We start from the raw sequence: 57,671 nt of genomic DNA, 5'->3' as shown, positions 1-57,671 counted from the left end.
AACGGCCTTCAGGTTGACGGTACGCGAAACGCCGGCATCTTCTTCAATCCAGTCTCAGGCATCAATCTGAAGAACGTGTCCATCACCAATGCCGGCACCTACGGCATGTTCGTCTATGGCGATGATTGGGGTTACCTTGGCGGCCCTGTTGCAAACATCACCTTCGATAAAGTCGTCATCGATCACGCAAGCAAGGCGGGTCTCTATTTCATGGGTCCTTCAGAGGATCTGACCGGCGACATCACCGTTCGCAACACGCCGCGTGACTGCAAATCGGACCCATCCTGGATGGGTGGTCTGAGCGGCTCCATCACGCAGTCGCCTGGCTCGACCCTTCTCGTCAACGGCAAGGAATTGGGCCCAACGACCATCGACGGTCGCTGCGGCTGAGATCGCCGGACAAGCACAAGACATGGGCGCGGCCTGATAGCCGCACCCATCGGCGACCTGCCGGGACACGCAATCGATTAGGCTTCGGGAACAGCGATTGACGCTGTCGAATATGGCGAGATCACCTGCCAGCCCAAACTGGCATAGAGGGCACATCCCTGTTCCGTGGCAACGAGCAGTTCGGGAACAGTCGGAGATATCTTCTGTCTTTGAAGAGCAGCCATGACGGCGTGACCCAACCCTTGGCGACGATGCTCTTCGTTGGTTACGATCCGATCGTAGACGAAGGCATCTTCGGTTTCTACACCATAACCACTTGCGGCGAGCATATCGGCCTCGGAAAAGACACCCACTTCTACGACACGCCCGACACGTCTGGTTTCGATCCTGTACCCGGCCGCAAGCGGCCGTTCCATGTGGGCTCGGCTCGCGCGCATGAAATAGCTCGGGGGATGGAATGACCACGCCGATGGCAATACCGAACGCAGTTCGTCGGCTTCACCACAGAGCTTGAGAAAATAGCGTGGCTCGCTGATGGAGCGAGCGAGTTCGCCGATGCCCGCTCCCAACTGCGGAAAAATCCAGCGCCGCACTTCGACATCGCTGTTGGTATCGATGCGCAGGCCCCCATATTCCGGTCGGGGTGGCGCAAGCCCGCGCGCAATCGATCGCCCTGACGCCCATGCATTCAAGATTGCTGGATCAACGCTCATCGTCTCGCATCCGCTGGCCCGTCGCTTCGAGAGCACAGCCCGACAGCGTCATAGTCGATCCATATGCTTCGCTGATAGTGTCGCACGGCACTTCAAGCGTGTCGCGCAAAATCGCTCCACACTTTGCGCGACGGGCCTCAGTCCGCTCTGCCGCTCGTAGCACCCAGACCACGACCGGGTGTCCAAACCGGATCGGGCGCTGTCCACAGCACGGTGTTGCATATTAGTTTGACGAGTTCGCTTGCTTGCAGATCAAGGAAGCGCTCGCCTTTCTCTGCCGTCGCGCTGCGCGGATCACCCCATGTCCCAGTGACGGGCGCGCGCTCGGCGAAGGAATAGAATCGCGATACATCCGCCGGGACATCGATCGGATGCCGTTGGTTGCCGAAGGCCTGACCGAACATCTCCGTTCTGACCGCATCGGGAACGATCGCCAACATGACCGATGCCTCGCCTTCGCAGGCGTGGTGAGCGCCGTCGTCGACCTCGAAGATCTTCTTCGCCTCCTCCGGCGCAAGCATCCAGGGCGTCGTCGCAACAATCGGCAGGGCGAATTCGACGGCGAGCTCGCGCACGGCGACCGCCAGCGGCTCGATATTGCCGCCATGACCGTTCACGATCAGCAGCCTTGAGAAGCCGAGCGCCTTCAAGGAACGGACGATGCAGCGGATAGTTCGGCTGAGCGTATCGTAGTCGAGCGTAATGGTGCCGCCGAACGGCAGGTGATGCTCGCTCATTCCGAGCCACAGGCCAGGCAGAACGGCGACCGGAATGTCACCCGCCACCAGACGGGCAGCACGGATAGAGGCGGCCGAGGCACTGGCCGTATCGGTAATGACGGGCAGGTGCGGTCCGTGCTGCTCCAGCGATCCGATCGGTAAAACCGCAAGCGCATCCGGCCTGCCGGCAAGTTCCCGCAAGACGGGCGCCGTCATCCGCGCCCATTCGACTTCCTTTTCCATGATTGTCCTCTTCAATGTTGACGACGAAACTCGGCAGGCTCTTAAGTAGCGAGTGCTGGCGGCGACTATGTCTGACGGCCGCGGGCATCGATCCGCAGCGCCCTCGTCCGCCCATCCGATTGCCGCAGGCTGACGCTGTCGAACTGCGCGACAACGGCACAGGCGTGGTTGGGGAATATCCGAACACGGCTGCCCAAAGCCGGCGGATCGTCAAGAAAGCGAACAAACCCGTGCTCTTCGGAGAGACGCTCCACCTCCCATGTTTGCGGTTGCAACTCACCGACACTGACGGCAATTCCAAAGCCACTGCCGCCTGAACCATGGGCGCCGAGATCGGACGTCAGGGTCTTGGAACCCGCATCCACGATGAAATGACGATCATTGTGCGCGACAACCGTTGCGACAACCGAAAGCGCGGTATCGTCGAGCGACGAGATGCCCAGTCGCAGTGCCGTTCGGTCGAGAAAGGCGTAGTTGCCGGGTCGAATTTCCGTCACGCCTTGCGGAATCGGTGCGCCGAGGCATGTCGGCGTGGCGCCAACGGATAATCTTGGCACCTCAAGCCCGGATCGGCGCAGGCGTTCCGCCAGTTCACCAAGTGCAAGCGCTTCCGCTCTGGCTATATCGGACAGTTCCTCGAGATTTCGGCTCCCATGGGAATGGCCTGCATGCGACAGCAATCCGGCAAAGGCCAGAGAAGGATGCTGCTCGATTCGCCGGGCGAGCGAAACGGCCGCCGGGTCCTGCGGTTTGATCCCGACGCGACCGAGACCAACATCCACCTTCAGAAAGACGCCGAGCTTGACGCCATGTGCTTCCGCTGCTGCCCCGATCGCATCGACACCCGCGTCATGGGCTGCGATCAATAGCAATTCGGTTCCATGGATTTTCGCGCTGCGGACGAGCCGGCCGATCGCTTCGGGCTTGACGATCGGATAAGCGAGCGTCACAGAGCGAACACCACCCTCGACGAAGACCAATGCCTCCTCCGGCTTCGAGGCCGTTACGCCGATCGCCCCGAGTTCGAGCTGACGATGGGCAATCATCAGGCTCTTGTGTGTCTTGATATGCGGACGCAGCGCGACACCGGCCGCGTTGGCCCGCTCCTGCATTCCGCGCAGGTTGCGCATCAAGCGTTCCTGGTCAATTTCCACATAGGGCGTCGGCAAGTCGGCCGGATATGGACGAAGAAAGGCGTCAGGCGCCGCGGCATTGGTCACTGTCGTCTCCGGGAAATGGCTGGATGGAAACATTGCTCCAGCCGGCTGATGCAGGTTTTTCGGGAAGCGGTAGTTCCCTTACCGCTTTGCCACATGACATCGGACCTGATGCAATCCGGCATCGATGGGCAACAAAGCCTGCCGCACGTCACAACCGGCCGCAGCCTTGGCGCATCTTTGCTTATAAAAGCAGCCGGTCGGCAAGCGGCGATTGTTGGGAAGCTCGCCCAGACGCACCTCGGCGATCTCTGGCAAAGGGCTGGCGAAGCTTGGAACCGCCGCCAGCAGCGTTTGCGTATAAGGGTGCCGTGGGTTGTGCAGCACCTCTTCGGAGGGGCCGCTTTCGACGATCTCGCCGAGATACATCACCGCAACGTCGTCGCAGAAGTGGCGTACAAGTGCGACGTCATGGGAGATCATCAGATAGGTCAGCCCCCGCTCCCGCTGCAGCTTCAAGAGCAGGTTGATGATCTGCGCCTGCACCGACACGTCGAGCGCCGATGTCGGCTCGTCCAGCACCATGAGGTCCGGATCCGTGCTGATGGCGCGGGCGATGGCGATGCGCTGGCGCTGACCGCCCGAAAATTCGTGCGGCAGCCGGTCCAGATGTTCCGGCCGCAGGCCAACCGCAACCGCAAGTTCTGCCGCCTTCGCATGAAGGTCTGCCTTGCTCAATCCCCCGCGAATATGCAGTGGTTCGCTGATCAGACGCCAGACCGGCAGACGACGGTCGAGCGAAGACTGTGGATCCTGGAACACGATCTGCATCTTCTGCCGCAGCTCCCGCTTTTGCCTCCCCTGAGCTACCTTGAAATCCTGGCTGTCGATGGCGACCTTGCCCTCGTTATAGTCGACAAGCCCGATGATTGCCTGGGCAAGCGTGGTTTTACCGCATCCGGATTCGCCGACAATGCCGAGACTTTTACCGGGGCGAACAGCGAGACTGACGCCATTGACGGCGTGGACGTGAGACGTGGCACGACCCAGCCAGTTACAGGAAGCGGGAAAACGGACATGGAGATCGGTCACTTCCAGAACCGGTTGCGCCATTGCTTCAGTGCGCTCAAGCATTGCCGTGCCCCTTGTCCAAGATTCGAACCCCATCTCCGCGTTGCCAGCACGCGACCTGTTGGACATCGGATCCAGAAAGTTGCGGAGAGTGCGTTCGACAGCGCTCAACGGCTTCGCCGCAGCGCGGCTGGAAATAGCAGCCGGCGGGCGGATGCATCAAATTGGGGACGGCGCCGGGGATTGCTTCCAATTCCTGCTTGGGAGCCAAGCGCTCGGGCAGACAGCGCAGCAGGGCCTGGGTATAGGGATGCTGTGGCGTATCAAGTACGGTCCGCGTCAAGCCATGCTCCACGATGCGTCCGGCATACATGACGTAGATCCGATCGCATAGCTGCGACACCACGGCGACATTGTGCGAGATGAAGATAACCGACGTTCCGGTACGGCGCGCGCGGTTCTGGATCAGCCGCAAGATCACCGCCTGAACGGTCACGTCGAGCGCGGTCGTCGGCTCATCGGCAATGATCAGCCCTGGATTGCAGGAGAATGCCATTGCGGTCAAAACGCGCTGCCGCATTCCGCCGGAGAGTTCGAACGGATAGGCCCGCATGATCCGCTCGGGTTCCCCGATCAGCATATCGGCGAGAATGTCATGCGCGCGCTGCTTGGCGTCCTCTAGGTTCGTCCCCTCGTGGCGCATGATGATGTCAGTCAATTGCTTGCCGATGCGGATGGTCGGGTTCAGCGCATTCATCGGCTCCTGAAAGATGGTCGACACCACCTTGCCGCGCATGTTCTGCAGCTCTTTGTCGTCCATCGTCAAGGTGGCGCGACCGAACAGGCTGACCGACCCGCCGGTGATCTTGTATCGCCCCTTCGGCAACAATCCGGTCGCCGCCATTGTCGTGACCGACTTGCCGCAGCCGGATTCGCCGACAACGCCGACAATCTCGGCCTTGCCGACCTCAATCGAGACATTATCCAGAGCCTTGATCGAGCCGCTGAAGGTCGGAAATTCCAGAGAGAGCCCTTTAATTGCCAGAGCCTGACCGTCTGATTGCGCTGTGCCGATCATCATCTGCTCCTCGAGCGCGGGTCGAGCATGTCGCGAATGCCGTCACCAACAAGATTGCATGAAATTGCCGAAAGCAGGATGGCGAGACCCGGGAAAGTCGCATACCACCACTGATCGAGCATGTAGCTGCGTCCACTGCTGACCAGCGCCCCCCATTCGGCGGTCGGCGGCTGTGCACCGAGACCGATGAAACTGAGGGCTGCGGCGATCAGCACGACGCTGCCGAGATCAAGCGTCGACTGCACGATAATCGGCGACATGACGTTCGGGAGGATATGCCAGCGCAGGATATAGAAGGGCGACGCACCAAAGGTACGCGATGCCTTGACGAAAATCTGCTCCCTGAGCGAAAGCGTCTGTCCGCGGGCAAGGCGCACATATGCAGGTATACGTACGATTGCGACCGCCAGCATCGAATTGAACAGGCTGGGTCCGAGGGCCGCTGCCAGCGCCATGGCAAGCACCAGTGCCGGCAGCGCCATGATGACATCCATGAGGCGCATGATGCCGGTATCGATGCGACCACCGACCACGCCCGAAAAGCAGCCAATCAGCACGCCAACCGACATCGAAATGAGAACGATCATGAAGGCAGCACCGCAGGAGGCCCGAGAGCCGTAGATGACGCGCGAGAAAAGATCGCGGCCGACTTCGTCGGTGCCAAACCAATGTGCAGCGCTCGGCGGCCGAAGCCGGGCGATCAGGGATACCTTGTCCGGATTATAGGGTGCGATCCAGGGAGCGGCGATGATAACGAACACCAGCAAAAGAATGATCGTGATCCCCACAAGGGTAAGCGGGCTGCGGCGGCTCAAATACCAGAAGTAGCGCAACTGCTCTGACCAGGGCTTCGTCCTGCCGGTCGCGGCTCTCGGAGCGCCCGCTCCTGTCGGTATGATGGCAGACATGATCAGACCTCCCGTATCTGCGGATCGGCAAGCATGTAGGCCAGATCGACCAGAAGGTTGATCAGCACATAACCGATGGATGCGACGATGGTGAAACCCATGATGGCGGGGAAATCGAGCGTCTGGATCGAACTGACGACATAGGTTCCCATGCCAGGCCAGGCGAAGATCGTCTCTGTGAGGACCGCTCCATAGAGAAGGTCGCCAAGCGCCAGGCCGAGAAGCGTGATCGAAGGGATCAGCGCATTTCTAAGCGCATAGTTGAAAATGACCCTTTTCCGACGCAAGCCGCTGGCGCGAGCCGTGCGGATATAGTCCTCCTGCAGGACATCGAGCATCGAGGCACGGATCTGGCGCGTGATCACGCCCATATTGGCAAAAGCAAGCACGAAGCCCGGCAGGACGATGTGGTAGGCGGCGCTGCGGAAGGCGTCGAAGCGGCCTTGCAACAGGGAATCGATCAGCAGGAAGCCGGTGACGCGTTCCGGCGCGATAATACCCATCGCCAGCCGGCCGCTGCCCGGCAATATCTGCAGTTTGGCGTAAAAGAAATAGATCAGGATAAGGCCGAACCAGAAGACCGGCATCGATATGCCGCAGACGGAGACCGTTCGCGCAAGCTGGTCGATCGGGCCATCCTTGTAAACCGCCGAGGCTACGCCGAGTGGCACGCCGAGGCAGATTGCGATCAGAAGCGCCACGGTTCCCAGCTCAAGAGTAGCCGGAAGGAATGCCCGTATATCTGCGGCAACGGGACGGCTGGTGCGCAAGGATGTTCCGAGGTCGCCATGCAGAAGATTGCCGATATAGATGGTGAACTGTTCGACCACAGGCCGGTCAAGACCGAGACTGCGGCGGACATTCTCGAGCGTCTCCGCACTTGCCCTGTCGCCCGCAATCATGCGGGCGGGATCGCCGGGGATGAGGTGCGAGATCGTAAAGGTGATTACGGCGACCCCCAGCACGACGAAGAACAGAAGGATCAGACGGGGAACGATGATGCGGGTGATTGCCATGGACGTCAGCCCTTTCGCCAGAATTATCCTGACCTTGAATGGGTGAGGAAATCCCGTCGCCTGAGTCTGATGCAGGAAACGAACGCGTTTCAGCTATCAGGGACACTCGGGCGACAGGATCGGTTTGAGCCGGCTCTTTACTGCGCCTTCGACATCGTTCCGAAATTATAGACCTGGATCAGCATCGGATTGTAAATATAGCCCTTTACTGCGGCACGACGGGCGAAGATGTCATTCTTCTCCATGATGTAGAGATAGGGCGCATCCTGTGCCGCGAGCTTCTGTGCTTCGGTGTAGAGCGACTTGCGCTTCCCCTCATCGACGATCGAGCCTGCCTCCTTCACCAACGCAGTCACCTGCTTGTTATTATAGAAGGAGCGGTTGCCTGGACCGCCCATTTTGTCAGCGTCGAACCAGTAGTTCATGAACATGTAAGGATCGGCAAAGTCGGGCGTCCAGGCGCCGGGCGCCATGTCGAACTTGCCGTTGGCGACCATCTCGCGCTTCGTTGTGTCGGCGACCGCCTGCAAGTCAAGCTTTATGCCAAGTTCGGCAAGGGAAGCCTGCAACGCAAGACCGATCGGCTCCCAAGCGGGATCGGCTTGTGAGAAGGTGTAGGTCAGGTGAATGTTGCTCTTGCCGGACTCCTTGAGCAGCGTCTTCGCCTTGTCTATGTCGTAGCTGTACTGAAAGCCCTGCGGATCATGCCCCCACATGCCGCTTGGTACAGCACCGCGCATCTGCTTGGCTTGCCCCAGCATGATGCCATCAATGATGCCCTGATAGTCGACGGTATAGGAGATCGCCTGGCGAACCTTGACGTCATCAAGCGGCGGCTGCCGATTGTTCATGTATATGTAATTCACATACATGCTGGGATTGCTCTCGACCACCACCGAACTATCTTTGCGCAAAGCATCCGCTTGGTCCGGCGGGATCTGTTCGATGATGTCAGCATCGCCGCTTGTCAACTGAAGGCGACGGGCCGATATGTCGCCGACTACTCGAATGACGACCTGATTGAGAGCAGGCTTTGTCCCGGCATAGTGCTCGTTGCGATCAAGGAAGACGCTCTGGTTCCGCTCCCATGACGAGATGCGATAGGGACCACTACCCGCCGTATGTTCGGCAAGCCAACCCTTTGCCAAGTCACCGTCCTTCTCATGCGCCATCACCTTCGGATTGATGATAGCGGCTCCCGCAACGGCAAGTGTCGAAATGAACGGCGCAAAGGGCGCGGTCAGATGAAACTTCACCGTCTGCGGATCGACGACTTCGACCTCTTTGAGGACGGGAAATGCGTCCGATGGACCGGCCTTCAATTTCATGAGCCGGTCAAAGCTGAATTTGACAGCGGCGGCATCGACGGGTGATCCGTCGTCGAATTTATGATCCCTGGCGAGTTTGAAGGTCCAGACGAGCCCAGCGTCGTCCGCCGTCCAGCTTTCCGCCAGTTCAGGCTTAACTTCCGTCGACGCGCCCTTATAGGCGATGAGCCGTTCATAGGCGGCATAAATCAGGGTGTAGCCGCTATTGCTGATCTCGATACCCGGATCGGCTGTCGGCGCATCCTCCGCTCGAGCAACAACCAATACATCTTGTGCCGCCATGACGGCGGATAAGGGCGTCGACGCCAAAAGCAATGCAAAGCCGACGGATTTCCACCTGGAACCGTTCATCTCGTTGTCCTCCCCAGAACTGCAGTTTGCGCCCTCCCGGCACTCACCGCTAGATCAGTCTAGGAAACGATTTTCCTAAGTGCAATATTTTTTCTTATCGTACGCGTCTTTTTTATTTCCACCTAGCTGGTTGCCTTCTGCGCCTGCGCTTTTGCAAGGGTGGAAACCAGCTCGGGTTCAGGCGTCGAGCAGACGCAGAGAATTTGCGCCGGCTCCTCGCTAACGCTCAAATAGGCATGGCCGGTCATAGCATCGAAATATGCGGAGTCACCCTTCTTGAGCCGCAGGGGCTCATAGATTTCGCTATGAAGCTCAAGCTCGCCTTCGAGAACGTAGAAGAACTCCTCACCCTTGTGCCGGATGAGCGGACCGAATTCCTGAAGGGTGCGGGCATGCGCGACCGCAACGATCGGCACCATCGCCTTCTTATAGATCTCGGTGCAGACATAGAGATAGTCATAGTTCTTCGTGATGATCGACCGGCCGTCTCCAGCCTTGGTATAGGTCCGGCGCCCCATCACATTTGCCGTGTCGTCGGCATTGGCCAGCGTGCCGAAAAGCTCGGCGATGTCGACCTTGATCCCCTGCGCAAGCTGGACGATCCGGTCATAGGTCAGTTGCATCTGGTTGTTCTCGACCTTGGAAAGCGTCGAGACCGCAAGCCCGGTCATGGAGCTCACCTCGGCAAGGGTCCAGTGATTGCGAGTGCGGATATCTTTTAAGATATCACCGAGGCTGGATTTCGTATCATTCATCGGTGGCGTCTCCAATTCGCCTGCAGCCATTCGCCCGCCGCTCCGCGCTGGTGTCCTGAACGGGGCAGAATTCGATTGGCATGATAGGAAAACTATTTTCTATGGATCGAGCCCGTAATCAACATTCCTCTGAAAAGCAATCCATGCCTGCCGATGAAACAGCGTCGACGCCCGCAAACTCCCAAGCGCTCAACAAGGATAGGCCGTCGGAAAATGAGGCGGAGAGTTTTGCGAAGGCAGAAAAGGCGCCCTTGGCGATCGAGGGCAGCGGGTAACATCCGCTCGAATTCGTTCGGATATTGGCCCGCGCCCGCCGGCTCGCCCTGCCTTCTTGTCGACCCACTCTCCAGATGGTGTTCTAGCCTTGATCCATCAGTGGGTGATCGACCTTGGGCCAATAAGGTTTCGCCAGCTTGGTGAATGGCAGCTCATCGAAGCGCGGCTGCAACGCACCGGGGGCGCCGACATAGAGGATCTCGCTCGCAATCGGCTCGAAGCCGGCACGGAAATGATTGCTCGATTTGACGACGACAATCTTCTTTGTCGCCAGATCGAGGCCAAGGGCCGTCATGCATTCCGGATGGAAGGTTTGCGTGCGCAGAGTATTCAGGACGATGTCGACGTTTCCCGCGCTGACCCAGACTGCATCGCCAATGCTGAGCGGCGTCGGACCAAAGCGTTGGGTTATGCCCGATGCGATGCGCCTGACCCGAACGGTGAGATCAAGCGGGTCGCCCGAAGCCTTGCCGACCTTGCCGCCAATTCTCAGATCGAGCTTGGCCCCTTCCCCTGCCTCGCGGCACATGCGCACGGCAATGGGATCCCAATAAAGACAGGACGCTACATCCTCGATGCCTCTCTCGATGATGCGGCGCAGGATGAAGGTCGAGTCGCCGGGCGCTCCGCCGCCGGCGTTGTCGGAGACATCGGCCAACACGACGGGACCGCTTCTTGCGGCAAGTGCCTGATCGAGCGCGACATCGATCGTCAGATAGTCGTGGCGCATCTCCTCGCGCGCATCGTAGATTTCCCGGCCGAATTTCTCGGCGATACGCGCCGCCATTTGCGGATCATTATCCGTCACGACAAGCATCTTGGCGCCGACATCGGCGACGTCGCCCCAGGGAAAGCCGTGGCCGAAGGAGACGGAGAGAACGCCGTCCTGGCCTTCGATGGCCTTCATGCGGTCGACAATTCCGCGCAATGGTGCCTTGTGCGGATGAAATGTGCTGACGAGACGGCAGTCGTAGACCGCCATGACCGGGCGAACCTCGCCAGCCAGCGTTCGTTCCATCAGCCGGAACAGCTGCTCGGCGACAATTTCGATGTCGGTGTGCGGATATTCCTTGTAGGCGGCGATCATACTCGCATTGGCGACCATGCGATCGGTGAGATGGCAATGCAGATCAAGCTCAGCGGCAATGGGAATGTCTGGGCCGACCACCTGACGCACATGCTCAAGCAAATCCCCTTCGACATCATCATAGCCATCGGCGACACAGGCACCGTGCAAGGCAAGCATGACGGCGTCGACGGGCATTGCCGCCTTAAGATCGTCGACGATGGTCTTGCGGAAGCTTTCATAGACCGCACGCGTTGTCTTGCCGCCGGGCTCGGCGACTGCGCATAGGCTTTCGATCACGGCCCAGCCGTTTTCGCGCGCCGCGTTACGCCAGACGAACATTTGCGAGGAACAGCAGTTCAGCGGCCTTTCGGTCGCATCGCCATAGGCGATCAAGTTCTCGCTAAAAGCCTCGAGCCCCGTCTGGATCGGGGAAAAAGTGTTGGTTTCGGTATCCAGTCCCGCGATGAACAGCTTCATTTCCGCCTCCTCCATGCAGAAAGATATTTTCTCATCATAGAAATCTGTTTATGGTCAGAAAGTCAAATCTATTATCCGTACCAACCAATATCCATGCTGGGGCGACGAGAGGGAGGAATCGATGCGTCTTTATATTTCCGCTGACATAGAAGGAATCGTTGGGGTGGTCAGCCGCGACCACCTAATGCCGGAAGGTTTCGAATACGAGAATGCGCGGCGCTGGATGACCGATACCGTGGTCAACGCCTGCGAAGCCGCGCATGAGGAAGGCGTGGAGGAGATTATTCTCAGCGATTCCCACGGAAATGGCGAGAGCATCCTGATCGACCGCCTGCCGGACTATGTCCAGATCGTGCGCAGCTGGCCGCGTCCCTTGATGATGATGCAGGGCGTGGAACTGGGCTCCTTCGTCGGCGCAATGCTTCTCGGTTATCACGCCGGTGCCAGCCATCTGGGTGGCGTATTGTCCCATACGATCGGCGGCACCGCTTTTGCCGAAGTACGAATCAACGGCATCATCATGCCGGAGGCCGGCATCAACGCCGCCATCGCCGGGCACTTCGATGTCCCGATACTGCTCGCCTCCGGCGACAATGTGGCGCTGGCTGAAATTACCGAGCGCATCGGAGATATCGTGACCGTGCCGGTGAAGACGGTTTACAGCACGCAGTCGGCGATCACCCTGACACCGAACGTCGCGCATCGTCGTATCCGAGAAGGTGTCAAGACGGCACTGGCGAGAGCAAGCTCGGCCCGCCCTTTCAAGATCGAAGAGCCGATCTTGGAGATCGTGTTCCGCAATCGCCTTCCCGCTGAATATCTCTCCTATCTGAAGGGTGTCGAACGCATCGATGGTTACACCATCCGCTACCTGGGTGACGATATGATCGACGTCTCCCGCTTCATCCAGTTTGTGGTCGGATATAATTCGCGCCTGACTTTCTGACTGCTCTAGACGGAAATGAAACATGACTGACACACTCGTTCTCGGCGCCGGCATGGTCGGCGTCTCAACCGCACTTGCCCTGCAGGAGAGCGGACACCAGGTCGTTCTCCTGGACCGCAAGGCGCCGGGCCGCGAAACCAGTTATGGCAATGCCGGCTTTATTCAGACCGAGGCGGTTGAGCCTTACCCCTTCCCGCGTTCATTGCGCGAGATCCTCTCGGTCGTCTTCAAGCGCGGCAACGATGTCGATTGGCGGATGCGCGATATCCCGCAATTGGCATGGCCCCTATGGCGCTATTTCTCGCAATCCGCGCCTGCCCCTTATGCCAGCACCGTCGCCGCCTACTCAAAGCTGATCCTGCGCGCTAGCGAAGATCACGCCCGATTTATCGGCCCCGCTGGCGCAGATGACCTGATCGTCCGGCAGGGATGGCGCGCAGTCTATCGCACGCAAGCGAAATTCGAGGCGGCGGCTGCAAGGGCGGAACGGTTGAAACAGTCCTTTGGCGTGCCCTCGAACATTTATGGAGCTGATGAACTTTCAGCAGATGAGCCGGCGTTGCGCCGCAGGCTTGCCGGCAGCGTTCACTGGACTTCGCCCTGGACCTGCCGCAATCCAGGCGAACTGGTTGCTCGCTATGCCGCGCTCTTCGTTGCAAGGGGCGGCACGCTTATCAGCGCCGACGCCATGAGTTTGCAGCAATCCGGCGCTGGCTGGCGTGTTCAGTCCGAGGATGGTGCGCTCGTCGCGCAAAATGCCGTCGTTGCCCTCGGACCATGGTCGCCGGCACTTCTCAAGACATTCGGCTATCGTATCCCGATGGTGTTCAAGCGCGGCTATCACCGGCATTTCGCGGGAAAGGACGGCCCACGTATTTCGACGCTGGATATTGAAAACTCCACCGTCATCGCGCCGATGAACCGGGGCTGGCGTGTTCTAACCGGCGCCCATATGGCACCACCGGGCACCGCACCGGCTGCACGTCAGATAAGGCGCTCGGTCGATGCCGCCCATGAGCTCTTCGCGCTCGGAGAACCTATCGAGGACACCCCGTGGTCGGGATACCGCCCTTGCATGCCCGACATGCTGCCCGTCGCCGGGCCAAGCCGCCACAAAGGCCTTTGGTTCCACTTTGGTCATGGCCATCAGGGCTTCACGCTCGGCCCGACAACAGCCTTCCTTTTGGCCGAGCAAATGAACGGCGTAAGTACCAACCCGCTTGCACTGCCATTGTTACCAGCTGCCAGAGATTGGGCACGCGGCCAGATGAGGACATAACCAATCGGCGCAGTCTTCAGAGCTGGACGACAATTGCCGCCGTCCGGCTCGCTCTCGTGTCAGTGCGCCGGAAAGGTCAGGCATACGGTCAGCCCGCCGCCTGCCGTTTCATCGAGAACAACGGACCCGCCGTGAGCGCGTATGACCTGAGCCACAATCGCCAATCCCATTCCCGACCCTTCAGATGCGGCTTTTGCGCCGCGAACAAAGGGGTGGAGCACCGTCTCCCGCTCCTCGACCAGAATTCCCGGGCCGTGGTCGATGATCTTCAGCTGACGGGACGCGAGCACCTCGACCACGATCGTCTGGGCACCTTGTGCGTGCCGCAGGGAATTGGAAATCAAGTTGTCCAGCGCAACACGAATAGCTGCCTCCGAACCCGAGATTCCGACGGTCGCTTGCGGAGCGCGCAGTTCGATCTCGAGCCCTTGCCTGATTGCTCTCGGCACATGATCGGCAACGACCAAACGGGTGACTGCAGTCAGGTCAACGGCTGAGAAAGCCAGGGACTGGCCGGAGAGGCGAGCGAGCTGAAGCGATGTCGTTACGATGGCCGCAAGACGCGTCGCGTCACGGATCAACATCTCCCTGACCTCGACATCCGTCACCAGATCCAGCTTGATACGCAGTTTGGTCAGTGGCGTCCTTAACTCGTGCGATGCGCTTGCAAGGAAATTTCGCTGTGCCTCGAAAGCGTGATCGATCCTCGTCAAGGCAGTATTGAACGCTGCCACCATCGGCCTGAGTTCAGTCGGCGTATCTCGATCGGAAATTCTGCGGCCATTGGGAAGACCGTCAATCTGCTCGGCCGAGTCGACGACCCGCCTTACCGGCGTTGCGATAGTGTGCCGGAGGATCACGGCTGCGATCGTCACAGTCGTCACCAATACGAGGCCCAGGAGATGGTAGAGGCCCTGTGGCCAGACGGCCCATAACGTCACAAATATGGTCTGGGTATCGGAAAACGAAATACCGCCGAGGGCAATCACGACCTTTGGATTGCTATCATCCACCAATCTGAGGCCAAGAAAACGCTCCCCGTCCGAGGTATAATAGAACTCGGAAGCAAAGATTTCCGATGGCGCCGCCTTTATGATCTGCCCGACGGAAGATGGTACAGTTCCATGCGAGACGGTCTGCTCTCCGTCGTTGACAAAATACCAGAAAGACGGCTCCGCCTCGGCAAAACCCATGATCGTCGCGGGGATGCCCGTTTGCTGTAGCGCGAGCTTCCCGCTGCTGTCGTAGGTCATGCCAGACTGGATGAGCTTGCCCACCGTGTCGGCATTCATCCGCTGTTTGGATTTTGTATTCGTGCTGAGAAAGACACCCAATGTCAAAACAGTACTCAGCACCATGACGCAAGCCATTGCGACTATCAGCAGGCTCGCCACCGGAAATGCAATAGAGCGGGACCGCCACCTCATTCCTGTACCAGCATGTAACCGATGCCACGGATGGTACGAATGTTCACGTCACAATTGGCTTCGCGCAATCGTCGACGCAGGCGTGAGACATGAGACTCGATGACATTAGACTCGATTTCGTCGTCGAGACTATAGGCAGATGCCTCCAGCGTATCACGCTGAACCACACGCCCGGCCCTGCGCATCAACGCTTCCAGAATGCCCAGTTCTCGTCGTGGGATGTTCAGCACTGTTTCTCCAATCATGGCCGAGCGATGGTTGAGATCGAAGGCCAAATTTCCGAACTGCGTGCAACCCGTCTCGTCGAGATTATAGCGTCGCAGGACAGCCCTAGCGCGCGCGACAAGCTCCATCGGCTCGAATGGTTTGCCGATATATTCGTCCGCTCCCTTGTCCAGCGCGGCCACAATGTCGATGGGGTCGTCCAGTGCCGTCAGTATCAGCGTTGCCGGACGCGGGCGTAGCTGGCGCAAGACCGACAACAGGGAAAGACCGTCACCGTCGGGAAGGTGACGGTCGATGATGACAAGATCGAACTTGAACGCAAGGAGTGCAGCCTCTGCTTCGCCAATGGTCGCGAACGTGTCCGTCACCCCGATCGAGCTTTCCATCATCGCCTTTAGGGACGTGGCGAGTTCGAGATCATCTTCAACGATCAAAATGTGCATGTCTTGCCTGAACTAGAGCGTGAATATGTGGGCGCCGCAGAATTCGATCTCCGATATCGAAACGTCCGAGCCGCTCTCGCAGCGTGATACGGCAAATATGCGACACCGAAGCACGTGAGCCGGTTATCCGGCTGACGTCTCCTTAATAATCATAGTTTGGAGCTTCAATCGATCTTTCCATCCGACGCTCACGATACTCACGACGCGCAAGGTCGATGCGCTGCCTGCAAACGGCAAACTCCGTGGTGCCGTGTTCAAAGCCATAATTCGAGCAACGGTCGCTATCTTCGGCGGACTGGCAGCCCGCCAACAGGAGGGAAAGGACAACGGCAAAACAATATCGCATGATGATACCTCGGGATGTTCATTTTCGTTCAGTGCTTGTGGGCAAATGTTGCCCGAACATTACAGTAGCCTTACGGGTTGAGAGCACTTGATGTCTGGCGACGTTCTCCATTTACCGGCGCTGCGAGCTTCACTGAAGGCGAAGTTTGCGCTGGAAAACTGGACGCGCGAGCCCCCTTGTCCGTCCAGGACGGCGGGGCGCCGAAGGAAGCGCCGAGAGCGCCAATGACGCCTGGAGACCGGCCGAAGCTCTCGCACAGCGGCGAGCCTGGCTTGCCGCCGAGTCCCGTGCGAATTTCATAGAAGGACGGGAGCCGAATATTCAGGCCACCTGGCTCTTTGCCGGCAATGATCATTCTGGAAAACTCGCTTCCGAAGGCCGCCGCCAAGTCGTAGGCGTCCCCAACTTTGGATATGCGAGCCTTGTTCGTAATGGAATTTGCCCCTCGGGACCAAAGGATGGCAGCGCGCTGAACGCCTGCGCCATCAAGCGCTTCTGCCTCCACGGCCAATCCGCCAAGTCCCAGGGGAAGGCGTGGAATCTGCACGGGCAGAGCGATCGAACTGCCGATCGAGATTGCCGTTGCTGCGCCGGCAACCGTTGGCTGGGTGGGAACTATGTCGGTAATCACGGCCTTTACCGTCAGATCAGGAGAGCCGCCGATTGGAACGATCTGGTATTTCTCGCTCATGGCAAAGCAGATGGCGCGATCGATCGAGTTCGAGACCAGCAACCTGTCCTTTGGGTTTGGAATTCTGCTGCCGGCCGCAAGCGTCAGTGTCGTTGGCCAGATCGCGACCTTTTTTACGTCCTTCAGTTTGTCCTTGTCCAAAAAGACCCTGGACTTCGAGAATTTACCCTTTGGCGCGCCAAGATTGCTGTAGGACGAGAGCATCCCTCCTTCCGTAAGCGGAACCGAACTGCAGCCGCTTGTAACGGCCAGGATGAAGCAGACCACCCACACAGCCCAACAGGCGACCATTGCCCGCACGCCAGCTATCGACGTCGACCAGATCGACAATGCAATCGGATGCATACAATACAACTCCTTTTTGAAAGCTGCATCCGATTGCGATCCAACCCTTGTGATAACCTTACGGCATATCGGCTCGAGAGATTGATTGCCGGCAGAATCTCATTTCAAGATTAGTATGGCGACGGGTCCGCCCAACAGCGCGCCAAGGATAACGGCAGACAGAAAATATCGCATGAGAAGACGAAAGATGAATTCGAGGTAATTCATTCTGTGATGCCTACTACTTTGCGATGGTTGATGCTCAAGCGACATCAGTTGGATCATGTCTCCGATCAATCGAAGGATCAGAAGATCCAGTCTCGCCTCCTGGCCGACACATCCAGGCACCATCATCAGTGAGCAATCCTTCAGTGTTGACACCGACAGTCGCTAGGTTTCCAATATTACCGCAGTGTTACGTGCGATCCGGACCGTGAACCGAGATCGGTAGGTTGAGTGGCTGGCAAGGCATTTGAACAATTGAGGGCCGTCGAGGCCAAAGCGAGGCCAGCGAGCACGATGTGATTCATGATCATAACGCCATTGCCTCCCTCCCCTCTCGCCTGACGGCGAAGGGGAAGGGCAATTCGTGCAGTTCAAACAAAGAATGGAGTGGAGTGAGCGACAGCCTTAGCGTTGCACGGCACCCTCCAGCAGGCGCCGAACACCTGCCGCGATGGCCTTCGGATGATCCTCCTGGAGATAGTGCGTGCCGGCTCCGAGCGGAACGACTTCGCAATTGTTGAGCGTTGAAGCAAATTTTCTCGCGAACTCCAGAGAAACCAAAGCTCCAGGCTCCCCTACGAACAGCACCTTGGGATAGGTGCTGTCTCGCAGAGCGTCATGGGCGGCACTTAGAAGCGCCCACACGTCGCCGGGCTGGCCGGCTATTGGCAGCTGATTTGGAAAACGCCACACAGGACGCCGCGTTTCAGGCGTCGGGAACGGCGCGCGATAGACGGACATTTCCTCGTCGGTGAGATGCCGCTTGACCGAACCCGGAAGAACACGCTCCACAAAGATATTGTCTTCCAGTATGAGTTTCTCGCCAATTCCAGGCGTACGGAACTTTTGAAACAGCTCCCGCGCCGCTGGCACCTGATGGAACTCGTCCCAGCTTTCCATCGGCCGAATGAACTCCATGAAGGCAAGACCACGTACGAATTGCGGCAGGCGCGCAGCCCGTTCGAAGGCAAATGCTGTGCCCCAGTCCTGAGCGACGATGAAAGCCGAAGGTATTTGCAGGGCATCTATGAACGCGTCGAGATAGCGGATGTGATCGACGAAGCGATATTCGATGTCTGGCTTGCCCGATTGCCCCAGGCCGATGAGATCAGGAGCGACGCAGCGGGCATGCGGCGAAACATCGGCGATGATGTCCCGCCATATATAGGAGGAGGTCGGGTTCCCATGCAGGAAAAGAACGACCGGTGCGTCCTTCGGGCCCACGTCTCGATAGGCCATATAGGAATTCAGCACTTCCACACGAGGTAGTTGGGAATCGGATGCCATCAGCATATCCTTTTTAATATGGACGTCCGTATTAACATAGGACGCGTTGCGTGCTTTGCGTGGCTTGCCCGTCACTTGATGAGCAAGACGGCGAATAACGGGGAAATGATGAGCATTCTCGCGGGAAGTTTCCTTCCTTCGCCTCTTGATTAATAATACAGACGTACGTATTGTCAAGGCATGCCAAAGCCATCGAACAAAAACGACATTGTTGCCGCCGGCCTGAGGGTCATGTTCCGCAAGGGATATAATGGAGCCGGAGTAAGGGACGTGGTCGCCGAAGCGGGCGTGCCCCAAGGCTCCTTCACCAACCACTTCCGTTCCAAGGAGGCTTTCGCCGCCGAAGTTCTCGACCATTATTTTGCCCATACCCGCGAGCTTGTCGGGCAAGCATTGAATGATCGCTCCCTCGGACCTCGCGAGCGGCTGCTGCGCTATCTTGATATCATTACCAAGCGTCTTGCCGACGACGACTATCTTCGCGGTTGTCTGATCGGCGACTTCAGTATCGAGGTTTCGCAGACGAGCGAGTTGCTGCGCGAACGGCTCGTGGCGATCTACCAGGAATGGCGCAAACCGTTCGAACGATGCATCACAAAGGCCCAGCAAGCGGGTGAAATCAGCACGCGGTTTTCGGCAAACGATCTGGCGGATTTCCTGCTTGTCTCCTGGGAAGGTGCCATTTTACGGATGAAAGTGGATCGAAACGCAGAAGCGCTGGACCGCTTCAAGAGGATTGCGTTTGCAACGGTTTTCACCGCCGAGCCTCCCTTTGGACCGCAGCAGAGCGGATCCTGACCGCAAGCGGCGACACAGATCAGACCCAGAGAGACAACGCCGCCGCATCTCGACTGGCCGCTTACCTCCGACTATGTTCCTGCCAGTCAGTGCGTCGCAACCCTTAGAGCCAAAAGGCCTCATCATATGCGCCAGCCCCGCATCGCCATTATCCTTGACGAGAACACAAGCACAGGTGGGACGCGCTATGAAGCAGCCAAGGGATATTTTCGCGGCGTGCGCGATGCAGGAGGTCTCCCCTTTGGTATTCCATACATACCTGAAATCATCGACATTGCTTTGAATGAGTTCGACGGCTTTGTGTCCGTCGGCGGACGGTTTGCCTTTCCGGACGACTGGTACATTGAAGGAGAAATCTCTCGGGCACCGCCATCGGAGCGTCTTGAAGTCGAACGAGCAATCATGGAGGGCTATCTTCAAAGGGATAAGCCCATTCTCGGCATCTGTTCGGGCATGCAGATGCTCGCATGTTTGAACGGCTGTCGCCTCACGCCTGATCTCAACACAACCTTTCCCTCGGCAGGGGAACACGACAAACGGGATCATCTTCATTCGATCGAAATTCTTCCAGGATCGCGTCTGGCGAAAATCATCGGCAGATCGCGCATCGACGTGAACACATTCCATCGCGAGGCTGTCGCTCAGGTTTCGCCGGCTGTTCTTGCGAGTGCTTTGGCAGACGATGGCATCGTCGAAGCGATCGAGGTCACCTCCGCCTCCTTCGCCATCGGCTTCCAATGGCATCAAGAACAGCATGCAGGAACGGATCATCCGGGAAACGCCGTTTTTCGGAGCTTCGTGCAAGCGGCCGCCGGCACCGCGACATCCGTTCGTTAGAACCGCTCAGGTTTGAAGGTCGGTCTATGCCTTCCGGTGGAAAGCTTGTGCCAGCAACCTTCCAATTGCCGTTCAGGCGTGAATTCAGATAGTTCTACCCCGCCGTCAACCTCAGGACGATCGAGACGGCCGTATTCCCGCAGGCAGGTGATTGATATGAAAATGCGTTTGTCGTTGCTTTCGGCGTCGTGCTTTGTCCTATTCGGGCTGCTTGGAACGAACGTCTTTGCTCAAGCTACGTCGGAACAGATTTGGCTGGAGGATCCAGCGAGCCACTGCAAATTCGTCGCTCCAGCTTCCCTCGCAAGCGGGCCGACGTTCTGGGTCGGCGACTGCCCGGATGGCAAAGCCTCCGGAACCGGAATGCTGCGCCGCCGGGACGGCAACCGTGTCGGGGTGGCCTTCCTTGGGAAAATGAAGGACGGAATCCCCGAGATTGGCGTCGTCGACCTCGGAGATGGATATAGGGCCGGCAAGTTCGAGAGCGGTGACATTGGTGGCCAATCAGACTTGGACCCACAGATTCGCATCGATTCCTTTCGTGCGGCGGCCGAAGCGGCCCGGCTCGTGAGTGTCAGATACAAGACGGAGCACAAGGATGCTTCCGTGCAGTTCTATCAGACGCTCGCCAAAACGCTCGAAGCTCAACTCGAATAGGCGGTGGCGAATTTCCTTCCGGCTCGGCGTCGCCCCACCGGGGGAATGCATAGGCGGTACGTGCCTTCGATCAACAATTATCCAACGCCTGACCGCCATGACTGGGCCAGGCTAGCACTACAAGCGAGGAGAAACGGAGATGCTGGCACGCATAGTCGTCAGTTTATGTTTGGTATCAACTTCCGCTCTGGCCGCTGATAACAAGACCTATCGAAACTCCCGATTTGACTATTCCATTGATCTCCCGACGGAATTCAAGACGGTGTCGGTCGCCGACAACGGCGATGGCATGAGCCTTCAGTCGGCCGACGGTGCGGCCAAGCTCCTGGTCTGGGGAAACTACATCATGGACGGGAATTTCGGGGACGAGAGCAATAGCCGCCGCAAATTCTACATCGAGGACGGCTGGCAGATATCCTATCAAAAGCAGACGGCGTCATGGGCGAGCTTTTCCGGCGCGAAGGAAAATCGCATCCTGTATGTCAGAGAGATTGCGCTCTGCGATAGCGCGGTCGGCAATTTCTCGCTTGAATATCCCAGCAGTGATCAGCAGCGATACGCTGCTGTGGTCGAAAAGCTCGTGAAGAGTCTGGCGGCCGCGAAACCCTGCGAGTAAACTGCGCGGCCGCTGCCAGCCGGCTTTAAAGCCGGCTTTTCGCCGAGGAAATCGCCTCGGTCACTGCGAGCTCCGCCATGGCAAGTGCCGCCTCGCGGGTTTTGGCAGCGGCAATGAAACGACCATTGTGACAGAAGGTTGCTCCCTCGATGCCGCAGGCCATCTCCAGATCGCGATCGGTCAGTCCAGCCCAGGCTGCCGGCAGATCGGCTCGCAGAGCAAACCCGTCTTCCGCCCGGCGGATACCGGTCAGGCACCAATCCTTCTCGCGTGGATGAACGACGAACAGCAGGTGATCGGCGCCTGCCTTAACGATTGCGGGACGGAACGGCATTCCCATCGGAAGTTCCAGAACCCGCCCCTCGCCCGTCCTTACGATTGCCTGGTGGACGATCGCCTCGGCGCGCAATTTTGCGGCACTCTGTCCGATCCTCGCCTCGACGAAACTACGAGCGATCGAAAGCGCATGGTGGAACCCTCGATCGTCAGCTTCGGGGTCGGTTTCGTCGAAAACAGGTTTCAGAGTTTCGAGGAGCGCTGGCAGCGTCAGTGAGGCCAGTGGCCCCGCAGCCGAGGGGCTGAGCGCACCGTTATCCACCAGATCGATTGGCAGCACAAAGCTCGCATCGAAGGAGGCGTGAACCGTGTCGACATGCGCCTCTGGAAGACCCAAGGCCATGAGGTAATCGCGACCATAGTGCTTCCAGATCAATCCGAACGAACTGAAAGGCTGACCGTCGTCGCGCAACGGCGCGCCACGCTGATGGTGATCGAAGATCCGTGCTGCGGCGTCATATTTGCCTCCGACATCATAGACGATGCGGTCTGAACCAGGTGTGATCCACTCTGGCATCCTGCTGCGAACGACGCGGGCCTGCGGGAAAAGCCTGGTCAGGATGACGCTGGACATGAGTTCATCGGCATGGAATCCACCCGAATGAGTGACGAGAAAATCTGGAATCATGCCGGCATGCACCTTGTCGTTAGTGAAACGCCCTCCTGTGGGGCTGGCACCAGATAGCCGCTGCCGGCTGGTATCTCAACCCGCCATTTCCGACTTGGCGCAATCGGTCGGGAAAAATCCCCAAAGCTCCCCTTCAGGAAAGCAGTGATGACGCAGTTCACGGGAGTGTCGCGAGCGTGACGATGACGGCCGTAGGGAGATAAGTGGAAGATTGCCTGATGTGCTATGACATCGTGCAATTCAGGAACAGAGATTTACCGATGAGTTCTCCGCAGCGTCCAATGCCGACTGAAGCAGCCATCTTGAGTTTCCTGGATATTTGCGATTCCTTCTACCCTCCAGATGCGGTGACGGCGTCCATTGCCCAGCAACGCCAATGGTATGACGCGCTTTGTGCTCGTTTTGATCAGCCTTTGCCTCAGGGTATGGCCACGATTGACGCTTTCATTGCCGGGGCAATTCCGGTTCGTCACTATCGGCCGGCCAACATCCGCACAACGACGAGCCTGCTTTATCTGCATGGCGGCGGTTTCGTGGTCGGCTCGCTCCAGAGCCATCACGCCATCTGCGCCGAGATTGCCGATCGTGTCGGAGCTCACCTGGTTTCGGTCGATTATCGTCTCGCCCCGGAGCATCGATGGCCAGCGCAGGCGGACGATTGTCTCGCCGTCCTGAAGCAGTTGCTTGCCGAAGAAAAGTCCGTCGTGCTGATTGGCGACAGCGCAGGCGGCAATCTGGCGGCCGGACTGGCGATCAGGGCGCGGACCGAAGGGCTTTCGGGTATTGTCGGGCAGATCCTGATCTATCCCGCACTGGGCGGCGATCTCGTCTCCGGCTCCTACCTGGAGATGAGCGATGCTCCGGGACTGACGACTGCCGATGTTGCCTATTACCGCAACATCCTGCAGGCGCCGTCAGGCGATCCTGTAGCCGAGCCGCTTGCATTGGCATCGCTTGCCGGTCTCCCACCAACCTTCATTACGGTGGCGCATTTCGATCCGCTGCGCGACGATGGTCGCCTTTATGCCGCCCGACTGGCACAGGCGGGTGTCGAAGTCTGGTTCCGAGAAGAACCCCAGATGGTGCATGCATGGCTGCGGGCAAGACACATGAGCGATGGAGCTTGCGCCGGCTTTGCAGCCATATGCGCCGCAGCCAGTCGCTTCGTCGGATCGACCTGAGAACGCCGTTTCAGTTTCCGGCGCTCTCCATCCTTCGGGTCGTCAGAACTCGTTCCAGCCAACCGATCTCCATCTCGGGCACCGACTTCAGCAACAGGTCGGTATAGTCGTCGAATGGTGGCGAGAGCGCTTGCGACTTCGGACCGAAGCGAACCAGCTTGCCACGATGCATGACAGCAACGCTATCGGCGATCGCCCGCACGATCGCGATATCGTGGGTGATGAAGACATAGGAAAGATGAGCTTCTTCCTGCAGCCTGAGCAACAGCTTCAGAATGCCCTCCGCGACGAGCGGGTCGAGCGCCGATGTCGGCTCGTCACACAGAATAAGTTCAGGCTTGGCCGCAAGCGCACGGGCGATCGCAACGCGTTGTTTCTGACCACCGGAGAGCTCGGCCGGGTAGCGGTCGATAAAACCATTGCCCATCTCGATTTGATCCAACAGCTCCTTCACCCGCGCGGTCTTGGCCGCACCGTGCAGGCCGTCATAAAAAGTCAGCGGGCGCCCGATGATATCGCGCACCGTCTGGCGCGGATTCATGGCCGTATCGGCCATCTGGTAGATCAGCTGGATGCGGCGCAGCTCCTCGCGCGAGCGGTTCTTCAACGCCGGTGTCAGCGGCTTGCCGTCGAATATGATCCGCCCTTCGCTTGGCGGCAAAAGGCCGGTTATGACACGAGCAAGCGTCGACTTGCCAGAGCCGGACTCGCCGACAACAGCCAAGGTCTGACCTTTTGGCACATGTAGCGAAACATTGTGCAAAACCTTGAAACCATTGGAATATTGCGCGCTGATATTCTCCACTCTCAACAACGCGCTTGACTGGTCGACAGCCTCTGCCCGCGCCTCCTGCCGGACGTTGACGAGCGCTCGGGTATAATCCTGCCGCGGCGCCTCGATGATCTGCTGGACGCTGCCATATTCTACCATCTTGCCATGTCGCAACACCATGATGTCGTCGGAAATCTGGGCGACGACGGCAAGATCATGCGTGATGTAGAGCGCTGCGGTATGCGTCTCCTCGATCGCGTGCTTGATTGCCGCCAGCACATCGATCTGCGTCGTCACGTCAAGCGCGGTCGTCGGCTCGTCGAAAACGATCAGTTCGGGATTGGAGCAGAGCGCCATGGCGGTCATGGCGCGCTGCAACTGACCACCCGAGACCTGATGCGGATAGCGCTCGCCGAATGTTTCCGGATTGGGCAGGCCAAGGACCCTGAAGAGATAGAGCGCTCGCTTCCTGGCCTCTTCCTTCGTCATCAGACCGTGCTTGACGGTCGCTTCAATCACCTGGGCACCCAGCCGATGCGCCGGATTGAAGGCGGCGGCGGCCGATTGGGCGACATAGCAAACCCGCGCGCCGCGGATCCTGCGGATGCCGGATTTGCCGAGCGGTAGGATGTCCCTGCCGTCGAGCAGCACCTGGCCGCCGGTAATCTCGGCGCCGCCGCGGCCATAGGCCAGTGCAGAAAGGCCAATAGTCGACTTGCCGGCTCCGGACTCGCCGATCAGCCCGAGCACCTTGCCCCTCTCAAGATCGAAGGAGACACCATCGACGATGGAGACGCGTTTCGGCGGTTCGCCGGGCGGATAGCTGGTTGCCTCGATCTTCAGATCGCGTACGGAAAGAAGCTCAGGCATCGCCACGCCCTCCCTTGAGGCTGGAGGTGCGCCTTAAGAGCCAGTCGACCACCAGATTGACACAGATTGCCAGAGCCGCGATGGCGGAACCCGGCACGAGGGCGGCGGAAATGCCGAAGATGATCCCATCCTTGTTGTCCTTGACCATGCCGCCCCAGTCAGCCGCCGGAGGCTGGATGCCGAGACCAAGGAAGGACAAAGTCGAGAGGAACAGGATCGAGAAGGCGAAACGCAGCCCGAACTCCGCCAGCAACGGCGATAGCGTGTTGGGCAGGATTTCGCGAAAGATGATCCAGAGCCTGCCTTCGCCGCGCAGCTTGGCTGCTTCCACAAATTCCATGACCGCAACGTCGAGCGCCACGGCACGGCCGAGGCGATAGACGCGGGTGGAATCGAGAATGGCCATGACGAGGATCAGCACGATCAGGTTCTGCGGCAGGACGGCGAGCACGACGAGTGCGAAGATCAAGGTCGGGATCGACATCATCAGGTCGTTGAAGCGCGAGAAGATCGTGTCAATCAAGCCGCGCGAGACGGCGGCGGTGAAGCTCAGGATGATGCCGAGCGAGAAGGAAATGATCGTTGCCCCCAGCGCGACGAAGAGCGTCGTGCGGGTGCCGTAGATCAGACGCGACAGGATATCGCGGCCGAGATTGTCGAGGCCGAAGAAATATTGTGCATCGGCGGGCTGCCAGACATTGCCGACGACTTCCGTCTCGCCGTAAGGCGCGATCCAGGGGGCAAAGATCGCGCAGACGAAGGCAATCAGAATGCCTGCCATGCCGACCCAGGCGGTGATGGGAATATCTCTCAATCTCATCGCGGATGCCTCAGGCGCGGATTGGCAATGATGGCGAGAATGTCGGCTGTCATGTTGAGGAAGATATAGACGGCCGCAAAGATCAGGCCGCAGGCCTGTACCACGGGCATGTCACGAACCGTCACCGCATCGACCATGTATTGGCCCATGCCGGGATAGACGAAGACGACTTCGACAACGACAACACCGACGATCAGATAGGCAAGGTTCAGCGCGATGACGTTGATGATCGGCGCCAGCGCATTGGGCGCTGCATGCTTGACGATAGCGCGGAAGGCCGAAAGCCCCTTCAGCTCGGCGGTCTCCATGTAAGCCGACGACATGACCGACAAGATGGCCGCCCGGGTCATGCGCATCATATGCGCAAGCACGACCAGAACGAGGGTTGTCGTTGGCAGGGCGATTGCATTTAGTCGATCGATAAAGCCCATGCCGTCAAAGACAGTCGCAGGAAAGGTCGCGACTCCGAACTTCACGGAAAAGAACATGATGAGGAGATAACCGATGAAGAATTCCGGCAGCGAGATCGCCGCCAGCGATATGACGTTGATGATCTTGTCCGGCATTCGGTTTCGGAAATGGACGGCGAGCATGCCCAGACAAACCGCCAGCGGCACCGAGATCAAGGCGGCAAAACCGGCCAGGAACAGGGAATTGCCGAGGCGCTTGCCGATCTGCTCGCTAACCGAGTTCTTGCTCGCCCATGAGGTGCCGAAATCCCCCTTGACGGCATTGCCGAGCCATTGAACGTAGCGGGTGGCGACAGGTCGGTTGAGACCGAGTTCCTCGCGGATATTGGCGACCGCCTGCGGTGTTGCCGACTGGCCGAGATAGGTGGTGGCGAAATCGCCCGGCAACGCTTCGAGCCCGCCGAAAATCAGGATGGAAACGGCGAACAAAAGAACGATGCTGAGCACGCAACGCTCGATGATGAGGGACAGCAGCGGGAAACGCTGCTTGAACCTCAGCCCGGGCAAAACGCTTCCGGGGGGCAGATTGGACATGGCCGATGCCTCGCGCTTAAACGTCGGGAGGACCGCGAAAATCATCCGCGGTCCCGGCTTCCTCAAGGATGAGGGCTTATTCGCCCGGTTTGGGCATCAGGCATCCAGCCAGACGCGGGTCGCGACGTAGCCGTTCGACATGTCGTTGCCGATGTCATGAACATAGCCCTTCACCTTTTTGGTGGAGGCATTCACGAAATCGTTGAACATCGGCAGGATGACGCCGCCTTCGTCGCGCACCATCATCGCCATGGCGCGATAGAGCTCCTTGCGCTTGGCTTCGTCCAGTTCGGAACGGGCCTGAAGCAGAAGCTTGTCGAAGTCGGGACGCTTGAAGCGCGTGTCGTTCCAGTCCGCCGTCGAAAGATAGGCGGTGGAATACATCTGGTCCTGTGTCGGCCGTCCGCCCCAATAGGAGGTGGAGAAGGGTTGGACGTTCCAGACGTTGGTCCAGTAGCCGTCGCCCGGTTCGCGCTTGACCTCGATGGTGATGCCGGCCTTCTTGCAGCTTTCCTGATAAAGGACGGCGGCGTCGACGGCACCGGGGAACGCGACTTCTGACGTGCGCAAGAGGACTGAGCCGCTATGACCGGACTTCTTGTAGTGGAAGGAAGCCTTGTCGGGATCGTAAGCACGCTGTTCGATCCCTTCGGGGAAGAGGGCGTAGGTGCTGTTGATCGGGAAATCATTGCCGACCTTGCCGTAGCCGCCGAGGATCTTCTTGACCATGGTCTCACGATCCATGGCGTATTTGAGAGCCAGGCGCAGGTCGTTATTGTCGAAGGGCGCCTTGTCGCAATGCATGATGAAGACATAGTGGCCACGGCCGGCGGTCGACAGGATCTCCACGGTCGGTGCACGCTTCAGAAGATCCACGGTCTTCGGGTCGACGCGGTTGATATAATGGACCTGACCGGACGAAAGTGCGGCGATGCGCGCCGTCGCATCGTTCATCGTGATGATCTCGACGCTATCGACAAAGCCGCGGTCGGTGCGCCAGTCGTCCTTGTTGCGCTCGAAGGTGGCGCGCACGCCCGGCTCGAAACTGACCATCTTGTAGGGACCGGTGCCGATCGATGCAAGCGGATCGTCATTGCCGCCATTCGGCTGGATGACGAGGTGATAGTCGGTCAACAGCAACGGCATGTCGGCGTTGCCTTCAGTCAGCGTCAGGACGAGATTGTCGCCATCGGCCTTAATGTCCTTGATCGACTTCATGACACCGAGTGCGCCCGATTCCGATTTCGCATCGGTATGGCGCTTGAGCGTGGCAACGACGTCGTCGATCGTCAGCTCCTTGCCATTGTGGAACTTCACGCCCTTGCGGATCTTGAAGGTCCAGGTGGCGGCATCCTTTGACGGCTCCCAGGATTCGGCAAGCGAGGGAACGGCAGCACCCGTCAATGGATGCGATTCCACCAGCATGTCGCCCCAGCAACGGCCGATGCAGAACATGACCTGAGACAGGAATTTCGCCGGATCCTTGGAATCGGTTGCGGCACCGCCTTCAAGGCCGAGCTTCAGATGACCGCCGCGCTTCGGTTCGGCTGCCATTGCACTTTCGGTAAAGAGCTTGTCGGCGAGTGCTAAAGTCACACCGGCTGCCATTGCACGTCCCATGAATTCGCGGCGGTTGAGGCCACCGGACGTGACGCGATTTGCCAAATACTTCGTATAGTCGTTCATTCCCCTGTTCCTTCTTTTTGTCGTGTTGACAGAATTCTCGAACAGCGAGCCTCAGGAAACGGTTTCCTCTTCCGCCTGACGCCTGATGTCCGTGACCATGTGGGAAAAATGCTGCGGTTGCCGCCGCCCCTATTTTCCTTTCCAGATTGGGGCTCGCTTCTCGGCGAAAGCCCGGGCACCTTCCAATTGATCCTCGCTCGAATAGAGGATGTCGACGGTCGCAAACTGCCGTTTGGTGATCTTGTTCATGGCAGTCTGAAATGTCGTTCCCTCTGCTTCGCGGACGATTTCCTTTATGGCTGCGTAGACGAGCGGTGGCCCGCTTGCGAGCAGGCGCGCCAGCTCCCACGCCCTGTCCATCAGCCTGTCGGCGACGACGATCTCGTTGACGAAGCCCCAGCGGTGCGCCTCTTCAACGTTGAGCCACCGGCCGGTCAGCAACATGTCCATCGCGATGTGATACGGAATGCGTTTCGGCAATTTGATCGATGCAGCATCGGCAACCGTGCCCGAGCGGATTTCCGGCAGTGCAAAGGTCGCATGGGGGGCGGCTATGATCAGATCTGCCGAAAGTGCGATCTCCAGGCCACCGCCGCAACAGATGCCGTTGACAGCGCAAATAACCGGTTTGTTCAGGTCGCGCAGCTCCTGCAGACCGCCGAAACCACCGACACCATAGTCGCCATCCACGGCATCCCCAGCCGCTGCGGCTTTCAAATCCCAGCCGGCGGAAAAGAACTTCTCGCCAGCGCCGGTGACAATCGCGACCCGCAGATCGGGATTGTCGCGAAAATCGCGAAAAATCAGTCCCATCTTGCGGCTGGTTTCCAGATCGATGGCATTCGCCTTCGGCCGGTCAACGACAACTTCGAGGATGCCATCATCGCATCGGGTTCGAATGGGGTCCTGCAACTTCTGCTACCTCCTTCGCCGAATGAGGGCATCCGCAGCGACGACGCCACCGGATCCAGCCAAAACCATCAAGGGATTAATGTCCAGTTCCTCGAGCCGCGCAGCGTTCTTTACGACATATTCTGCCGCCGATACGACGGCATCGGCGACGATTTCGAGGCTGCTGTTTGAATGGCCGCGATAACCTTCGATCAGCTTGCGGACTTTGAGCCGCGAAATCCGGTCCAACACCTCGGCTTTCGTGACCGGAAGCGTCAAAACGACAGAATCCTCAAGCAATTCCACGAGAATTCCGCCCGCACCGACCGTCAGGGTCAGCCCGACGACGGGATCTCGGACTGCGCCGACGATCAACTCCGCAAGAGGGCGATCGACCATGCGTTCAACGAGAAATCCCAGCGCCACATGGCTCATTCCTTCCGCCGCATCTTTGACGGCATTTCTATCCCATAGGTTGAGTTTGACCGCACCGACATCGGACTTGTGTTCGACGCCGAGCGCCTTGAGTGCGACAGGGAAGCCGAGCTCATCTGCGCGATCGGCCGCCTCGCTTGGCGTGGCCGCGGTCTTGCCGAGGGGCACGGCAAGGCCTGCTGCGGCAAGCGCAACCTTCGCGGCAGCTTCGCTCAGGGTCTCGATTTCTCCGGCATCGGCTTGCGCATCGAGGAGCGGCAAGGGTTGCGGTCTTTTCCAGGCATCGGCGATGCCGCTCGCAATCTCGGCAGCAGCCAAAGCCTCGCTGATGCCGCAAAGCGGCACGATGCCGGTTTCGATCAATTGCCGGGCGATGGCTTCCGGCATGTTTTCCGGCAGCGTTGCCAAGATGGCGGCACGGGCACCCGCCTGTCTTGCAGCCGCGGTAACGGCCGAGACTGTGATCATCCAGTCTGCGCCATCGCAGCGGTCCTCGCGTGGAAAGTCGAGCACGAGTAGATTGAGGGCGTAGCCGCCGGCGAACATGGCGCTGAAGGCCTTCGTCTGGCGCTCCAAGTCGCCCCAGACGAAGGTATGATAGTCGAGCGGGTTTGAGAGCGTCACCATCTGCCCGAGGCTCGCGCGCAAAGCTGGCAGCTGTTCAGCCTTCAAGGCGCGGAACTCGACATTGCGGCCGACGGCTGCATCGGCCATCAGCGATGCTTCGCCGCCAGAACAGCTCATCGAAGAGATCGCATTGCTGTCGAGCGGACCTGCGACATGCAGGAGTTTCAGCGTTTCGATGAGTTCCGCAAGCGTTGAGACGCGACCAATGCCAAGACGATCAAGAACGGCGTCGGCAACCGCATCGCTGCCGGCGAGCGAGGCCGTGTGCGAGACGGTGGCACGCTGGGCCTGTTCGGATTTGCCGACTTTCAGCGCGACGACGGGCTTCTTCAACTCCCTCGCACGCATCGCAAGCGCTTCAAGCGCCCTGATATCGCCGAAGCCTTCGATATGCAGGCCGACGGCGGTGACACGAGGATCCGCGAGAACGGCCTGGGCAAGATCCGACAATCCGGTCTGCGCCTGATTGCCTGCCGTCATCAGATAGCTGATGGGCAGGCCGCGTCTTTGCATGCTCAGATTGATGGCGATATTGGAAGATTGCGTGAGGATGGCAACACCGCGCTCGCTTCGTATTATGCCATGCTGATCTGGCCAGAGCAGCGCGCCGTCGAGCCCGTTGATCATGCCGTAGCAGTTCGGCCCGACAATCGGCATGGCACCGGCTGCTTCGACCAGAGCCCGCTGCAGATCCGCGCCATCCGCCAGTTCCGCAACCGCCTCGCTGAAGCCCGAAGCATAACAGACCGCGCCGCCCGCTCCTCTTACGGAAAGCTCGCGCACGATATCGACGGTAAGCGCCCGATTGACGCCGACAAAGGCGGCATCCGGCGCACGGGGCAGTTCGGCGACAGACCGATAGCACCGGCGACCGAGGACGCTGTCCAGTGTCGGATGCACCGGCCAGATCTCGCCGGAAAACCCCAGAAGATCGCATTGCTCGATCACGCGCCGGGCTTCGCGACCGCCGAAGACGGCGATTGTTCTCGGTCTAATGAGGCGATCGAGCGAGCGCTGCGTCATGGGCTCATGCTCCGAACGGCCGAAGCAGATCGCGGCTGATAATATGCCGCTGTATCTCGGAGGTGCCGTCCCATATGCGCTCGACGCGGGCGTCGCGCCAGAAGCGGGCGAGCGGCAAGTCATCCATCAGACCCATGCCGCCGAAGATCTGGATTGCCTCGTCGGTGACGCGGGCAAGCATTTCCGAGCCATAAAGCTTGGCCGACGCAATCTCGCGATTGGCGGGGACGCCGGCGTCGAGCTTCCAGGCGGCAGACAGCGTAAGCAAGTCCGCCGCGTCGATTTCGGTGATCATATCGGCAAGCTTGAAGGAGACGCCCTGGTTGGCGCCGATCGGCTTGCCAAATTGCTTGCGCTCGGCGGCATAGGGCAGAGCCAGATCGAAAACGCGACGCGCCCGGCCGACGCACGTGGCGGCAACAGTCAGGCGCGTCCCGTAGAGCCACTGATTGGCAAGATCGAAGCCGCGATGCAGCTCGCCGAGTACCTGCGACTTCGGCAGGCGGCAGTCGGTGAAGTTCAGGATGCAGTTGTGATAGCCGCGATGGGAAACCGAGTCATAGCCTTTGAGGATCTCGAAGCCTGGCGTACCGCGATCGACGAGGAAAGCGGTTATCTTCTTCTTGACGCCCCGATGCGTGTCCTCTTCGCCGGTTGCTGCAAAGACGATGACGAAATCGGCGACATCGGCGTGCGAGATGAAGTGCTTCGCGCCGTTGAGCACGAAATCATCGCCATCCTGCTTGGCTGCGCATTTCATACCGCGCATGTCGGAACCGGCGTCCGGTTCGGTGATGGCAAGCGCATCGACGCGCTCGCCGCGCACCGCCGGCAGGAGATAGCGCTCGCGCTGCTCGCCTTCACAGGCCATCAGAATGCCGGAGGGGCGGCCGAAGAACACCGTCAGCGCCATCGAGCCACGGCCGAGTTCACGCTCGACAAGCGTGAAGGTCAGGTGATCGAGGCCGGCGCCGCCGATTTCCTCGGGAAAGCCGCAGGCATAGAAGCCCAGTTCGATGCATTTGCGCTTGATATCCTGGCCAAGATCGGGCGGCACCATGCCGGTGCGTTCGACTTCGTTTTCGTGCGGATAGATCTCCGTCTCGACGAAGTCCCTGACCGTCTGGACGATCATCTCCTGCTCTTCGCTGAGTCCGAAATTCACGATCGCTTCCTCCTAGCGTTTTTGTCCCACATGACGGCCGGCTCCCTCCGGCATTGGCAAGGCGGCATGGCCAGCGACGATCGGCCTCAATCTCACCAGTATCTCCTCCAGTGCGGCAACGGCCTTGCCTGCCTTGGCATCGACATGCAGCAGCATCTGTTCGGCGGTCGCGATTACGTCGCCGCTTTCGCTATCGTGCAGCGTATGGAACACATGTAGCCGCTTCTCGTCGGATGCGAGGATCTGCGCAGAGGAATGGATGGCTTGACCGAGCTTGGCTTCGCCGAGATGGCGGATATGGGTTTCCACCGTATAGTAGCTATGGCCGCGCGCGACATAATCGAGATCGACGCCGATCAGGCGCAGCAGCGCATCCGACGTGTCGCCGAAGACCTGCAGATACCGATGCTCGGTCATATGGCCGTTATAGTCGACCCAGGCCGGGCTGACCTTGGTGTCGATCAGGCGCAGCGGCTTTGTAACCTCCAGCGTCTGTTTCTTTTCTCCGCCCGCAGCCCAAAGCTGCTGCTCGAAATCCTTCAGCAGTTTGCCGGCGCCCCAGCCCTTGCCGCCATGGCCTCCTTTCAGGCTCTGGAGGATGCCGACGAGGTTCTCGTCGCGGATGCGCTCAAGTTCGCGGATCGAAAGCCCGTCTGCCTGGTCGTCCGACTGCTGGCCGATCTTCTCAACGAGGGCATCGTCGAGATCGACGACATCCATCAGCTTCGTCCAGTTCCACTGCAATGCCGGACCGAACTGCGCCAGGAAATGCCGCATACCCGCTTCGCCGCCGGCAATGCGATAGGTCTGGAACAGGCCCATCTGCGCCCAGCGCAGGCCGAAGGAATAGCGGATCACATCGTCAAGCGTCTCGACGGTGCAGATATCGTCCTTGATCAGCCACAGTGCCTCGCGCCAAAGCGCTTCCAGCAGGCGATCACCAACAAAAGCCTCGATTTCCTTGGCGATATGGACGCCCTTCATGCCGATGGGCGGCAGTCGCTCCATCGCTGCCTTGATCGTGGCAGGGCTGGTCTTCTCGCCGCCGACGATCTCGACGAGCGGCAGGAGATAGACGGGATTATAGGGGTGGGCGACGAACAGGCGCTCCGGATGGCGCATGTCGCGCTGCAGGTCTGTTGGCAGCAACCCCGAGGTGGATGAGCCGATCAGCGCATCCGGCTTTGCCGCAGCATCGATCTGTGTCAGCACATTGCGCTTGAGATCCAGCCGCTCGGGCACGCTTTCCTGGATCCAGTCGGCACCGGCGACGGCTGCCTCCAGCGTGTCCCTGAATGTCAGTTTGCCGCGCGGCGGAAGCGGTGCGCCAGTCAGCATCGCATAGGCTTTTTCGGCATTTGCCAGAACCTCGCCGACGATACGGGTTGCTTCCGGGTGCGGGTCGTAGACATCGACATCGATGCCCGCCAGCAGGAAGCGGGCAATCCATCCGCCGCCGATGACGCCGCCGCCGATACAGGCCGCGTTATTGATCTTGGTCATCGGAGCCTCAGCGCTTCGTCAGTTTCAATTTCTTGCGGACATCTTCGGGGCCAATGATGCGCGCGCCCATGCCTTCAACAACCTGCACCGCCTTTTCGACAAGCTGCGCGTTTGTCGCGAGCATGCCCTTGCCGGCATAAAGATTGTCTTCCAGCCCGACACGGACATTGCCGCCGGCAAGGATCGCAGCCGCCGGATAGGCCATGGCATTGCGGCCGATGGAAAAGGCCGAGAAGGTCCAGCTTTTGGGAACGTTATTGACCATCGCCATAAATGTGTTGAGGTCATCGGGCGCCCCCCAGGGGATGCCCATGCAGAGCTGGATGAGGACGGGATCCTCGATCAGACCCTCCTCGGCAAGCTGCTTGGCGAACCAGAGATGACCGGTATCGAAGGCCTCGATCTCCGGGCGAACGCCGAGGTCCGTCATCTTCTTTGCCATGGCCCGCAGCATGGCAGGCGTATTGGTCATGACATAGTCGCCGAGGCTGAAATTCATCGTGCCGCAATCGAGCGTGCAGATTTCCGGCAGGCATTCGGCAACGTGGCTCACGCGCTCGGTGGCACCCGCCATATCTGTGCCCTTGGCATTAAGTGGCAACGGGCTCTCGACATTGCCAAATATCAGGTCGCCGCCCATGCCGGCCGTCAGATTCAACACGACATCGACGTCGGCGGAACGGATACGGTCCGTGACCTCCTTGTAAAGGTCGTTGCGGCGGCTGGCGGCGCCCGTTTCCGGGTCGCGAACGTGGCAGTGAACCACTGCCGCCCCAGCCTTGGCGGCATCGATCGCGGATTCCGCGATCTGCTTGGGAGTGATCGGAACATGGCTGGATTTGGAAACCGTGTCGCCGGCGCCGGTGACGGCACAGGTGATGAAGACATCGCGATTCATCGTAAGAGGCATTTTTGTTCTCCCTCGTATTAAGGACATTACGAGGCATGAGGCGCATTCTTGCTTTGCATTATCGGAGGCATTCGATACAGTTTCGGAACGATCGAAGGATTGCTGAATGCTCACATTGGCCAATGAGACGCTCGACATCGACCTCCTGATCCTGCCGGAGACGAACCTTATTCTGATCGCTTCGGTGATCGAACCGTTGCGCGGAGCCAATCGTATTTCCGGAGCGGAGCTTTATCGCTGGCGACTGTTCACGCTGGATGGTGCCCCGGTGGAGACGACGAGCTTCGTCCCGGTACCCGCCTCCGGAAGTTTCCGGCCAATGTCCGAGACGACACCGCTATTCGTTCTTGCCAGCTACAATTGGCGACGCAGCGCCACGCAGGCATTGAAGATGCAGCTGTCACAGACGGCACGTCATCGCTCGATGATTGCCGGCATTGAATCCGGCAGCTGGATTCTCGCCGAGGCGAGTCTTCTCGATAATGTCTCGGCCGCCGTTCACTGGGAAGATTTCGATGACTTCGCCCTCGCCTATCCGCAAGTGAGGGCGACCAGGGACCGCTTCGCGATCGACGGCAAGCGGATCACGACGGCGGGTTCGCTGCCGACGGTCGACCTCATGCTGGAAATCATCCGCCGGCGGCAAGGTTATTCGCTGGCGCTCGAGGTCAGCCGGCTGTTCATCTACGAACCGTCATCCGGCCAAAATGCAGCTGAGCTTTCCCCCTCGACTGCGGGTCTGCATATGCGCGACCCTCGCGTCGCCCAGGCCATTCGCCTGATGGAAGAACATATCGAGCAGCCATTGCTGCTTGCCCGTCTGGCGCGGCGGGTTGGCGTCAGCGCCCGCCATCTGCAGGGTCTTTTTCAGGACAGCATTGGGGTCCCCCCACATGTGCATTACCTGGCACTTCGACTGAATGCGGCGCGACGCAAAGTGATCGAAACGAAAGATACTTTTGCAGAAATCGCCGCAGCAACAGGCTTCAACTCTGCCTCGGCATTTTCCCGCAGCTATCGGGCGAGCTTTTCCGAAAGCCCGTCCGGCACCCGCCGCAGGCTTCGTCGACGCCTTGCAGCAAGAATGGAGCCTCAATAGGCCCAACTGAAAGTCACGCCGAACGGCATTTCGCCCGTCAGGCCACAACGGTGAATTGAGATCGTCGATAAAAGGCCGCGATTTCGCGTTCAAAGCAATCAAACGCCGCATGAACCCATGGCTCGTAAGCATCAACGCGGCCGCGGGCTTGGCGCCGGCTGCGCGATCTCAGCATCCCGATAAGCCGCAAGTCTACAAACCGCATCGCTTTCAAACCAGTATCCGACCTCAGGTCGCATAACATAGCCCGCACCGATCGTTGTCCATACATAAGAGACTTGAAAATTACGGAACTCGACGAGTGTTGCAAAATTGATAGCCGAACGCGCAGGCAGCAGGTGTCGGACGAGCGCTGTTTGAGGAGGCCGAGCGGTTCATCCGTGACAAGTTTGCGGCAAAGGCGACAAGACTGGCCGTCGTGGAAACCAATCCTGTCATGGCCTTGTGGATGAAGATGGGAGCCCTTCGTCGGAGAAGCGATCAAGTCGCAGAGCATCCTAATGGAGAAGGCGCTGCAGCGCGCCGCCATCTCGTTTTGCAACAGGGTTAACGAGACGTTAAACATTCCTGCCTAACCATTTGCGGCATGGTCGAACGTCTTGACAGGTTTGTGCGTTTGTTGATCGTTGCGTGGATGCTGGCCACCACGCTGGTCCTGTCTCCGATCGCGCCTGCTCTCGCCTTTGAGATCTCCTCCCAAGAGCTCCTTGCCGGCGCTGATACACGCTCCGCTGGGATGCAATTGGACGAAGATCTCTCCGCAGACGACCATAATCACAGCGATCAGGGCGCAGATCATACGCATGATGTTCCCTGGCTGGTCACCACGTCATCCATAGACAGATTGGCGGAGAAATCCGCCAAATGGCGGCTGGTTCAAGCCAAGGCGCCGCACCGCGACGCTGTTATGTTCGAACGGCCACCCCGTCTTTGATTCCCCACCGAACTCATCTCCCAACACTTTCGGTAGGAAATCATGGCAAGGCATTCCCACGCTTCTGGCGGGGCGCATCCGTTTGACGGCCAGCGCCTATCCGCGTCACTTCACGCCCATATCGGTCCAATGACTGCCCGGCGCTCATTGGGCACGCCATGACGATGCGCTTCTACATGAGAAAGATGCCGCTGCCCCCGCTTCGCAAGCGGCGGCGGCGGCCGTCCCCTCCCGCACTGAGGCTGAGGATCGCGTTTCTGGCGATTATCTTCATCGCGTCCTTCGCGATCATCGGCGCCAGACTTGTGCATTTCGGGCTGCATACTCCGCCACCGTCCGCAGCCGCCCTGATACCGCCATCGGTCGCCAGACCCAATATCGTCGATCGCAACGGCACGGTACTGGCAATGGACATACCTGTGGCCTCGATCTATGCCGAGCCACGCCGACTGGTTGATATCAACGAGGCCGTTGAAGGGTTGACCTCCGTGTTTCCGGATCTCAGCCCGGCGGAGCTCTATCGACGGTTCGACACGGATCGAGGTTTCGTCTGGGTCAAGCGCAAGATCCCGCTTGCAACCAAAAACCAGGTCTGGAACCTCGGTATCCCGAGCGTGGGCTTCCGCGAGGAGACGCAACGGCTCTATCCGAACGGGGATCTGGCGTCGCATGTTCTCGGCGCCGTCAACACCGACAATATCGGCATAGCGGGAATCGAAAAGTGGATCGATGGCCAAGGCCTGCAGATCCTGCGGGATACAGGTCTAAAGTTCGATGCGAACGCGCTGCACCCTATCGAGCTCAGCATGGATCTGCGCGCGCAATTCATCCTGAAAGACGAACTTCGCAAGGCAATGGACAAGTTTTCCGCAATTGCCGCGGCCGGGCTTATCCTTGACGTAACGAATGGCGAAGTCGTCGCCCTCGTCTCGCTTCCGGACTTCAACCCCAACATACCGTCCGATGCGCTGCGGTCCGATCGCATCAACCGGATTTCCGTCGGCACGTTTGAAATGGGATCGACCTTCAAGGCGCTGACGACAGCAATGGCGCTCGATTCCGGCGCCTTCAATCTGAATTCCGTCATCGATGCCAGCCAGCCGCTACGCCTGGGGCGCTCCACGATCTCGGATTTTCGCGGACAGAAAAGGCCGCTGACCTTGCCGGAAGCCTTCATTCATTCCTCGAACATCGCCATGGGGCGCATGGCTCTGACGGTCGGCAAGCAGGCTCAACAGAACTTTCTGAAGAAGATGGGGCAATTCGATCGACTGACGACGGAGCTTCCCGAAAGCGCCGTTCCGATCCTTCCGCCGCGATGGGGAGACATCAACACCGTGACCGTTGCCTTCGGGCACGGCATGGCGGTCACACCGCTGCAGGCAAGCATGGCAATCGCCTCATTGATCAATGGCGGGCGCCTCATCCAGCCGACCTTCATCAAGGGCACGCCGGTTGAAGATCGGATCCTCGCGAACAACGTCATTACCGCAAAGACAGGCGAAACCCTACGCTTTTTGATGCGGCTTAATGCCGAGATCGGTTCGGCAAGGGGCGGAAATGTTGCGGGCTTTTACATAGGCGGCAAAACAGGGACGGCCGAGAAAGTGGTTGGCGGCCGCTACTCCAAGGAGAGGGTCCTCACCTCTTTCATGAGCGTGACGCCAATCGACAACCCCAAATATCTGTTTCTGACCATTCTGGATGAGCCAAAGGGATTACCGGAAACCTACGGTTTCCGTACTTCCGGCTGGAATGCCGTTCCCGTGACTGGATCCATCATGGCGCGGGCGCTGCCCGTGCTTGGCGTTTCCCCGCGCTGGAGCCCGCCGGAGCGCCCATTCCCGGTCGCCCTTTCGGCGGGAGCATGGGGCGCCCATCGCTTCACACCGGTTGCAGCAGAGCGCTATCGGGCGGCGACGCAGGTCCTCCAATAGAGAGGCAAGCACGATTGCACCTTAGGAGGCGGCCGTTTGGCCGTCGTCTGCGCGTTGTCACGAGAGACCGTCCATGGCGTCGTAGCACGAGATCGGGGCCTGATTATTCAGTCGGCACCCGAAAGCACCGGAAAGCCGATTTCGGGCTTCAGCAAGACCTGCTTTTCGATCGTCTGATCGCCGGCGATGGAGGCAAGAAGGACATGGCCCATTCGCTCGCCGGTATCCACCAGATCCTCATAGATGGTCTCGACCTTGGGTTGGATCTGGCTCAGCAGCTTCGAGGTGCGTTTCGCCACCACGTCATATTCCACCCCAAGTGTCAGGCCGTTGTCGCCCATGCCGGTAATAGTCGCAAGAGCCGAAACCTCGCCGCCGCAGGTGAAGCCGTCGGGTGAGCCGGGCTGCGAGGCGCGTCGGCTCATATATTCACGGATTTGCTCGACGGGACAATCAAGATCGATCTCCTCGGGAATCTCGTAGTCGACGCCCGCCTCGCGGACGGCGGTCATGAAACCATGCAGGAGGTGCTGCGAAAAAGTCAGCCGTCTCGGTGGCAGGATGATCATCGGCTTTCGCCGGCCACGTTCCACTAATCGCTTCGTCGCCTCATAGGCAAAACTGAAATTGTCGTAGTCGACGAAAGGATGGTCGACCGTGAATTCCGTTCGCCCATGTGTGACAAACGGAAAGCCGCTTTCCAACAGAAGGCGAACACGCGGATCGAAAGGTTCCGTTCGGGATAAGAGCAACCCGTCGACCATCCCGTTGCGCACTAGGTAGCGAACGGCTTCGACATTGCTTCCATTGATGAAATTCGGTGTTACGATCAGATGATAAGCGGTGTTCCGCAAAGCCTTGGCCAGGCCGTGCATGATGGAAATGCCATAGCCGAGAATTTCCTCATGCGGATCGAGCAGGATGCCGATGACATTGGTCTTGCCTGTCTTTAGACGTTGCGCGGCGCGATCGGGCAGATAGCCGATCTGCGCAGCCACTGCATGGACGCGCTCGCGCGTCTCGATCGAAATCTGAGGTGCATTGCTCAATGCCCGCGACACGGTCGTAACGGCAAAGCCCGTCATTTCGGAAATGGTTCGCAGCGTCGGTTTGGCGCTTCTGCGCGCTGTCTTTGCAAGGGACGCGGATTTTCCGGAAGTGTCTTTCAAGGGAATACCCAGCCTGCCTCGGAGTGATCGCCTTGTACGCTGTTTCGAAACGAAGTGCAAATACGCCGATGCAAACGTTTTCGGTACTAACATTTGAAAAATCGGACCGCAGCATCCTCGAAAAATCATGACATTTACGAGCATATTCACGCATTTATAGCGAATATGAAGGCGTGCATCGACATCTTGACTTGAGAATATTTATAACGTTTTAAATGCTTCGCGGCGAACAAAGTCGCCAGCGGAATAGCTTCCGCTCGACGGTGGAGGCTTTTAGGGAAGCGGGGGAGGACCTTCGCTTGAACGACTTGCAAATTTGGGAGGCTATCAATGCGTAGATTTCTGACGACGACTGCAATGATTGCGCTGGCGGCTGCCGGTGCTGGCGTCTCGGCGCGCGCCGCTGACGTCAAGGAAGTGCAGATGCTGCACTGGTGGACGTCTGGCGGCGAAGCCGCTGCGCTCAACGTGCTGAAGCAGGATCTTTCCAAGGAAGGCTATGCCTGGAAGGACGTACCGGTCGCCGGCGGTGGCGGCGATGCAGCCATGACGGCACTGAAGGCCATGGTTGCCGCCGGCAATTATCCGACGGCCTCGCAAATGCTCGGCTACACCGTGCTCGACTACGCTCAGGCCGGCGTGATGGGCGACCTGACGGAGACCGCCAAGAAGGAAGGCTGGGACAATTCGGTGCCGAAGGCGCTGCAGAAGTTCTCGGTTTATAACGGTAAGTGGGTCGCAGCTCCGGTCAACGTTCACTCGGTCAACTGGCTCTGGATCAACAAGGCCGTCATGGACAAGATCGGCGGCAAGCAGCCGAAGACCTTCGACGATCTGATCGCACTTCTCGATAAGGCCAAGGCTGCGGGTGTCGTTCCGCTCGCGCTCGGTGGCCAGAACTGGCAGGAAGCGACGATGTTCGACTCGATCGTGCTTTCGACCGGCGGCCCCGAATTCTACAAGAAGGCCTTCAACGACCTCGACGAGGCTTCGCTGAAGTCCGACACGATGAAGAAGTCGTTCGACAACCTCGCCAAGATCGTCAAATATGTTGACCCGAACTTCTCGGGCCGCGACTGGAACCTTGCGACCGCCATGGTCATCAAGGGTGATGCACTGGTACAGGTCATGGGCGACTGGGCCAAGGGCGAATTCGTCGCCGCCAAGAAGACCCCGGAGAAGGACTATCTGTGCTACCGCTTCCCTGGCACCGAAGGCAGCGTGATCTATAACTCCGACATGTTCGGCATGTTCAACGTTCCTGCCGACCGCAAGGCCGCCCAGGTGGCGCTTGCAACCGCAACACTGTCGAAGAGCTTCCAGTCGGCCTTCAACGTCGTCAAGGGCTCGGTTCCCGCGCGCACCGACGTGCCGGACACGGCCTTTGACGCCTGCGGCAAGAAAGGCATCGCCGACCTGAAGCATGCCAATGAAGGCGGCACGCTGTTCGGCTCGCTCGCCCAGGGCTATGGTGCGCCTCCGGCAATCGCCAACGCCTATAAGGACGTGGTCTCGAAGTTCGTCCACGGCCAGATCAAGTCCTCTGACGAAGCCGTCAAGCAGCTCGTCCAGGCGATCGACGACGCACGCTGATAGCGGGTCGTGAGACCGGCTTCCCCGCTTGAGGTGGGGAAGCCTTTTATAGCAGGCCTACCTCGAGGAGGAGATGAAGCCCATGAGCTCAATTGCAACAAGGGAAGCGGTGTCGGCGCAGCCAACAGTGTCATTCCGCACCCGCCTGCAGGACGCCCTGCCGAGGATCGTGCTTGCGCCGAGTTTTGCCATCACGCTGGTCTTCGTCTACGGCTTCATCCTCTGGACGGTCTATCTGTCCTTCACGAACTCCAAGACATTTCCCTCCTACGACCTGACGGGCGTACGCGCCTATCAGCGCCTATGGCGCTGGACATTCGAAAACGACCCGCCATCGTCCTGGTATACGTCGATCGTCAATATGGGGATTTTCGGCTTTCTCTACGTGTTCATATGCCTGGCGCTCGGCCTGCTTCTGGCAATCCTGCTCGATCAGAAAATCCGGGGCGAGGGCATGCTCAGACCGATCTTCCTCTATCCGATGGCGCTGTCCTTCATCGTGACCGGCGTCGCATGGAAATGGTTCCTCGATCCGGGTCTCGGTCTGGAGCAGACCCTGCATCAATTCGGCTGGACAAGCTTCCACTTCGACTGGATCAAGAACAAGGACTTCGTCATCTACACCGTCGTCATCGCCGGCGTCTGGCAGGCCTCCGGCTTCGTCATGGCGATGTTCCTGGCCGGCCTGCGCGGTATCGACAGCGAGATCATGAAGGCTGCGCAGATCGATGGTGCCTCGCCGCTCCAGCTCTATCGCCGCATCATCATCCCCTTGCTGCGGCCGGTATTTCTCTCCGCCTTCATCGTGCTCGCCCACATGGCGATCAAATCCTACGACCTGGTGGTGGCGCTGACCTCGGGCGGGCCTGGCGGCTCGGCCTGGCTGCCGTCGAACTTCATGTATGAGTACACCTTCAAGCGCAATGAAATGGCGGTCGGCTCGGCTAGCGCGGTGATCATGCTGATGACCATCTCGGCGATCATCGTTCCCTATCTTTATTCCGAACTGAAGGAGAAGGCACGATGAGCTCCTTTGCTTCTCCCGCGGTTGGCCATGCGCATGGCGCAAACCGCCGCCGCTGGATCAGCCGCGTCGTCATCTACGGCCTGCTGTTCCTGTTCGCGCTGTTTTATCTCGCGCCGCTGTTCGTGATGCTGGTCACCTCGTTCAAGACCATGGACGAAATCCAGAACGGCAACATGCTGGCGCTGCCGAAATCACCCACCTTCGATCCCTGGCTGAAGGCATGGGGCGAGACCTGCGTCGGCCTCACCTGCGCCGGCATCAAGGGCTATTTCTGGAACTCGATCAAAATGGTCGTACCGGCGGTGGCGATCTCGACCATCCTCGGCGCGCTCAATGGCTACGTGCTGACCAAGTGGCGCTTTCCCGGCCATACGCTGGTCTTTGCCCTGATGCTGTTTGCCTGCTTCATTCCGTTCCAGTCGGTGCTGTTGCCGATGGCGACAATCCTCGGCGCGCTCGGACGCTTCGGTGGAACGCTGCAGGATGCGACCGGTTTCAGCTTCGGCTTCGGCAATTCGACCGTCAATCTGGTCTTCGTCCACGTTGTCTACGGCCTTGGCTTTACGACGCTGTTCTTCCGTAACTACTATGAGGCCTTTCCGACCGAGCTTGTGAGAGCCGCCCAGGTTGACGGCGCCGGCTTCTTCCAGATCTTCCGCCGCATCATGCTGCCGAGCTCGCTGCCGATCATCGTCGTGACCGTCATCTACCAGTTCACCAATATCTGGAACGACTTCCTGTTCGCGTCCGCTTACGCCGGCACCGGGGACTCCATGCCGATGACCGTCGCACTCAACAACGTCGTCAATACCTCGACCGGCGTGGTCGAATACAATGTCAACATGGCTGCCGCCATGATTGCCGCCGTCCCCACGCTCATCGTCTACATACTCGCCGGCCGCTACTTCGTGCGCGGTCTGATGGCGGGCGCTGTCAAAGGATAACTGCCATGGCTTTTCTCGAAATTTCCGGACTGAAGAAGCGCTATGGCGCCGTCGATATCCTGAAGGGCATCGATCTCGAGCTTGAAAAAGGCGGCTTCCTGGTTCTCGTTGGACCATCCGGTTGCGGCAAGTCCACCCTGCTCAACACCATTGCTGGTCTCGAGGCCATCAGCGAAGGCGATATCCAGGTCGACGGCCGCTCCATTGCTGGCCTGCATCCATCCAAACGTGACATTGCCATGGTCTTCCAGAGCTATGCGCTCTATCCGAACATGACCGTCGCCGGCAACATCTCCTTCGGCATGGAGATGCGTGGCGTGCCCGTCGAAGAACGCAAGAAGGCGATCGACGAGGTTGCCAAGGTGCTGCAGATCAGCCACCTGCTCGATCGCAAGCCGAGCCAGCTATCGGGCGGCCAGCGCCAGCGTGTCGCCATGGGCCGCGCCCTGGTGCGGGATCCCAAGCTGTTCCTGTTCGACGAGCCGCTGTCCAACCTCGACGCCAAACTGCGTGTCGACATGCGCACGGAGATCAAGCGCCTGCATGAGCGTATGAAGACGACGATCGTCTACGTCACGCATGACCAGATCGAGGCCATGACCCTGGCGACGAAAATCGCCGTGCTGAAGGATGGCGTTCTGCAGCAATTCGGAACACCGGCAGAGATTTATAACAATCCGGCCAACATGTTCGTTGCCGATTTCATGGGTTCGCCCGCCATGAACCTCTTGTCGGGCACGATCGAAAAGGGAAGCAACGGGCTTTCTGTCTCACTGGCACGCGCCGATGGCGAACCGATCAAACTGCCGATCGCAGCCGATCGCGCTCAGTTGGAAGCCCATAGCGGACGTCCAGTCGTCTTCGGCATTCGACCCGAGGCGCTGACCGATCCGGATGGCGCCGACCGCAACGCTAAGACGGTCGCTGAAAACGATTGCCTGATAGAGGTGGTCGAACCGGCAGGATCCGATACATTTGCCGTCATCAAGCTTGGCGGCAAAGAGGTGGTTGCTCGCTTGCGTGCCGATGTCCGCATTCAGGCGGGCCAGCACGCACGGCTGGCATTCAACCTCGACAAGGCCGTGTTCTTCGATCCCCAGACCCAGGCCAGGATCGCCTGAGGTCAGTCACACGGCAGACCGTTCGATCCTCTGGCCACATACGGCTGAGATAATAGCTTGGACAAGTCACGTGGCAGAGTTGCTCAGGCAACTCTGCCACTATGCCAACGATACGGCAGGACCAAATCTGACCGACCGTCTTTAAACGCTCTTACTTCACGGTGATGTTCAAGCCGCTGATATCGGCGTTGACCTGAAGGCCGACCTGCTTGCCTGTCAGCTCGAGCTGAGCACCCTTGTCATTTGTCATGACAATCATCTGGGCACCTTTGCCGACCGCGCCGCCGCCGCCAGCTGCACCGTAAATGCCGCCAACGTCCTGCGCGCGACGAATATGGCGCACAGTTCCCTGGAAGTAGGTCTTGGAAGCACCGAATGCGAGACCGCCCGAGATACCGCCGATCGAGATGGGATAATGGCGACCATGGAAGGTCAGTGTGCCCTCTCCGCCGGAGCCGCCAACGAAGAAGGCAGCCTTGTAAACGGAAAAGCGGATCGTGCCGCTGTCGGCATGCGCGGCACCGGCAAGGCCTATTCCAGCAGCAGCAATGGCAGCAAATGCGACGGAACGAAACCGGGACGAAATGTTCATAATCGTAGCTCCTCAAGTTCCCCGCCCACTTTACCGGCTGGGGGAATATCGACGTCGGATCAAAGTTATAGCTAAACCGTCTGGTTGGTCATTTGGTTCCAGACTTTTGAAAAATCCAGCTAACGAAGATCATATAGGAAGATCCTGATTGCGGATCCCGCAATTCTCATTGGTCGCCCGATCTTGAGCTTCACTGAATTATTCCATTAAATCCATAGAATGAGAATATTTATCCTTCCTCATCATTCGGTCCTTGCCTAGCCTGAGATCGGATTCGATGTAACAAAGGAAGGCTGGGACATAGCGGCCAGGTTCACCATCAACGCCGATGCGGGCGCGCCGACGACGCGAACTCAGGACATCCCTGGGTCGCCACCGGTGCTTTTGCCCGACCCGCTCAAGATGAGTCGGCAACTATGATTTCGGGCTATCGTCCAAGAGCCAGCGGCCGCCCTCGTTTGATATTCGACACCGCCAGTCAACCATCTGCCCCAAACGGAGTATGCGCGCAGTGACCAAAACCATCGACTATTTTTTCGGGATCGGCAGCCCCTGGGCCTATATCGGGCTGGAGCCTTTCAAAGCACTGGCTGCGCGCTTTGACGCACGGATTGAGCCCTATGTCATTCCTCTGATCGAAGACAATGGCGCCATCTATGCGCGCAATCGACCCGATGCACGCCGCGCCTATGGAGTGAAGGATCTCAAACGTTGGGCGGCCTTGCGCGGCAGGTCGCTGATGTTCGAGAACAGGAGCGCGCTTTCCGATCCAACGCCGGCAGGCCTGGCGGTGATCGCCGCACATCTTTCAGGGCAGCATTGGCTCGGCCTGACCCAGGCCTTGCAGGAGGCCTTCTGGACGCGGGCCGAGGATATCGGCAACGGCAAAATGCGCCAAGCGATCGCCGATGCGGCAGGCTTTGATGGAGCAGATATCGAAGCCCGCACGCAAAGCAAAGAAGTTCTGGGAAGATGGGAATCGAATTATGAAACAGCCAAGGCGGCGGGTGTCTTCGGCTTTCCCACGTTTCGCTATGACGGGGAACTTTACTGGGGCCAGGACAGTCTACCGTTCCTCGAACGCCATCTCGGCGGAGAAAAACTGCCGGCCTGACCTTGAAGCATGGATTGCCGCTCGCTGCTTTGGAGCCTTCCTCGCTACGCTTGCGGGCATTAATATGCGCCTTGTTCATTCCGGTATTTGCCATGCGCTCCTTTGCAATTCAGTCATCGACAGCCCGATTGCGGTATCTCCAGTTTGACGGCGGCAGCACTCCCCTTTTGATGATTCACGGCCTCGGCTGTGCATCATCATTCGAGTACCCTCATGTGGCGCTCGCACCCACCTTGCGAGGGCGGCGGCTTATCCTTCTTGATCTCCTGGGCTTTGGCTACAGTGATCGCCCGGACGATTTCAGCTATCGCATCCATGACCATGCGTTGCAGGTTTTCAGCTTCATCGAGGCACAAAACTTCGAACGGATAGATATCTACGGACACAGCATGGGCGGATCCGTTGCCATCGAAACGGCAGATCTCCTTGGAAGTAAGGTCAAACACCTCGTTCTTTCCGAAGCCAACCTCGACAATGGCGGCGGAACATTTAGTCGGGCTATCGCCGCCTTTAAAGAGGCCGACTATGTCAATAGCGGCCACGATGCGTACCTCACTGAGGCCGAAAGGGCCGGAAATCGCGAGTGGGCCGCAATGATGCGTGCCTCATCGGCTCTCGCGGTTCATCGAAGCGCAACATCATTGGTGGAAGGCAGCTCACCTGACTGGCGCTCTCGCTTTCTGAAACATCCGTCTCGGAAAACTTTTATCTTCGGAGAACGCAGCCTGCCGGATGCTGATGTTCCGTTCCTGTCATCCTCGGGCATTTCGGTGCGCATCGTGGCCGCGGCAGGTCATTCCATGGCAACGGAAAATCCGGAGGGTCTGGCAAAGGCGATCGCCGAAGCAACAGCAGGCGCTTGATCCCCTGCCCTTGACGCCTTGGCGGCGATCACGAGCACAGCTTCGGCACGAAGGTCGCCGCCATGATGGCGCTGGCTCGGCCCCCAATGCTTGGCAAGCCGCCTATGCCATTTCGATGGTACTGCCCGCTTCAAACTGAGCGCCACGCCATATCGCCGACGCTTCGGAATCGGCAAACAGCAATCGCAGATGCGCAATAATCTGGCCGGCCCGCGGATCCGTCAGGCGATAGACGACCGCCTTCGAGCGGCGCGTTCCGACAATAATGCCGGAATCTCGCAGTTCTCCGATCTGCTGTGACAAGGTTGGCTGGTGAACATCGAGAATTTCCTCAAGCTCACCTACCGTTCTCGCGCCCTCCATAAGCACACAGAGGATTGCCAACCGTACCGGGTTTGCCATAGCTTTCATGAAATCAGAAGCTGCACCGATTGCCCGGCATTTTACCTTCGGCTCGTGGGCTCGGCGCAGGCGGTTCTTGTCATCTAAAGGCTTTATCATCGATTTCGAACCTTACGCCCGATGAGAATAGTTTTCTCTTTCTTGCGGAATTTTAAGCGTGGAGTTTCTCGTCATCAATTCTCCAGTCATTATATAAATTTATATAACAATGGCAATGAGGTAAATGTCTTGGCTTTCAGGATTGGCCACCATCCGAATAATCTGCACCTGCATCTGGCGGCGCTCTGGCCTGGCGCCTTTGCATCGATGAATCCGGAATTCGTTGGCTATCCGGAAGGCCGCGACACGGCAAAGAAGCTGGTTCGCGGTGAATTCGATATTGGCGGAACGGGATCGACGCCGCCCATCCTTGCGGCGGCGTCCGGGCTGTCTGTTTCCTATGTCGCAGCATCGGCCCCCCGCCCGGCCAACGGGGCAATTCTGGTGTGGAAGACCGCCGACATCGAAACCGTTGCCGATCTCAAAGGCAAAGCGGTTGCCTTGGTCGACGGCTCCTTTTTGACCTATTTCCTTGCCAAACGATTGGACGAATCCGGCCTGACCCTGTCGGATATCCAGCGTCAGGACATTGCGCCCATCCCGTCCCGCGATGCCCTGAAGGACGGAGCGGTCGCCGCCTGGGTCGCCATGGCGCCCCATCTCGAGCAGTCGCTGCTCAGTGGTGAATTTCGCGTCCTTGCCCATTGCGGCGACCTCATCCCAAACCGCTCGCTATTCTGGACCATTGACGAACGCGGCATTTCGAGCGCCGCAGCGACTGATTTTGCAGGCGAACTGGAGCGTCTCGGCAAGGAGATTGCCGCCGATCCCGAAAAGGCGGCTTTCCTGCTTTCGAAGGACGGAGACGAGGCCGAACGACGGGCATGGACACGCGTCGTTTCAGGCCGAAACTGGCGGGTGGCCGCCGTCGATTCCGCGGTTCTTCGTGAGCAACAGGCAGAAGCCGATACGCTTTTCAAACATGGCGACCTGCCGACCAAGCTGACAATTCAGACGACAAGCGACAAAGAGATCTGACATGAACGTACTCTGGTACATGTGCGCACCCGATGGCGCCTATCCGTGGAAAGCCGAAGGGTCGCGCACCATCGACTACGGCTATTACAAGCAGCTTGCCCAGGCCTATGATCATCTCGGCTTCACTGGCGCATTGTTTGCGACCGGCGCTCACGACGTGTGGCCGCTCGCCGGCGCGCTTCTTCCCTATACGGAACGGATGAAATTTCTGATCGCTTTCCATCCTGGCCTCGTCGCGCCGACGCTGCTCGCCAAGATGGCGGCAACCTTCCAGGAGTTCTCGAACGGCCGGCTGATGCTGAACGTCGTCTCAGGCGATGCCAAGATGCTTGGCGCCTATGGCATGATGCTGCCGCATGACGAGCGCTATGTCATGGCGGACGAGTATCTGAGCATCTGGCATCGGCTTATGGCTGGAGAAAGCGTCACCCATAAGGGCAGGTATTTTCAGACGGAGGGCGCAAAGCTTGCGCTGCCGGCCGGATCGGCCATCAAGCCGCCGCCGCTTTGGTTCGGTGGTTCCTCCGACAGCGCGATCGAGGTTGCCGCCAAGCATGTCGAAACCTACCTCTCCTGGGGCGAAACCCCGGAGCAGATGGGCGACAAGGTTGCCAAAGTGAAGCTTCGCGCCGAGGCTCACGGCCGCTCTCTCAACTACGGTATCCGGCTCTACGTCATCGTCCGTCCGACGGATGAAAAAGCCTGGGAGGCGGCTGCGGATCTCTACGACCAAATGGATGACGTCGCAATTGCGGCCAATCAGCGATTTGTGTTCAACACGGATTCCGTCGGCCAGCAGCGGATGAGCGCAATGCATGGCGGCATCAAGCCGGACAACTTGCGCGACCTGGAAATCTCTCCCAATCTATGGGCGGGGATCGGCCTCGTGCGGCCCGGTCCGGGTACGGCGATCGTCGGCTCGCCGGATACGGTGATCCGCACGCTGGAGGCCTATCAGAAGGTTGGCGTCGATACGTTCATCCTTTCCGGCATGCCGCTTCTCGAAGAAGCCTATCGGTTCGGCGAGCTCGTTCTGCCGCGGCTGCCCGTCGAACGTTCCGCACCGGAACGCAAGCATTTCACCTGGTCGACCCTGTTCGATCGGGATCTTGGTGGAAAGCCCGCACATGGCTGAAATTTCGACCATAAGTCGAGACATCTCCCGCCCAGACGGCAATTCCATGCCGCCCGGGAAGGCTGGTCGGAAAGCAGCGCGATGGGCAACACGTCTCGTTTCGCCGGTTGCGATCATCCTGATCTGGCAGATTGCCAGCATGACGGGGTTCCTGTCGCCGCGAACGCTTGCCTCCCCCGGTGAAATCCTCGGGGCGGCAGGGCGGTTGATCACGTCAGGCGAGCTCGTCACCGGCCTGGTGGTCTCCTTCCTGCGAGTGCTGCTCGGCTTCTCTATCGCCTTCGTCGTCGGCGTGGCGCTGGCACTTGCTGCCGGCCTGTCCCGTTTCGGCGAATCCGCCATCGATCCACCGCTCCAGATGCTCAAAGCCATGCCCTTTCTCGGCCTCTTGCCGCTTTTCATCCTGTGGTTCGGGATCGGCGAAGCCCCAAAAGTCGGCCTTGTCGCATTTGGTTCGGTTTTCCCGATTTATCTGACCCTGCATGGCGGTATTCGCGGCATTGACCGGAAACTCGTCGAAGCCGGCCGCACGGTCGGCCTCGGCACATCGGGCATCATCTACCACATCATCATTCCCGGCGCATTGCCGTCTCTTCTGGTTGGTGTTCGATATGGCCTCAGCGTTGCCTGGCTCAGTCTCGTGGTCGGAGAACAGATCAATGCGTCGAGCGGCATCGGCTACATCATCACCTATGCGCGCGACTTCCTGCAGACGGATGTCATCGTCGTCTGCCTCATGGTCTATGCCCTCATGGGGCTGTTGACGGATGGTCTCGTGCGGCTGATCGAAGCCTATGCGCTGCGCTGGCGTCCGGAGGCGATCGCATGACACCCCTAGTCGATATTCGTGGTCTCTCGCGTTCCTTCGGCGGCCCGGCCATTCTCGATAACGTCGATCTGAGGATCGCAAAGGGCGAATTCGTCGCCCTGCTCGGGCGCAGCGGCTCCGGCAAGTCCACCTTGCTGCGCGTGCTTGCCGGCCTGGACGCTACACCAGCCCGGCACTTGCAGCTTCCTCAACGTCGCTCCGTGGTCTTTCAGGAACCGAGGCTGATGCCGTGGAAGACCGTGATCGACAATGTCACGCTGGGCGTGAAGCGGCAGGATGCGTGCTCTGTTGCAGCGCAGACGCTTGAGGATGTCGGCCTGTCGCACCGGCGGAATGCATGGCCGCTCACCCTTTCCGGCGGCGAGGCGCAGCGAGCTGCCCTTGCCCGCGCACTTGTGCGCGAGCCCGAACTCCTGCTGCTCGACGAGCCATTTGCAGCTCTGGACGCATTGACGCGTTTGCGCATGCATGGGTTGGTCTTCGACCTCTGGCAAAAGCACCGGCCCGCCGTCCTTCTGGTCACCCACGACATCGGCGAGGCCATCACGCTCGCCGATCGCATCCTCGTGCTCGACAATGGTCGCTTCACCCGAGAAATACCCGTCAACCTTGATCATCCCCGCCGCCGCAGCGGTCCGGAGGCAAGCCGCCTCGAAACCGAGCTTTTAACCGAACTCGGCGTCGAACCTTCCCATGTCTGACTTTATCGCTTCTCAGCACGCCATTTCGGCAGATCGGAACATTAGAATGATCACCAAGCGCCAATTCTTCATCGCGATGGCGGCAACGGCTACCATCGCTACCCTTGCCCCCACCGCCCAGGCTGCGGACCAGGTCGTCCGTATCGGCTGGTTGAGAGGTCCAAACGACATTACCCTTGCCAAATCACGCGGCACGCTCGAAAAGGCGCTTGGCGAAAAGGGCATCAAGGTGGAGTGGGCCGGCCCCTTCCCGGCTGCTGCTCCTGCCTTCGAAGCCCTTAATGCCGGCAGCATAGACATCACCGCTGGCAGCTCGACATCTGCAATAGCAGCGCTTGCCGCCAAGGTCCCGCTGGTCGTCTTCGCCTACCAGAAGATGGCCGCGGGCTCGGAAGGCATCGTCGTCAAGAAGGATTCCAAAATCACTTCGATCAAGGACCTTGCCGGCAAGAAAGTCGCGGTCAATCGCGGCGGCACGGGTGAATATCTGCTCATGCAGGGTCTTGCGACCAACGGGGTCGATCCGAAAAGCGTGGAGCGCGTCTATCTGAGCCCGAGCGACAGCGGTCCGAGCTTCACGCAAGGCCATGTTGATGCCTGGGCCACCTGGGACCCGTTTCTGACGATTGCCGAAAAGGCCTATGACGGCAAGGTCGTCGCCGATGGCGACGCCATTCGCTCGGACAACGCCGTCGTCCTGGTTGCGAGCAAGGCATTCGCCCAGTCCAAGGCTGAGCAGCTTCAGCTCGTCTTCGACGTCATCAAGTCGGAAAATGCCTGGGCCGTTGCCAACAAGAGCGAAGCAGGCGCCATCTGGGTCAAGGAAATGAACGTGCCTGTCGATCTCGCGCAGAAGATCGGTGAGAACAACGCCGTTCCGACGACGGCCGTCTCCAAGGCGGATGCCGAGCAGATCGGCAAGGTCGCCGAATGGTATGCCAAGAACGGCATCATTCCGAATATCCCCGATGTGCCTGCAGGCGTCGTCACGCTGAAGTAAGCCCGGCATGGCATTGGCTAACTGAAATCCTGTCCCGGCGGCTCGGCCGGGACAGCTTCACATTCGATCGATAGATTGTGACTGCCGATCGACCAAACCGTGTACGAGCAACACAGTGGTGCGAAGTCACATGTCAGCTGAATATGTCATCGATGGCTCGCGGATAGCGTCCCTGGAGACGCTCTATGATGAAATCACCCGCGTCTTGGTCCCGGACCATCTCTGGGGCCGGAACCTCGATGCCCTCAACGATATCCTGAGAGGTGGTTTCGGGACCCCAGATGGAGGCTTCACGATCAGATGGTCGCATTCGGCAGTCTCGAGAGAAGCGCTCGGCTATCCCGCGACGGTCAAAATGTTCGAACACATGCTCGAACGCTGCCATCCCGATAACCGAAACAGTGTTGAGCAACGTCTGGCTGCCGCTCGCGCCGGCACCGGGCCGACACTGTTTGATTGGATTGTCGAGATCATTCAAATCCATTGCCCCGGCGGCTCCGAAGCGGAGGATAATGTCCAGTTGATGCTGGATTGAATGCCAACGCTTCGGCCTTGGCAGCGTCCTCGCGTATCCGCCAGCGCCGCTTGAACGGCGCTGGCGTAAAGAGCTGTCAGTTCCGCAACGTCAAAGCAGGATTATGGGCGAAAAAGTTGTGCGGCTCGATATGGATCGTCTTCCACTCGGTCGACATGACAGGCCAATCCTCCATGCGCGGAATATGATGGAAACCGGCCGTGAACCAGGTAACGATGTCCTTCCCCATCAACGGCTTATTGGCCTTAACCCATTCGGGGAGAGTATCTGAACCATCGCTCTGCATCGCGAACTTGCCACCGGCATATTGCTGATCCGGATCATAGACCGTGTTCCATACGGAATATTCGATGTAGGCGTTACGCTTCATCGGCGGATCCTTGACGAAGTCGAAGGGGCCGTAGGCGACGTCGCCGTGATGGATCATCCAGCCAGGCTCTTGACCGAGATAGCCCTTGCGCGAGGGATCGGAGATCATGAAGTAGCGCGGCTTCATGGCAGAGAGTTGGTAACGCGCCTCCATCTCGGTCTTCGGCATCGTGTGCTGCACCGTCCACATGGAGCGGCGCGGATTCTTCGCATCGACCTTGGCAGGGACGATATCCATCGTTCCGAAATGGTTGGCCGGCTTGTCGATGTCGAAATCGATGCGGAAGTTGAAATAATGGTCGTGATTGGCGGCGACCAGATTCGGTGCGATCAGTGTGCCATGTGCGGTATCGGCGGCAGCCGTCGGATCGTCCATCGACGTCGACTGAACGCCCTTGACGGCGTCAAGGCCCGTCGCACCGATCATGATGCGGATTTGGCCGTCTGGCTGCAGACGATAGTCGATCAGATAGTCATAATTGCCGACCTCCGAGGCGGTGCGCACCACGAGTTCGCTTGCCGGCCGGCCCTCCGCCGGGATTGGCTTGTCCGGTGCCTGTGCGAAGACCTCGAAGTGGCGCCAGGCCGGATCGCCGATGCTGCGTTCGAAGACGCAGATGGCGTTGGGGATGGTCAATGGGTTACCCTTGTCGTCGGCAATCGTCGCCGGCAGGAAGGTCGCGTAGTTCGGGCAATCGACGCCTGCACGCAACGGGCTCAGGAACAGGCCGAAACCATATTCTCCGCTGTCCATATAAGTGCGCCAGTACCAGCCCTCGGTCGGATCCATATAGGGAACGAAGACTTCCGAGAGATGTGACTGATAGATCACGGAGCGCCATGTATCGCCATCCTTGGCGTCGAGGTTGGAGAGTACCAGGCCCGGGCGCTTGTCGACGCGGAAATTAAACCGCCACATATCCCATTCGAGATGGCTGCCATTGATCTTGTAGTTTGGACCTCCCTGCTGCGAAAGCGTGGCAAGATTGGTCTGCGGACGCAGAGGCTCGCGCTCGGCTACTTCCTTTTCGGTGTAGCCCCAATTGTCCTTCGGACCTTCGATGGCGCCGGTGTCGATGACTTTCAGAACCTTCTTCTTGCCAATATCGTAGACGGCAAACAGACCTTCGATGGGCTTGGCGTAGTAGTTCGACCCTTCCGGAACATGGTAGCAGGGCACCTTCATCAGGCGGGAATTCTGATACTCTTCGGTGAAGAAGTTGCCGGCCGTCAATGGCAGGCAGAAGGCCTGGTCAGGCGTCAGACCGCGCTTCTTGAGGCCCGCGACCATCTGCGGATCGCCGAGTACACCCTGCAAGGCGTCCATGAACTCGGTGAAGAGCACCATGGGCTGTCCCTTGATCGCCGTCGTGCTTTCGATGGTGCCCTTGGTGATATTGACCACGGCCTCCTTGAAGCCCGAAGGGCTCGTAAGCTGCACCTTCGCCTCGCGATCCAGCGGCGTGTCGCCATCCTTCCATTTGAGAACGTCGGCCTTGGCCGGCTCCTTCAACTCGATCAGCGGATAGAGCGTCTTGTCATCGACGATCTTCTGCTCCCGCAGGATCTGGTTGATCTTCTGATATTCCTCCGCCGTCAACCCATCGAGCGGGTGGCTCATCGCCGCCGGCGCGCTTAGCGTCATGAGCAGCCCGGCCGAAGCCAGCAAGTGTTTCACGTTCATTTCCATCCTCCCTGTCATACCTGTTCAAGATCAGGCGAATATCACCTGGATATCCGTGTATTCGGCGAGCCCCTCCTCGGCGAACTCAACGCCGAGACCGGAGGCTTTCACGCCGCCAAAGGGCGCATTGGGCTGGATCGCGCCATGCTTGTTGATCCAGACCGAGCCACATTGCATGCGCGAAGCCACGGTCTTTGCCACCGATATGTCCGAGGACCAGACAGAGCCTCCGAGACCGTTCGGGCTATCATTCGCCATGCGGATGGCATCGTCGATATCGCTATATTTGATGACAGGCAAAGCGGGACCGAACTGCTCCTCATCGACCAACGGATCGCCGTTCGAAAGGCCGGCGATGATCGTCGGCGGAAAGAAGAGCCCCTCACCGGGCGCACCACCGAGAAGCACCTTGCCACGCCCGCTGGCATCGGCCACCAGCCGGCTCAGCTTGTCGAACTGCATGCGGTTCTGTACCGGGCCGAGAATACTCGCCTCGTCCATGCCGTTGCCGACCGGAATATTGCTGGCATAGGCGACCAGCGCCGCACAGACGGCATCATGGATCGTCTCATGCACATAAAGGCGCTTCAGCGCGGCGCAGGTCTGGCCATTATTGATGAAGGCACCCCAGAAAAGGCCCTCGGCGATCTTTTGCGGATCGGCATCCGGCAGGACAATACTGGCGTCATTGCCGCCGAGCTCCAGCGTCAGCCGCTTCATGTTGGATGCCGCCGACTGCATGACCTTCTGACCAGTGGCAATGGAACCGGTAAAAACGATCTTGTTGATGTCGGGATGTGCGGCCATCGCTGCGCCCAGATTGAAGCCTTGGTCGTCGGCGGTCACGACATTTAATACGCCCGGCGGCAGCACCTCGTTCATAATTTCCACAAGGCGCAACGTCGAAAGCGGAGTAAGCGGCGACGGCTTGACGACGACCGTATTGCCCGTCCGAAGCGCCGGCATGATATGCCAGATCGCGATCATCACCGGGAAGTTCCAAGGCGTGATCGAGCCGACAACGCCGATCGGCTTTCGGTGCAGCTCCACGCGGCCTTCGGCATTATCCTGCAACAGCTTGACCGGCAGGGAAAGCCCGGTCGTATAACCAGCCCAGGCAACGGCACCGCCCATTTCCCAGCGAGAACCGAGCCCATTCAACGGTTTTCCCTGCTCGAGCGTAATGATCCTGGCAAGTTCCTCCGCATGCTCCTCGATGCGGGCAGTGACTGCCGCGCAGATGCTCTGCAAATCCTTGTCGCTGCGTGCCGACCACTCGGCAAATGCCCTGCGCGCCGCCCCGACCGCATGATCGAGATCGCCGCCATCCATGTTGGGTGCGCGGCCGGCCTCCTGCCTGGTCGCCGGATTGATTACGGCAAAATCTGTGGCACAGTTCACCATCGTTCCGTTGATGGTTGCAGAATAAAGCGTCATTGCCAGTTTCCTCCACGAAAACCTGGCCAAGGGCCAGGATTGGCGGAAGATTAGGTCAGGAACGCGCGGCAGACTTGGACGGAAACGTCCGGACTGTTGGACAAAAGCGTCAATGACAGCGAGCGACGGCGCCTGGCGTGACACCGTACTTCTTGCGGAATTCCCGGTAGAAATAGGAGAGATCGTTGAAGCCGGCGTCATAGGCGATAGCAGCGATGCCATCATTGGCCGCTTGGGGCGAGCGAGCCGAGAGACGGCTATAGGCGATCTCCAGACGACGGTTCAGCAGGCGATGTCCGGGTGTCTCCCCGAGCGCCTGGAAGTGCCGCTGCAGCATGCGCTCCGAGACATTAAGCCGGCTTGCGAGCTCCCGCGGACCGAAGGCAGGATCGACGCCATGACGGTCGATAAGAGCGAGTGCGCGTGACAACAGGGTTTCCGTCGCGCCTGCCCCGCGCGTGGACTGGAGATAGGCACCCAAAAGACAGAGAAACGCCTCCCCGAGTTGGGTCTGGGCGGTCGAGCTGTCGATCATCTTCGTCAGCACGGCACGCATCGCCAACCATAGCGGATCGCTTCGGCTAATCGACACACCGCCTGTACAGG

General features: G+C 59.1%; 53 protein-coding genes (2 of these 53 running past the window's edge). 23 read left to right on the top strand and 30 right to left on the bottom strand.

Annotated features, from left to right (window positions below):
• Positions 1-390 carry the 3' end of a right-handed parallel beta-helix repeat-containing protein gene (locus tag GGD46_RS17020; protein WP_210325613.1) on the top strand. 1,791 nt of this gene lie to the left of the window's left edge, so only the last 390 of its 2,181 coding nucleotides appear in the window; its start codon lies off the left edge, out of view; its stop codon occupies positions 388-390.
• Between the two features lie 77 nt (positions 391-467).
• On the opposite strand, the gene GGD46_RS17015 is transcribed toward GGD46_RS17020, so the two are convergent.
• The 10 genes from GGD46_RS17015 to GGD46_RS16970 form a co-directional block, all read right to left on the bottom strand.
• Entirely contained in the window at positions 468-1,103 is a 636-nt protein-coding gene (locus tag GGD46_RS17015; protein WP_184705929.1) for a GNAT family N-acetyltransferase, read from the bottom strand.
• A 137-nt stretch (positions 1,104-1,240) separates the two neighbouring features.
• Positions 1,241-2,065 (bottom strand): creatininase family protein, encoded by an 825-nt coding sequence (locus GGD46_RS17010; RefSeq protein WP_184705927.1) that lies wholly within the window; start codon positions 2,063-2,065, stop codon positions 1,241-1,243.
• 65 nt (positions 2,066-2,130) lie between these two features.
• Positions 2,131-3,285, bottom strand: coding sequence for an alanine racemase (locus GGD46_RS17005; RefSeq protein WP_313206307.1), 1,155 nt, complete (start codon positions 3,283-3,285; stop codon positions 2,131-2,133).
• Between the two features lie 78 nt (positions 3,286-3,363).
• Entirely contained in the window at positions 3,364-4,356 is a 993-nt protein-coding gene (locus tag GGD46_RS17000) for an ABC transporter ATP-binding protein (protein WP_246806351.1), read from the bottom strand.
• Positions 4,349-5,371: an ABC transporter ATP-binding protein gene (locus GGD46_RS16995; RefSeq protein WP_184706242.1), complete on the bottom strand. Its 1,023-nt coding sequence runs from the start codon at positions 5,369-5,371 to the stop codon at positions 4,349-4,351. The genes GGD46_RS17000 and GGD46_RS16995 overlap by 8 nt, the downstream gene beginning before the upstream one ends.
• Complete coding sequence (gene ddpC / locus GGD46_RS16990) at positions 5,371-6,279, bottom strand: D,D-dipeptide ABC transporter permease (protein WP_184705923.1); 909 nt, start codon at positions 6,277-6,279, stop codon at positions 5,371-5,373. The genes GGD46_RS16995 and ddpC overlap by 1 nt, the downstream gene beginning before the upstream one ends.
• Before the next feature lie 2 nt (positions 6,280-6,281).
• Positions 6,282-7,295, bottom strand: coding sequence for an ABC transporter permease (locus tag GGD46_RS16985; protein ID WP_184705921.1), 1,014 nt, complete (start codon positions 7,293-7,295; stop codon positions 6,282-6,284).
• A gap of 137 nt (positions 7,296-7,432) precedes the next feature.
• Positions 7,433-8,974, bottom strand: a complete 1,542-nt coding sequence (locus tag GGD46_RS16980) for an ABC transporter substrate-binding protein (protein WP_184705919.1) — start codon at positions 8,972-8,974, stop codon at positions 7,433-7,435.
• 122 nt (positions 8,975-9,096) lie between these two features.
• A complete protein-coding gene (locus GGD46_RS16975; RefSeq protein ID WP_184705917.1) occupies positions 9,097-9,729 on the bottom strand; it encodes a helix-turn-helix domain-containing protein in 633 nt (210 codons plus the stop codon).
• A gap of 358 nt (positions 9,730-10,087) precedes the next feature.
• Positions 10,088-11,551 (bottom strand): M81 family metallopeptidase, encoded by a 1,464-nt coding sequence (locus GGD46_RS16970; protein WP_184705915.1) that lies wholly within the window; start codon positions 11,549-11,551, stop codon positions 10,088-10,090.
• 121 nt (positions 11,552-11,672) lie between these two features.
• Here GGD46_RS16970 and GGD46_RS16965 point away from each other — a divergent pair, with 121 nt between their 5' ends.
• Positions 11,673-12,497, top strand: coding sequence for a M55 family metallopeptidase (locus GGD46_RS16965; RefSeq protein WP_184705913.1), 825 nt, complete (start codon positions 11,673-11,675; stop codon positions 12,495-12,497).
• A gap of 22 nt (positions 12,498-12,519) precedes the next feature.
• Complete coding sequence (locus tag GGD46_RS16960; RefSeq protein ID WP_184705911.1) at positions 12,520-13,776, top strand: FAD-binding oxidoreductase; 1,257 nt, start codon at positions 12,520-12,522, stop codon at positions 13,774-13,776.
• Positions 13,777-13,835: 59 nt separating this feature from the next.
• On the opposite strand, the gene GGD46_RS16955 is transcribed toward GGD46_RS16960, so the two are convergent.
• From GGD46_RS16955 to GGD46_RS16940, 4 genes are all read right to left on the bottom strand, one after another.
• Positions 13,836-15,134 carry a HAMP domain-containing sensor histidine kinase gene (locus tag GGD46_RS16955; RefSeq protein WP_184705909.1) on the bottom strand — a complete coding sequence of 433 codons (1,299 nt, stop codon included), beginning with the start codon at positions 15,132-15,134 and terminating at the stop codon, positions 13,836-13,838.
• 65 nt (positions 15,135-15,199) lie between these two features.
• Entirely contained in the window at positions 15,200-15,871 is a 672-nt protein-coding gene (locus GGD46_RS16950) for a response regulator transcription factor (RefSeq protein WP_184705907.1), read from the bottom strand.
• Between the two features lie 416 nt (positions 15,872-16,287).
• The gene (locus GGD46_RS16945) at positions 16,288-17,253 is read right to left on the bottom strand and encodes a DUF3313 domain-containing protein (protein WP_246806350.1); all 966 of its coding nucleotides are present in this window, start codon (positions 17,251-17,253) and stop codon (positions 16,288-16,290) included.
• 609 nt (positions 17,254-17,862) lie between these two features.
• Positions 17,863-18,750, bottom strand: a complete 888-nt coding sequence (locus tag GGD46_RS16940; protein ID WP_184705905.1) for a haloalkane dehalogenase — start codon at positions 18,748-18,750, stop codon at positions 17,863-17,865.
• Positions 18,751-18,924: 174 nt separating this feature from the next.
• Between GGD46_RS16940 and GGD46_RS16935 the strand changes: the two genes are divergently transcribed.
• From GGD46_RS16935 to GGD46_RS16920, 4 genes are all read left to right on the top strand, one after another.
• Complete coding sequence (locus GGD46_RS16935; protein ID WP_184705903.1) at positions 18,925-19,542, top strand: TetR/AcrR family transcriptional regulator; 618 nt, start codon at positions 18,925-18,927, stop codon at positions 19,540-19,542.
• A gap of 126 nt (positions 19,543-19,668) precedes the next feature.
• Positions 19,669-20,379 carry a gamma-glutamyl-gamma-aminobutyrate hydrolase family protein gene (locus GGD46_RS16930; protein WP_184705901.1) on the top strand — a complete coding sequence of 237 codons (711 nt, stop codon included), beginning with the start codon at positions 19,669-19,671 and terminating at the stop codon, positions 20,377-20,379.
• Positions 20,380-20,535: 156 nt separating this feature from the next.
• A complete protein-coding gene (locus GGD46_RS16925) occupies positions 20,536-21,036 on the top strand; it encodes a hypothetical protein (protein WP_184705899.1) in 501 nt (166 codons plus the stop codon).
• 139 nt (positions 21,037-21,175) lie between these two features.
• Positions 21,176-21,652 (top strand): hypothetical protein, encoded by a 477-nt coding sequence (locus GGD46_RS16920; protein WP_184705897.1) that lies wholly within the window; start codon positions 21,176-21,178, stop codon positions 21,650-21,652.
• A gap of 25 nt (positions 21,653-21,677) precedes the next feature.
• On the opposite strand, the gene GGD46_RS16915 is transcribed toward GGD46_RS16920, so the two are convergent.
• Positions 21,678-22,616, bottom strand: coding sequence for an MYG1 family protein (locus tag GGD46_RS16915; protein WP_184705895.1), 939 nt, complete (start codon positions 22,614-22,616; stop codon positions 21,678-21,680).
• Positions 22,617-22,876: 260 nt separating this feature from the next.
• On the opposite strand from GGD46_RS16915, the gene GGD46_RS16910 reads away from it, so the two are divergent.
• Positions 22,877-23,797 (top strand): alpha/beta hydrolase, encoded by a 921-nt coding sequence (locus GGD46_RS16910; protein WP_184705893.1) that lies wholly within the window; start codon positions 22,877-22,879, stop codon positions 23,795-23,797.
• Positions 23,798-23,807: 10 nt separating this feature from the next.
• Here the strand turns inward: GGD46_RS16910 and GGD46_RS16905 are convergent, their stop codons facing one another.
• From GGD46_RS16905 to GGD46_RS16865, 9 genes are all read right to left on the bottom strand, one after another.
• Positions 23,808-25,439, bottom strand: a complete 1,632-nt coding sequence (locus tag GGD46_RS16905) for an ABC transporter ATP-binding protein (RefSeq protein WP_184705891.1) — start codon at positions 25,437-25,439, stop codon at positions 23,808-23,810.
• The gene (locus GGD46_RS16900) at positions 25,432-26,259 is read right to left on the bottom strand and encodes an ABC transporter permease (protein ID WP_184705889.1); all 828 of its coding nucleotides are present in this window, start codon (positions 26,257-26,259) and stop codon (positions 25,432-25,434) included. Before GGD46_RS16900 ends, GGD46_RS16905 begins: the two co-directional genes overlap by 8 nt.
• Positions 26,256-27,263, bottom strand: a complete 1,008-nt coding sequence (locus GGD46_RS16895) for an ABC transporter permease (protein ID WP_184705887.1) — start codon at positions 27,261-27,263, stop codon at positions 26,256-26,258. The genes GGD46_RS16900 and GGD46_RS16895 overlap by 4 nt, the downstream gene beginning before the upstream one ends.
• Positions 27,264-27,359: 96 nt before the next feature.
• Positions 27,360-28,949 carry an ABC transporter substrate-binding protein gene (locus GGD46_RS16890; RefSeq protein ID WP_184705885.1) on the bottom strand — a complete coding sequence of 530 codons (1,590 nt, stop codon included), beginning with the start codon at positions 28,947-28,949 and terminating at the stop codon, positions 27,360-27,362.
• A 129-nt stretch (positions 28,950-29,078) separates the two neighbouring features.
• The gene (locus GGD46_RS16885) at positions 29,079-29,861 is read right to left on the bottom strand and encodes a carnitinyl-CoA dehydratase (RefSeq protein WP_184705883.1); all 783 of its coding nucleotides are present in this window, start codon (positions 29,859-29,861) and stop codon (positions 29,079-29,081) included.
• Positions 29,862-29,867: 6 nt separating this feature from the next.
• Complete coding sequence (locus GGD46_RS16880; RefSeq protein WP_184705882.1) at positions 29,868-31,925, bottom strand: acetate--CoA ligase family protein; 2,058 nt, start codon at positions 31,923-31,925, stop codon at positions 29,868-29,870.
• A gap of 4 nt (positions 31,926-31,929) precedes the next feature.
• Positions 31,930-33,090, bottom strand: a complete 1,161-nt coding sequence (locus GGD46_RS16875; protein ID WP_184705880.1) for an acyl-CoA dehydrogenase family protein — start codon at positions 33,088-33,090, stop codon at positions 31,930-31,932.
• Between the two features lie 12 nt (positions 33,091-33,102).
• The gene (locus tag GGD46_RS16870; protein ID WP_184705878.1) at positions 33,103-34,593 is read right to left on the bottom strand and encodes a carnitine 3-dehydrogenase; all 1,491 of its coding nucleotides are present in this window, start codon (positions 34,591-34,593) and stop codon (positions 33,103-33,105) included.
• A 7-nt stretch (positions 34,594-34,600) separates the two neighbouring features.
• Positions 34,601-35,503, bottom strand: coding sequence for a 3-keto-5-aminohexanoate cleavage protein (locus GGD46_RS16865; protein ID WP_184705876.1), 903 nt, complete (start codon positions 35,501-35,503; stop codon positions 34,601-34,603).
• A gap of 106 nt (positions 35,504-35,609) precedes the next feature.
• Here GGD46_RS16865 and GGD46_RS16860 point away from each other — a divergent pair, with 106 nt between their 5' ends.
• From GGD46_RS16860 to GGD46_RS16850, 3 genes are all read left to right on the top strand, one after another.
• Positions 35,610-36,602: a GlxA family transcriptional regulator gene (locus GGD46_RS16860; protein ID WP_184705874.1), complete on the top strand. Its 993-nt coding sequence runs from the start codon at positions 35,610-35,612 to the stop codon at positions 36,600-36,602.
• A gap of 586 nt (positions 36,603-37,188) precedes the next feature.
• A complete protein-coding gene (locus GGD46_RS16855; protein WP_184705872.1) occupies positions 37,189-37,536 on the top strand; it encodes a hypothetical protein in 348 nt (115 codons plus the stop codon).
• 185 nt (positions 37,537-37,721) lie between these two features.
• Positions 37,722-39,473 (top strand): peptidoglycan D,D-transpeptidase FtsI family protein, encoded by a 1,752-nt coding sequence (locus GGD46_RS16850; RefSeq protein ID WP_409527690.1) that lies wholly within the window; start codon positions 37,722-37,724, stop codon positions 39,471-39,473.
• Between the two features lie 107 nt (positions 39,474-39,580).
• On the opposite strand, the gene GGD46_RS16845 is transcribed toward GGD46_RS16850, so the two are convergent.
• Positions 39,581-40,642 (bottom strand): LacI family transcriptional regulator, encoded by a 1,062-nt coding sequence (locus tag GGD46_RS16845; RefSeq protein ID WP_281414656.1) that lies wholly within the window; start codon positions 40,640-40,642, stop codon positions 39,581-39,583.
• A 330-nt stretch (positions 40,643-40,972) separates the two neighbouring features.
• Here GGD46_RS16845 and GGD46_RS16840 point away from each other — a divergent pair, with 330 nt between their 5' ends.
• The 4 genes from GGD46_RS16840 to GGD46_RS16825 all read left to right on the top strand — a co-directional run bounded on the left by GGD46_RS16840 (position 40,973) and on the right by GGD46_RS16825 (position 45,327).
• Entirely contained in the window at positions 40,973-42,235 is a 1,263-nt protein-coding gene (locus GGD46_RS16840; protein ID WP_184705868.1) for an ABC transporter substrate-binding protein, read from the top strand.
• Positions 42,236-42,317: 82 nt separating this feature from the next.
• Positions 42,318-43,262, top strand: coding sequence for a carbohydrate ABC transporter permease (locus GGD46_RS16835; RefSeq protein ID WP_184705866.1), 945 nt, complete (start codon positions 42,318-42,320; stop codon positions 43,260-43,262).
• Positions 43,259-44,206 carry a carbohydrate ABC transporter permease gene (locus tag GGD46_RS16830; protein ID WP_184705864.1) on the top strand — a complete coding sequence of 316 codons (948 nt, stop codon included), beginning with the start codon at positions 43,259-43,261 and terminating at the stop codon, positions 44,204-44,206. Before GGD46_RS16835 ends, GGD46_RS16830 begins: the two co-directional genes overlap by 4 nt.
• Before the next feature lie 5 nt (positions 44,207-44,211).
• The gene (locus tag GGD46_RS16825; protein ID WP_184705862.1) at positions 44,212-45,327 is read left to right on the top strand and encodes an ABC transporter ATP-binding protein; all 1,116 of its coding nucleotides are present in this window, start codon (positions 44,212-44,214) and stop codon (positions 45,325-45,327) included.
• 151 nt (positions 45,328-45,478) lie between these two features.
• Here the strand turns inward: GGD46_RS16825 and GGD46_RS16820 are convergent, their stop codons facing one another.
• On the bottom strand, positions 45,479-45,919 hold the full coding sequence (locus tag GGD46_RS16820) for a hypothetical protein (protein ID WP_184705860.1): 441 nt from the start codon (positions 45,917-45,919) through the stop codon (positions 45,479-45,481).
• A 511-nt stretch (positions 45,920-46,430) separates the two neighbouring features.
• Between GGD46_RS16820 and GGD46_RS16815 the strand changes: the two genes are divergently transcribed.
• Complete coding sequence (locus tag GGD46_RS16815) at positions 46,431-47,033, top strand: 2-hydroxychromene-2-carboxylate isomerase (RefSeq protein WP_184705858.1); 603 nt, start codon at positions 46,431-46,433, stop codon at positions 47,031-47,033.
• Between the two features lie 14 nt (positions 47,034-47,047).
• Complete coding sequence (locus GGD46_RS16810; RefSeq protein WP_210325610.1) at positions 47,048-47,896, top strand: alpha/beta fold hydrolase; 849 nt, start codon at positions 47,048-47,050, stop codon at positions 47,894-47,896.
• Positions 47,897-47,998: 102 nt separating this feature from the next.
• Here GGD46_RS16810 and GGD46_RS16805 read toward each other — a convergent pair whose 3' ends face one another.
• Complete coding sequence (locus GGD46_RS16805; protein WP_246806348.1) at positions 47,999-48,307, bottom strand: ArsR/SmtB family transcription factor; 309 nt, start codon at positions 48,305-48,307, stop codon at positions 47,999-48,001.
• A 219-nt stretch (positions 48,308-48,526) separates the two neighbouring features.
• Here GGD46_RS16805 and GGD46_RS16800 point away from each other — a divergent pair, with 219 nt between their 5' ends.
• From GGD46_RS16800 to GGD46_RS16775, 6 genes are all read left to right on the top strand, one after another.
• Positions 48,527-49,375, top strand: coding sequence for an ABC transporter substrate-binding protein (locus tag GGD46_RS16800; protein WP_246806347.1), 849 nt, complete (start codon positions 48,527-48,529; stop codon positions 49,373-49,375).
• A gap of 1 nt (position 49,376) precedes the next feature.
• On the top strand, positions 49,377-50,510 hold the full coding sequence (locus GGD46_RS16795) for an LLM class flavin-dependent oxidoreductase (protein WP_184705852.1): 1,134 nt from the start codon (positions 49,377-49,379) through the stop codon (positions 50,508-50,510).
• Positions 50,503-51,339 carry an ABC transporter permease gene (locus GGD46_RS16790; protein ID WP_246806346.1) on the top strand — a complete coding sequence of 279 codons (837 nt, stop codon included), beginning with the start codon at positions 50,503-50,505 and terminating at the stop codon, positions 51,337-51,339. The genes GGD46_RS16795 and GGD46_RS16790 overlap by 8 nt, the downstream gene beginning before the upstream one ends.
• Positions 51,336-52,040 (top strand): ABC transporter ATP-binding protein, encoded by a 705-nt coding sequence (locus GGD46_RS16785; protein ID WP_184705850.1) that lies wholly within the window; start codon positions 51,336-51,338, stop codon positions 52,038-52,040. Before GGD46_RS16790 ends, GGD46_RS16785 begins: the two co-directional genes overlap by 4 nt.
• A gap of 46 nt (positions 52,041-52,086) precedes the next feature.
• Complete coding sequence (locus GGD46_RS16780; RefSeq protein WP_246806345.1) at positions 52,087-53,040, top strand: aliphatic sulfonate ABC transporter substrate-binding protein; 954 nt, start codon at positions 52,087-52,089, stop codon at positions 53,038-53,040.
• Positions 53,041-53,170: 130 nt separating this feature from the next.
• Positions 53,171-53,575: a barstar family protein gene (locus tag GGD46_RS16775; RefSeq protein ID WP_184705848.1), complete on the top strand. Its 405-nt coding sequence runs from the start codon at positions 53,171-53,173 to the stop codon at positions 53,573-53,575.
• 76 nt (positions 53,576-53,651) lie between these two features.
• Here GGD46_RS16775 and GGD46_RS16770 read toward each other — a convergent pair whose 3' ends face one another.
• The 3 genes from GGD46_RS16770 to GGD46_RS16760 form a co-directional block, all read right to left on the bottom strand.
• Entirely contained in the window at positions 53,652-55,628 is a 1,977-nt protein-coding gene (locus GGD46_RS16770) for a tyramine oxidase (protein WP_184705846.1), read from the bottom strand.
• A gap of 30 nt (positions 55,629-55,658) precedes the next feature.
• Positions 55,659-57,065, bottom strand: a complete 1,407-nt coding sequence (locus tag GGD46_RS16765) for an aldehyde dehydrogenase family protein (protein WP_184705844.1) — start codon at positions 57,063-57,065, stop codon at positions 55,659-55,661.
• A 109-nt stretch (positions 57,066-57,174) separates the two neighbouring features.
• Positions 57,175-57,671 carry the 3' portion of a helix-turn-helix domain-containing protein gene (locus GGD46_RS16760; RefSeq protein WP_184705842.1) on the bottom strand. Its footprint extends 424 nt past the window's final position, so 497 of the gene's 921 nt are visible here — the last part of the coding sequence; its start codon lies beyond the right edge, outside the window; its stop codon occupies positions 57,175-57,177.

The sequence above is a fragment of the Martinezella lusitana genome (assembly GCF_014207095.1).
Lineage (GTDB): Bacteria > Pseudomonadota > Alphaproteobacteria > Rhizobiales > Rhizobiaceae > Rhizobium > Rhizobium lusitanum_B.
Note: the sequence above shows the minus strand (reverse complement) of the source record. Positions and strands in the feature narration are given on the sequence as shown.

Coding starts and splice junctions, on each gene's coding strand:
- GGD46_RS17015 (WP_184705929.1), bottom strand. CDS start 1,103: ATGAGCGTTGATCCAGCAATCTTGAATGCATGGGCGTCAGGGCGATCG.
- GGD46_RS17010 (WP_184705927.1), bottom strand. CDS start 2,065: ATGGAAAAGGAAGTCGAATGGGCGCGGATGACGGCGCCCGTCTTGCGG.
- GGD46_RS17000 (WP_246806351.1), bottom strand. CDS start 4,356: ATGCTTGAGCGCACTGAAGCAATGGCGCAACCGGTTCTGGAAGTGACC.
- GGD46_RS16995 (WP_184706242.1), bottom strand. CDS start 5,371: ATGATCGGCACAGCGCAATCAGACGGTCAGGCTCTGGCAATTAAAGGG.
- ddpC (WP_184705923.1), bottom strand. CDS start 6,279: ATGTCTGCCATCATACCGACAGGAGCGGGCGCTCCGAGAGCCGCGACC.
- GGD46_RS16985 (WP_184705921.1), bottom strand. CDS start 7,295: ATGGCAATCACCCGCATCATCGTTCCCCGTCTGATCCTTCTGTTCTTC.
- GGD46_RS16980 (WP_184705919.1), bottom strand. CDS start 8,974: ATGAACGGTTCCAGGTGGAAATCCGTCGGCTTTGCATTGCTTTTGGCG.
- GGD46_RS16975 (WP_184705917.1), bottom strand. CDS start 9,729: ATGAATGATACGAAATCCAGCCTCGGTGATATCTTAAAAGATATCCGC.
- GGD46_RS16970 (WP_184705915.1), bottom strand. CDS start 11,551: ATGAAGCTGTTCATCGCGGGACTGGATACCGAAACCAACACTTTTTCC.
- GGD46_RS16965 (WP_184705913.1), top strand. CDS start 11,673: ATGCGTCTTTATATTTCCGCTGACATAGAAGGAATCGTTGGGGTGGTC.
- GGD46_RS16960 (WP_184705911.1), top strand. CDS start 12,520: ATGACTGACACACTCGTTCTCGGCGCCGGCATGGTCGGCGTCTCAACC.
- GGD46_RS16955 (WP_184705909.1), bottom strand. CDS start 15,134: ATGGTGCTGAGTACTGTTTTGACATTGGGTGTCTTTCTCAGCACGAAT.
- GGD46_RS16950 (WP_184705907.1), bottom strand. CDS start 15,871: ATGCACATTTTGATCGTTGAAGATGATCTCGAACTCGCCACGTCCCTA.
- GGD46_RS16945 (WP_246806350.1), bottom strand. CDS start 17,253: ATGCATCCGATTGCATTGTCGATCTGGTCGACGTCGATAGCTGGCGTG.
- GGD46_RS16940 (WP_184705905.1), bottom strand. CDS start 18,750: ATGCTGATGGCATCCGATTCCCAACTACCTCGTGTGGAAGTGCTGAAT.
- GGD46_RS16935 (WP_184705903.1), top strand. CDS start 18,925: ATGCCAAAGCCATCGAACAAAAACGACATTGTTGCCGCCGGCCTGAGG.
- GGD46_RS16930 (WP_184705901.1), top strand. CDS start 19,669: ATGCGCCAGCCCCGCATCGCCATTATCCTTGACGAGAACACAAGCACA.
- GGD46_RS16925 (WP_184705899.1), top strand. CDS start 20,536: ATGAAAATGCGTTTGTCGTTGCTTTCGGCGTCGTGCTTTGTCCTATTC.
- GGD46_RS16920 (WP_184705897.1), top strand. CDS start 21,176: ATGCTGGCACGCATAGTCGTCAGTTTATGTTTGGTATCAACTTCCGCT.
- GGD46_RS16915 (WP_184705895.1), bottom strand. CDS start 22,616: ATGATTCCAGATTTTCTCGTCACTCATTCGGGTGGATTCCATGCCGAT.
- GGD46_RS16910 (WP_184705893.1), top strand. CDS start 22,877: ATGAGTTCTCCGCAGCGTCCAATGCCGACTGAAGCAGCCATCTTGAGT.
- GGD46_RS16905 (WP_184705891.1), bottom strand. CDS start 25,439: ATGCCTGAGCTTCTTTCCGTACGCGATCTGAAGATCGAGGCAACCAGC.
- GGD46_RS16900 (WP_184705889.1), bottom strand. CDS start 26,259: ATGAGATTGAGAGATATTCCCATCACCGCCTGGGTCGGCATGGCAGGC.
- GGD46_RS16895 (WP_184705887.1), bottom strand. CDS start 27,263: ATGTCCAATCTGCCCCCCGGAAGCGTTTTGCCCGGGCTGAGGTTCAAG.
- GGD46_RS16890 (WP_184705885.1), bottom strand. CDS start 28,949: ATGAACGACTATACGAAGTATTTGGCAAATCGCGTCACGTCCGGTGGC.
- GGD46_RS16880 (WP_184705882.1), bottom strand. CDS start 31,925: ATGACGCAGCGCTCGCTCGATCGCCTCATTAGACCGAGAACAATCGCC.
- GGD46_RS16870 (WP_184705878.1), bottom strand. CDS start 34,593: ATGACCAAGATCAATAACGCGGCCTGTATCGGCGGCGGCGTCATCGGC.
- GGD46_RS16865 (WP_184705876.1), bottom strand. CDS start 35,503: ATGCCTCTTACGATGAATCGCGATGTCTTCATCACCTGTGCCGTCACC.
- GGD46_RS16860 (WP_184705874.1), top strand. CDS start 35,610: ATGCTCACATTGGCCAATGAGACGCTCGACATCGACCTCCTGATCCTG.
- GGD46_RS16855 (WP_184705872.1), top strand. CDS start 37,189: ATGGTCGAACGTCTTGACAGGTTTGTGCGTTTGTTGATCGTTGCGTGG.
- GGD46_RS16850 (WP_409527690.1), top strand. CDS start 37,722: ATGCCGCTGCCCCCGCTTCGCAAGCGGCGGCGGCGGCCGTCCCCTCCC.
- GGD46_RS16840 (WP_184705868.1), top strand. CDS start 40,973: ATGCGTAGATTTCTGACGACGACTGCAATGATTGCGCTGGCGGCTGCC.
- GGD46_RS16835 (WP_184705866.1), top strand. CDS start 42,318: ATGAGCTCAATTGCAACAAGGGAAGCGGTGTCGGCGCAGCCAACAGTG.
- GGD46_RS16830 (WP_184705864.1), top strand. CDS start 43,259: ATGAGCTCCTTTGCTTCTCCCGCGGTTGGCCATGCGCATGGCGCAAAC.
- GGD46_RS16825 (WP_184705862.1), top strand. CDS start 44,212: ATGGCTTTTCTCGAAATTTCCGGACTGAAGAAGCGCTATGGCGCCGTC.
- GGD46_RS16820 (WP_184705860.1), bottom strand. CDS start 45,919: ATGAACATTTCGTCCCGGTTTCGTTCCGTCGCATTTGCTGCCATTGCT.
- GGD46_RS16805 (WP_246806348.1), bottom strand. CDS start 48,307: ATGAAAGCTATGGCAAACCCGGTACGGTTGGCAATCCTCTGTGTGCTT.
- GGD46_RS16795 (WP_184705852.1), top strand. CDS start 49,377: ATGAACGTACTCTGGTACATGTGCGCACCCGATGGCGCCTATCCGTGG.
- GGD46_RS16790 (WP_246806346.1), top strand. CDS start 50,503: ATGGCTGAAATTTCGACCATAAGTCGAGACATCTCCCGCCCAGACGGC.
- GGD46_RS16785 (WP_184705850.1), top strand. CDS start 51,336: ATGACACCCCTAGTCGATATTCGTGGTCTCTCGCGTTCCTTCGGCGGC.
- GGD46_RS16780 (WP_246806345.1), top strand. CDS start 52,087: ATGATCACCAAGCGCCAATTCTTCATCGCGATGGCGGCAACGGCTACC.
- GGD46_RS16775 (WP_184705848.1), top strand. CDS start 53,171: ATGTCAGCTGAATATGTCATCGATGGCTCGCGGATAGCGTCCCTGGAG.
- GGD46_RS16770 (WP_184705846.1), bottom strand. CDS start 55,628: ATGAACGTGAAACACTTGCTGGCTTCGGCCGGGCTGCTCATGACGCTA.
- GGD46_RS16765 (WP_184705844.1), bottom strand. CDS start 57,065: ATGACGCTTTATTCTGCAACCATCAACGGAACGATGGTGAACTGTGCC.